The following is a 57382-nucleotide window of genomic DNA, read 5'->3' on the forward strand; positions in this document are numbered from 1 at the left end:
CCGCATCGTGCTGGAGCAGGGGTTGAACCGGCAGATCCGCCTGATGGCGTCCGAATTCGGCTACCGGGTCACCCAACTGCGGCGGGTGCGCATCGACAACATCAAGCTTGCCGCGCTCAAGCCTGGGCAATGGCGCAACCTGAGCGATGCGGAATTGCGCGGCCTGCTGCCGCAGCGTACCGACTGGTAAACCGGTCGGCCGGCCGGATGCGCTGCCGGATGGCAGGCGCAGTGGTCGTCATCAGGTGCTTCCGCTGCAGTCGGTATGGGCGTTCGCGTGCGGCCCGCGGGGTGCGATAGCTGACCAAACGCTGCGCTTGGCGCCTTGTGGGCGCGGGCTTGGTCATCGTCATCCTCGGTAAGCGCCGGCCGCTGAAGCGTTCACGCGTTCGCTGCGACGCGTCGGTCTCGGGTGTTACGCGACACTGCGGTCGCTGTCGGCCAACGCCGTGTCGCGGGATGGGGTGTCATTCGCTCAGTCGACGATGTTCTTGGCTTCTGCAGTGCCCAGTAACTCCGGGTGCACCACCTTGCGCCTGCGTTCCAGCACCGGATGCAGAAACACCGCGCCCAGAATGATCGCCACGCCAAGATAGAACTGCAGGGTGAGCTCGCGCTGTTCGCCCAGCAGGGCGATGGCCAGCACGATGGCGTAGACCGGTTCCAGATTGGTCACCAGCTGCACCGAATACGCGCTGAGATGACGCAGCGCGACCAGCGCCAGCGCAAACGGCAGCAGGGTGCAGGCCAGCGACAGGACGAGCAGCAACACGCCATCGTGCAGGCTGGGAAGCATCAACAGATCGCCATGCAGCGATGGCAGCAGCAGCGGCATGGCCGGTGCCAGCACGGTCAGGGTCAGCGTGCCGGCGCCCAGCTCCAATGCAGTGACGGTAAGCGGGTCTGCATGCGCCACCATGCGCTTGTTGAGAGAGCCGAACAGCCCGACGAACACGGCCGAAATCGCGCCGACCACCACCCCTGCACGCATACCATCGGGCACGCCGCCGACCACCAGCGCCACTCCTGGCAACACGGCAAGGCCGAACAGCAACTCGCGCGGGCGGAACGGCCGCTGCGTCACCCATGGCTCGATCACGGCAGTGAACACCGGCGCCAAGGCAATGCAGGTGGCCGCCACCGACGCGTTAGCCAGCTTGATCGCGCCATAGAAGGTCAGCCAGTGCAGCGCCACCAACGCGCCGATGCCGCAATAGCCCAGCACCACACGGCCAGACAAGCCGCGCAAGCCGCGCCACACCCGCGGCCACAAGGCTAACGCCACCACCACGATCAACATGCGCCACCACACCAGCGGCAATGCCTGCAGCGTGATCAACTTGCCCAGGATCGCGGTGATGCCCCAAAGCAGCACGCAGAAATGAATTTGCAGTTGCGCCTTGCGCAGGTCGGTCGTGGGCATGCGCCATTGTCGCCGAAAAGCCGCAGATCGGCGCCGTGCAATGAGCCTTATTGGAGCGGCTGACAACACCAGGCGAGCAGTCGTCAGGTGGGTAGGGGCGGCGCGGTCAGAACCGGAGTGTATGCGTGGTACATGCCGCACCAAGCATCAACCACGCTCGCCTGGCGGCTGCAAAGTCATCTTTTCAGCTGCTCTAAGCCCCTCTCCTGCGGGAGAGGGGTTGGGGTGAGGGTACGGTCTACTCCAGCGATTGACTCAATCGTGCGCAGGCCGCTTGGCAACTCAAAGAAGGCCGCGTCCCACAGCACGCACGTTGTAATGTTTTCACGACGTTGGCGCCCAACGACCACATTGCTCAAGACCATGCAGATAGCCGCTGGATCATGCGCTGCCGAAGATCAGTCGACCACGCATCGGCGTAAGCGCGCTCGGCTTCACCAAGAGCGGCTAACAAAGCTAGCGAGCAGTTGTCAGGTGGGTGCGGAAGGCGTTCTCAGAACCGCATGTACGCGTGGCCCGTACCACACCGGCCGCGCCCGCCTGGCGGTGAGCGTAGTTGTTTTGTTGGCTGCTCTAAAACGTGTTCGCCACACACGCCAGCCGGCCAGGGGATATCGCTGCCAGCAACACGTCATCCAGCAGACAGTTCTTTCAATAGCGCCATCGCCGCAGCCGGATTGCGCTCCTTCGCCGCACTGATGAAGAACACGAACACTTCGCGCGGCGTGTTTGTGGCCTGTGGCGTGGAGTCAATATGCGGCAGGTCGGCCGGGTCGTCGCCGCGTCGCCAGGCCTGGATCCGCTCGGCCCAACGCTCCAATGCTGGCGCCGGATAACCGGCATGCAGACGTACCTGGCTACGCATCAGACGCGCGTAAACAAAATCGGTGGAGAGATCGGCGAAGGAGGGATGTTCGTCCGAATCGGTGAACACCGTGGCCACGCCGTGGCGGCGCACCAGCGCGAGCAGCGACGCATTCACCGCCGCAGGGTCGCGAATTTCGAGCACATGCCGCAGCGTGCGACCGCCTGCGCGTTGAGGCAGCAACGCCAGAAAGGCCTCCAGGTCGTCGGCCTGCAGCCGATGTCCTTGCTCGAATTGCCACACCAGCGGCCCCAGGGTATCGCCGAGCTCGACAATGCCGCCGACGAAGTCGTCCACCTGCGCCTTGGTGCCCGCCAGTGTGCGTGACTGGGTAATGCGCCGCGGCGCCTTGGCAGAAAACACGAAGCCGGGCGGCACGTCATCGCGCCATTTCGCATAGGTCGCCGGTTTTTGCGCGCCGTAATAGGTGCCGTTGATTTCGATGGCAGTGACCTGGCGGCTGGCGTATTCCAGTTCGCGCCGCTGCACCAGGCCTGCTGGATAGAACATGCCTGCGCGCCATGGCGCATACACCCAGCCGCCGATACCGACATGGATGCCGTCCAGGACGGGTGGCGCGGAAGCGAACAGATCAGACATCGCAGGGAGACTCGCTGGCAAAGGTGTGCACGATGAGGTGCCGCAGTGGTGCGGCGCGGAGTGGCAGTCACAGCCTATCGCGTGGCGTAGCGGGATTGGATGCGGTGTGACAGCGAAGCCGCCGGCTGGCGATGCGGCCAACGGCAGCGCTCGCCGTGCCAGTCTGCGCGACGACGCACAGCCAAGCGGCATCTTCGCTAGCGCTCCGATGATGCAGGTCGCGATGACGTGCGACCGGCATTGCACCGTTGGCGCGGCACCAAGCGAGGACGGCAGCGCCAGCGAATCTTTACCGCAAAATCCGATATCCCGATCAAGCCCGGTCCACGCGCGCCTCCCGGTGGCCGCAGTCGTCTGTCGGTCGTTCTGCGCGATGCCAGCAGGCGACAGGCTGCCGAGCAGTCAGCGCCGAGACGACATCAACCGACACCCGGACCCCATCGCAGCCGGCTACCATGCCTGCTCAGCCGCTTGAGACCGCACCGATGACCTGGACCACGCCCGATCTGTGTGACCGCTTTCCCGAGGTGACCGTTGCCGAGCCGTTGTTCCGCCACTTTGGCGGGCGCAGCGTGTTCTCCGGGCCGATCGCGACGGTGCGCTGTTTCGAAGACAACTCGCGCGTGCGCGAGCTGGCCGCCACGCCGGGCGATGGGCGGGTACTGGTGGTGGACGGCCAGGGCTCGTTGAAGCACGCGCTACTGGGCGACCAGATCGCGGCGCAGGCGGTGGCCAATGGCTGGGCCGGCGTGTTGATCCACGGCTGCGTGCGCGATGTCGAGATCCTGGCCACGTTGCCGCTGGGCGTGCTGGCACTGGCCGCCTGCCCACGGCGCACCGAGCGACGCGATCTGGGCGATGTGGATGTGCCGGTGAATTTTGCCGGTGTCCCGTTCGTGCCCGGTCATTGGTTGTACGCCGATGCCAACGGCGTGCTGGTAACGCCGCTGCCGCTGTTGTTGGACAGTGCCAGCGTCGCAATCTGATCGACACTAAAAGAGCGTGAGAATGACCTTGAACGGATGGCTGACGGGAGGCGTGCTGATGCTGGCAACCCTGGTGACAACAACGCACGCGGCCGAGCTACCGGCCGGCATGCAGCAGTTCGATGCGCAGATGGAACGGGTGCGCAAGCAGTTCGATGTGCCCGGCATTGCGGTGGCCATCGTCAAGGATGGTCAGGTAGTGCTGGAGCGCGGCTACGGCGTGCGCGAGATCGGCAAACCCGAGCCGGTGCAGGCAGACACATTGTTTGCGATCGCCTCCAACACCAAGGCATTTACTGCCGCGTCGCTGTCGATTCTGGCCGACGAGGGCAAGCTGTCGCTCGACGACAAGGTCATCGACCACCTGCCGTGGTTTCGGATGTCCGACCCTTATGTCAGCGGTGAAATGCGCGTACGCGACCTGCTTGCGCACCGCAGCGGGCTGAGCCTGGGTGCCGGCGATCTGTTGTTCTGGCCGACCACCAGCTACAGCACCGAAGAGGTCGTGCAGCGCCTGGCCAAGGTGCCGTTGAAAGGCGGGTTTCGTGACCGCTACGCGTACGACAATATCTTGTACGCCGTCGCGCAGAAGGTGATCGAACAGGTCTCCGGGCAGTCCTATGCCGCGTTTTTGCAGCAGCGGATCTTCGCTCCGGTGGGCATGCGTGGGACGCGCTTCAACGCCGACCATCTGCAGCCCGGCGACACCGCGGCGGTAGGCCATGCCAAGTACGACTTCACCGAGCTGCGCACGGCCGCACCGCTGACCTGGTCGAACAATTCCGGTGCCGGCGGCATCTATTCCAGTGCGCACGACATGGCGTTGTGGATGAACGTGCAATTGGCCGGTGGGGTATTGCCCGATGGGAAAGCGTTGTTCAGCGCCAAACGGCAGCAGGAGATGTGGTCGATGATCACACCGATCGCGATCGCCGACCCGGCGGTGCCGGAGCTGGCGGCGGTACGCCCCAACTTTGCCGGTTACGGCGAAGGCTGGAGCCTGAGCGACTATCGTGGCCATCGGCTGGTGTGGCACACCGGCGGCTGGCCCGGCATGGTGTCGCGCCTGACCCTGGTACCCGACCAGAAACTGGGTGTGGTGGTGCTGACCAATCAGGAAGTGGGTGCAGCGTTCAACGCGGTGACGCTGCAGGTGCTGGATGCGTTCTTGCAAGTGCCGCCCACCGACTGGACCGACGCGTACGCCAAGGCCGTGGCCAAGGCCGACAGCGATGCCGACACCAGCTGGAAGAAGCATCAGGATGCACGCACCGCACGCTCGACGCCGTCGTTGCCGCTGCGCGGTTATGCGGCCACCTATCGCGACCCGTGGTATGGCGATGTGGTGATCCGCCAGGACGGCAAGCGGTTGCGGCTGCAGTTCGCCAAGACGGCGCAGCTGATCGGCACGCTGGAGCACTGGCAGCACGACAGCTTTATCGTGCGCTGGGACGACCGTTCCTTGAACGCCGATGCTTTCGTCAACTTCGCACTCACTGCGGACGGCGCGGTGCGCGAGATGCGCATGGAGGCGATCTCGCCGTTGACCGATTTCAGTTTCGATTTTCAGGATCTGGTACTGACCCCGGTGCCGGCGGCATCGCCCGCATCGCAGTGATACGCGTCTGAGGGCGGCGCCAGCGCATCTGCCGTGCGGTGCGCTCACCGCCAAGCGGAGGGGTGCCGTGTCCATCCATAACAGCTGAATTGGCCTGCTGGCGCGGAATTACCGCGCTCGGTGGCCATTCGGCTACCGTCCACCGGCGCGGCTCGCTATGATCCGCGCACTTCTCAGGGATGTCCCCATACGCATGACCACTCCGCAGATGTCGGTGTATTTTTTTCTGCAGGCTGCAGCGATCCTGCTGGTATGCCGGTTGGTCGGCATGCTGGCCAAGCGCCTCGGGCAGCCGCAGGTGGTGGGCGAGATGATCGCCGGCGTGATGCTGGGGCCGTCGTTGTTCGGCCTGTTGGCACCGGGTGCGCAGGCAGCGTTGTTCCCCAAGCAGACCATGGATGTGCTGTACGTGTTCGCGCAGTTTGGCGTGGGCTTGTATATGTTTCTGGTCGGTACCGACTTTCGCGGCGATCACTTCCGTGCGCGCTATCGCAGCGCGATGAGCGTGTCGCTGGCCGGTATCGCAGTGCCGTTTGCGCTGGCATTTGCGATGTGCCCGTGGCTGCTCAATGTGGAAGGCCTGTTCTCGGAAAAGGCCAAGCTCATGGAAGCCTCGCTGTTCCTGGGCGCGGCCATTGCGATCACCGCATTCCCGATGCTGGCGCGCATCATCCACGAGCGTGGCCTGACCAATAGCCCGTTGGGCACGTTGGCGCTGACCGCCGGTGCGTTCGACGATGCGGCGGCGTGGTGCATTCTGGCGGTGGTGCTGGCCAGCTTCGGCGGCAGCTGGGGCAGTGCGTACCTGGCCATCGGTGGCGGCGTTGCCTATGCGCTGTTCATGCTGTTTGTCGGCCGGCATCTGCTGCGTCGCCTGGCCGATCATGTCGTGCCGGATCAGCCGCTCAGCAACAGCATGCTGGCGATCGTGCTGATGCTGTTCTGCCTCAGCGCCTGGGCGATGGATGCGATCGGTATCCACGCCGTGTTCGGTGGCTTCCTGCTGGGCGTCTGCCTGCCCAAGGGCGCATTGACCGAGAAGCTGCGCGAGATGATGCAGCCGTTTGTGGTGGTGTTGCTGCTGCCGTTGTTCTTCACCTATTCGGGCCTGAAAACCCAGCTCAGCGTGTTGCTGCAGCCGCAAATCATGCTGGCCGGCGTCGCCATCCTGGCGGCATCGTTCATCGGCAAGGGCGTGGCCTGCTGGGCTGCGGCGCGCGCCACCGGCGAAAATAACCGCGACGCGATGGCGATCGGCTCGCTGATGAATGCACGCGGCCTGATGGAGCTGATCATCATCAATATCGGTTTGCAGGCCGGGGTGATCGAGCAGGGCCTGTTCTCGGTGCTGGTGCTGATGGCGATCCTGTCCACGCTGATGGCCACGCCGCTGTTCAACTGGATCATGCGTCGCCATGCCAACGTGACCGACGCGGTGCCGAGTCTGCAACAGCGCTGAGCGCCGGCCGCTGCTGCGCTGGCGAGGCAGCTGCGTCGCTGGTGAGAGGCAGCGCTTGTCGGCTGCTTGGCCGTGCGGGCAATCCTGACGTTTGAAGGCTGCGCATTGGCTGCTGCACAGCGCGCGCGAGCGCGCCGCGCGGTGCGCTGCATGCTCCGAACGAACGCACCTGCTTGACCAGGATGGAGCGATGTCGGCTAGTTGCTGGCGCAGTCGCAGTGCAGTCGCAGTGCAGTCGCATTGAGGCGAGCATGCCACCGCCGCCATACTGGCGTCAGATATCAGTCATCGAGTCGTCATGACCAAGGCAAAAAAGAAGGCCGCCCAGCAGGCGGTGCAGGTCCCGGTGCCGATCTATCAGTTGCAGATCGCATTGGCGGGCAGTGCACCGCTGGTGTGGCGCAGCGTGCTGGTGGCCGGTGCAGTGCGGTTGGCGACCTTGCACCGCGTGCTGCAGCCGGTGATGGGCTGGAGCGGTGTGCATCCGTACGAATTCGACGTTGGCGGCGGGCGCTATGGCGAGTCCGGGCTGGATGTGCCGGATCGCTCCCGGCTCAAGCATGCCGCGCGGGTCACGTTGGAAAGCGCGCTGGGCGAGCTCGATGCATTTGGCTATTTCTATGGGGCCGGCGCCGGCTGGCAGCATACGGTGCAGGTGCAGGCCGTCTTGCCGCCGGATGCAGCGCTGCGCGTGGCACGCTGCATCGACGGGGCCAATGCCTGCCCGCCGGAAAGCCGCGGCGGGATCGATGACTACCAGGAATTTCTGCAGATCATCGCCAACCCGGATCACCCGCAGCATGTGCAGGAACTGGCCACGCTCGGTGGGCGTTTCGATCCGGGTCACTTCGATCTGGTCGAGATCAACCGGTTGCTTGCGCGTGTTCGCGACTAAGAGCAGCGAACAAACCGACTGTGCTCACCGTCAGGCGGGCGCGGCTGGTGCTCGGTGCTCGGTGCGGCATGGACCACGCGTCCACTCCGATTCTGAGCGCGCCCCCCGCACCCACCTGACGATTGCTCGCTAGCTGTGTTGGCCGCTCTAAAGGCGGATGCTGACACGGCTGCGCCATGGAGTGCCGGCGCCGCGGCATCCACAGCAGCACTGGGCACCCGCAGCGCGACCTCCCAGGCGGAACTTGCCGCATCAACGCACTGCGGCTTGACGCCCAATCGGCTAGCCTGACCGCCCGGTGTTAGCGAAGTGCGTGCAATGTTCCGCTGGTTCGAGTCCCTGATCGATATCTTTCCGCCCATCGAGCGGGAGATGCCGCCCCGCAGCGTGTGGCGGTTTTATCTGCATTATCTGCGGCCGTTGTGGCCGATTCTATTGGCCACGCTGGTCGCAGGGCTGCTGCTGGCGCTGGTGGAAGTGGCGATGTTCGACTTCCTCGCTCGCATCGTGGATATGCTGGCCGAGCGACCGGGACCGGACTTCTTCCGTCGTCATGCGGGCGAGTTGCTATGGATGGCAGCGATCACGCTGGTGGCACGGCCGCTGTTCACCGGGCTGCATAACCTGCTGGTCAATCAGGCGATCGTCCCGGGCCTGAGCAACCGCTCGCGCTGGTTGATGCACAACTACGTGGTGCGCCAGAGCCTGGGCTTTTTCAACAACGATTTTGCCGGCCGCATCGCCAACCGCGTGATGCAGACGGGCACCTCGTTGCGCGAATCGGCGGTGCAGATGGTCGATGCGCTCTGGTACATCGTGGTCTATACCGGCAGTGCCCTGTGGTTATTTGCCCAGGCCGACCCGTGGCTGATGGCGCCGCTGCTGACCTGGCTGGTGGTGTATGTCGGGTTGATGGCGTTCTTCGTGCCGCGCATGAAGGCGCGTGCCTGGGTGGCATCTGACGCGCGTTCCAAGGCCACCGGGCGCATCGTCGATGGCTATACCAATATTTCCACGCTCAAGTTATTCGCCCACGCCGGCCGCGAAGAAGCCTATGTGCACGACGCGCTCGATGAGCTGGCGGTCAAGCATCGCCGGCAGACACGGGTGACCACCGCCATGGATACCGCCATCGCGGTGGCCAACGGTTTCCTGATTGTGGGTACCTGCGCATTGTCGCTGTGGCTGTGGAACCGTGGGCAGATCAGCGTCGGTGCGATCACGCTGGCGACCGGCCTGGTGATTCGCATCCACAACATGTCCGGTTGGATCATGTGGACGGTCAACGGCATCTTCGAAGACATCGGCAGCGTGCAGGACGGCATGCAAACCATCGCGCAGCCGCTGACCGTGCAGGACGCGCCGGATGCGGTGCCGCTGCGGGTCACCCAGGGTCAGGTGCACTTCGACCAGGTCCATTTCCACTACGGCAAGCGCGGCGGCGTGATCGCCGGGCTGGATCTGCAGGTGCGCGCAGGCGAAAAGATCGGCCTGGTAGGCCCTTCCGGCGCTGGTAAATCGACGTTGGTCAATGTGCTGCTGCGGCTGTACGACCTGGAGCAGGGGCGTATTTTGATCGACGGGCAGGACATCGCGCAGGTCACGCAGGAAAGCCTGCGCGGGCAGATCGGTCTGGTGACGCAGGACACTTCGCTGCTGCATCGTTCGATCCGCGACAACCTGCTGTATGGCCGGCCGCAGGCCAGCGACGCGCAGATTCTCGAAGCCGTACGCAAGGCGCGCGCTGAGAGCTTTATCGACGCCTTGGTCGATGGCGAAGGCCGCCACGGCTTCGATGCGCATGTGGGCGAGCGCGGCGTCAAACTCTCCGGCGGTCAGCGCCAGCGCATCGCCATTGCGCGCGTGCTGTTGAAAGATGCGCCGATCCTGATTTTGGATGAAGCCACCTCGGCGCTGGATTCGGAAGTGGAAGCGGCAATCCAGGACAGCCTCGACGCATTGATGGGCAACAAGACCGTCATCGCGATCGCGCACCGGCTGTCCACCATTGCCCGCATGGATCGACTGGTGGTGATGGACGCCGGCCGCATCGTCGAAACCGGTACGCATGCGCAGCTGATCGCGCAGGGCGGGCTGTATGCACGCCTGTGGGCGCGGCAGACCGGAGGGTTTGTTGCGGCGGATGGGTGAGGGGAACGATGCTTGAGTGCTTGAGTGTTCGATGCGAGAGAAGTCAGTTCGCCCGTACCCTCATCCGCCCCTGCGGGGTACCTTCTCCCGCATGCGGGAGAAGGGAGAGTCAGCGCTTCATCCGTCTGTTGGAGCAAGCCCCTCTCCCAGCGGGAGAGGGGTTGGGGTGAGGGTACGGGGCGGAGCCACTCGCTAGTTCGGCGACACCAGGCTTCGCTCGCACCCTCATCCGCCCCTGCGGGGCACCTTCTCCCGCACGCGGGAGAAGGGAGAGAGTCAGCGCTTCATCCGTCTGTTGGAGTAAGCCCCTCTCCCAGCGGGAGAGGGGTTGGGGTGAGGGTACGGGGCGGAGCCACTCGGTAGTTCGGCGACACCAGGCTTCGCTCGCGCCCTCATCCGCCCCTGCGGGGCACCTTCTCCCGCATGCGGGAGAAGAGAGAGAGTCAGCACTTCATCCGTCTGTTGGAGCAAGCCCCTCTCCCAGCGGGAGAGGGGTTGGGGTGAGGGTACGGGGCGGAGCCATTCGCTAGTTCGGCGACACGAGGCTTCGCTCGCGCCCTCATCCGACCCTGCGGGGGCACCTTCTCCCGCGTGCGGGAGAAGAGAGATAGTCAGCGACTCATCCGTCTGTTGGAGTAAGCCGCTCTGCCAGCGGGAGAGGGGTTGGGATGAGGGTGCGGGGCGGAGCCACTCGCTAGTTCGGCCACACCAGGCTTCGCCCGTACCCTCATCCGCCCCTGCGGGGCACCTTCTCCCGCATGCGGGAGAAGGGAGAGAGTCAGCGTTTCATCCGTCTGTTGGAGCAAGCCCCTCTCCCAGCGGGAGAGGGGTTGGGGGTGAGGGTACGGGGCGTAGCCACTCGGTAGTTCGGCGACACCAGGCTTCGCTCGCGCCCTCATCCGCCCCTGCGGGGCACCTTCTCCCGCATGCGGGAGAAGGGAGATAGTCAGCGCTTCCGCCCGTCTGTTGGACCAAGCCCCTCTCCCGCGAGGAGAAGGGAGTGCTTATTTAATCGGCTGATCCAGCATCAGCTCGCGTGCAAAGCGCACCGGCGGGGCGCCGTAGGACAGCATCTTGTCGTGGTACGCCTTCAGGTTGAAGTCCTTGCCCAGCTTCTCTTGCACCGCCTTGCGCGTGTCCAGATGTTCCTGCACGCCGACGAAGTAGGTTGGCAGTTGCGCCGACGACAGCTGCGCACGCACCCATTTGCCCGAGGCTTCGCTTTCCTGCTGGAAGGTGTCGTGCGTCATCAGGTGCATCGCCTTGTCGCGATCCCAGCCGTCCACATGCACGCCCTGGTCTAGGATGGCATTGGCAATGGTGCGCAGGTAGAACTTGAGCTGCACCAGGTGGAACAGCGGGTCGTTATCCAGGTAGCCCTGTTCCTGCATCATGCGCTCGGTGTACACCGCCCAGCCTTCGGCGAACATGCCCGAGCGCAGCACCGCGCGCAGCGTGGAGGGGAACTTGGCCGAGTGCCAGCCTTCCAGGTAATGGCCCGGCGTGCCCTCGTGGATGCTGAGCAGATGGATCATGCGGGTGTTGTATTCGCGCAAGAACGAATCGACCTGCTTGTCGTTCCAGTCATCCGGAATCGGCGACACCGCGTAGAAGGTCTTGAGATTCTTGTCGAGCGGGCCGGGCGAATCGCAATACGCCACCGCCACGCCGCGCTGGAATTCCGGCATCAGGATGATGTCCACCGGCGAATCCGGCAGCGTCATCAAATCTTTCTGACGCACGAAGTTGGTGGACTGCGTCAGCGCTGCCTTGGCTTCGTCCACCACCTTGTCGCGCGCGGGCTTGTCGGCATACGCCAGTTCCAGCGCGGCTTCGATTGCAGCCTGTTGCTGATCGTCGGTCGGCGAGGCGGGCAGCTTCGGTGCGCCCGGTTTGTCCTTGAGCACGGTGCGCGCAATGCCGTACATCTCGCTGCGCACGCGTTTGAGTTCTGACTCCGCACGCTGTTTGATGTCGGCGCGCGACAGCGACGACAACAGCGCGAATTTCAGCTTTTGATCGTACTTTTCTGCACCGACACGGAAGTCGCCCTTGGCATTGGGCACCAGCACGGTGTCCAGCCAGGTCTGCTGCTCGGCCACCGCCTTGCGCAGGTTGTCGATGGCCGCCTGCGCGCGCGCCGCTTCGATCGGGCCAAGCTGGCCGATGTTGGGCGCGATCAAGGTATCGACAATGCTCAGGATGCCTTTGTTCTGCTTGGCCACCGTCTCGGCGTGGATCTTGGGCACGCGCGCCGGGTCCAGGTTCTCGCGCGCCTGCGCAAAGATGCTCGGGATTTTTTCCATGCGCTGCGTGGCCGACGCCAGGCGCTCTGGCAGCGGTGCGAACTCGCGCGCCATCAGGCCGTACAACGCGCTACCGGCCAGGCCATTGTAGACCTGCGGGTCCCAGGCCCAGCTCTGCAGGACTTCGGTATTCCAGATTTCCGATTGCAGCTGATTACGCAAGATCGCTGCATCGACCTGGTTCTCGCGCGACAGCTTGGCGATGTCGATCGCCTCCAGCTCGGTCAGCAGCTTCTTGCCGGCATCCAGGCTGCGCTGGCGCCCGGCGGTGCTGAGATCGTCGATCTGCGTATCGAAGCGGTGATCGCCGGTCTGGGTGGCGGTGACCGGCGACAGCTGCATCCAGGTGTCCAGGGCCTGCTTGGAGAGCGCGGCAAAGCGCGCATCCGCGGTCTGCGCGTCGTGCGCGCCAGCGGGCGGCGTGGTGCCGACGCTCGGCGATGCGGGCTGCTGTTGGCAGGCACTCAGGCCGGCGATCAGGGCGAGGACAAGCAGGCGTTGACGCATGGTGGGTCCTGATGGAATCAATCCGCCAGCATAGGCAACTGTGCGGTTGTCCGCATCCACCATTGGTTTAGAGTGGCGATCGAATCGGCGCGCCGCCCACAAAGGCGGCTGCAGCCGTGTCCGGCATCGGCCGGTAGCGGGCGAACCCTCGCCGCTGCCATGTCCGCTGTCGCGTCCCACCGTTTGCCCGTTGTACGCCACAGTCAGGTGGCGCTTTCCAAGGAGGAATACCTATGCTGTATGCCGGTAGCTGTCATTGCGGAAGCATCGCGTTCGAGCTGGAGACCGATGCGCCGATCACCGAGGTTTACGACTGCAATTGCTCGCTTTGCCGTCGCCGCGGTGGTCTGCTCTGGTTCGGCACACGCACCCAACTGCGCCTGCAGGCGGCCGCGGAGGCGGTTGGCACCTACCGCTTCAATCACCACCATATCGAGCATCATCATTGCCCGCAGTGCGGCATTGCGCCCTTCAGCGAGGGTGCTAATCCCAAGACCGGCGAAGCCAGCGTCGTGGTCAACGTGCGCTGCCTGCCCGCGCTGGATCTGACCACCTTGCGCGTGCAACAGGTCGATGGAGCCAGCCGATGAGGCGCGGCGTGCGCTGGCCCGGCATCGCGCTGCTGGTCGGCTGGGCCCTGTGCGGATGTGCGCGGCCTCAGGGAGAGATGGCCGCAGACGGCGGTGCGCCAGCGCCGGCGCCGCCGGCTGCGCAGGGTAATGCACTGGCCTACGAACACGATGTGCGGATCGAGTTGCCGGCCGATCAGATCGGCGAGCGCATCGCAGCGGTCCGTGCAGCCTGCCAGAGCGCACAGTTCGGCACCTGCGCGCTGTTGGCGGTGGAACAGGATGGTGGGCGCGAGCCCAGCGGCAGCGTTCGCGTACGCATGGTGCCCGAGGGCATCGAGCCACTGGTGCAGCTGGCCGGCCAGCATGGCGATGTGGCGGCACGCAGTACGCACGCCGAGGATCTGGCCCAGCAGATTGCCGATACCGGTCTGGCACAGGCGCGGCTGCAGAAAGAACACGCGCGTCTGCTGGAATTGCAGCAACGTCGCGATCTGGCGGTGAGCGATCTGCTTGCATTGTCCAAGCGCCTGGCCGAGATCGAGGCCGAAGCGCAGCAAACCCAGCAAGAAGCGGCGCAGCAGCAACGCCGTATCCGCACCCAGTTACTGACGCTCAACTTCCGCAGTACCGGCGGGGAGCAGGGCAGAAGCGAGATTGCGCAGGCAGCTGCCGAGTTCGGGCAGGTGTTTTCGTCCAGCGTGGCGTTCGTGATCCGTGCGGTTGCGGCATTGCTGCCAGTGGCACTGGTGGCGGCGATCGTCGGCTGGCTGCTGTTGCAGGCGTGGCGCTGGCGCGCGCGGCGTCGCCGGATGTCCTGACCTGCGCGCGGCTGGGCGGCACTGCCGCACCAGCCGCGCGTGATTGGCGCCGTCGTACGATGTTGAAAGCCGCGCTGGGGAAGTAGTGCAGGGCACAGGTGCACAGCGCATGCAATTGCAAAGCGCATGCAATCTGGTATGTGCATCGACATGGCCGCGTGTTAACAGGGCTGTTCGACCAGGTCGCTTCCAGCGTGCTGTAGGCCTCCAGTGCGAGCACCGCTTGCTGAAGCAAGGCGCCAGCGGGACGTAGGCTTCGTCGGAAAAAAGGCAGGCTGACTGCAGGCATCGAGCGATGCTGCAGTCGCGCCCAACGCAGGCTCAGCCTTCGTCGACTTCGTATTCGACAAACACGTCCAGCTGCAAGGCCAGTTCCTGCACCGCGTCGCGCACCTTCTGCGCGGTGGCCTCGTTGCCGGCTTCTACTTCGAATTCGTGGCTGCCCGGACCTTCGTCGTCGGACAGGCCGGCCGAGCTGGAATCGTCGTCGTCCAGATGCGGCATCAGGTCGTCCACTTCTTCGACGTGCTCGATACCTTCGATGCTCTGCAGCAGATTGGCGATGGCACGTGCGTCGTCGTCGGTGCCGGTGATACGCATGCGAAGAGTCGGCATGGGAAAGCTTCCTTGGATTGGGGACCCAAAGCCTAGGCAGCGGTCAGGCAAGATCGGGTGATGGCTGCGTGCGCCGGCTGCTCACGCGCGCTTGGCTGTCGCCTGTGCCGGGGCGGTATCCAGCACGGGCACCAGCAGCGCCTGCGCGGCAGTGCGCAGCAGTGCCGGCGCGATGTAGCGATGGTGCACGCCGTCCACCAAGGCCATGTAGACGCGGCCAAACGTATTGCGGCAGGCCACCCGCGTCTCCAGGCTCAGCTCCACGCTGCCATCCTCCAGTACCTCCACGCCCACGCTGCTACGGAAGACCAGGTGGCGGTCGTCGGCGCCCAGCAGTACCTGCACGCGTCGGTCCAGTGGCGCGGTGTCTTGCGCAAGCACCGGGAACCGGCCCGCGAACAGACAGTCGCGCTGCGCCGACAGCAATGACGACACCGGGCAACCCAGCGGCGAGGTCCGCAACTGCAACGGTGCCACCAGCGCATTGCGCAGCCGCATCAGCCAGGTCACGCCCGGCGGCGCGCGCTCGGTGAATCCTTCCAGCAGCAACGCCATCAAGGTGTGCGCACCGTGCTGACGCAACTGATGCGGCTGCAGGCGCAGACGCACGCTGTCCTGATGATCGAAGCGTTGCAGATGCCGGGTCAGCAGCGAGCCGGGCTTGGGCTCGGCATGCACGCTGACCTGCGCCCGCTGCGGTGCCAGCGCAACAAACCCCACCGGCCGCCGCAGCCGGCTCAACGCCTGGCGCAGCCTGCCGCTGAAGGAGCGCAGCCGGCCGCACCAGGCAAACCGGCTGCTGCCCGGCGATGCGGCCAGCGACAGACCCACGGTGGGAATCTGCAGCGCACGCGCCTGGGCCGAGGCCAGCAGCGCAATCACTGACTCGGGCAGCGTTTCGGTGAGCGTTGCGATATCGGCGGTACCGGCCAGCACCCGTGCGCGCACCGCATCGCTCAACTCGCCGCCGGCCTCATCGCTGTGGCAGGACAGCGCGAAAAACGCCGGGTGTGCGGCCTGCGCTTTCAGCGGTGCGAACTGATGCAAGGTGCCGCCGCCAAAGCGCACGGTAAACAGGCAATCGGCCGGCAGATCGATATGCCGCAACGCCGCCAGAAAGTGCTGCGGGTCTTGTTCGATCTGTTCCATCGAGGCGGTGCAAAAGCGCAGTTGCGCGCCACTGCTGCCGGTGATGGCGGTGAACATGCGGTGCCCGGCGTGGCGATGGAACGGGTGGCCATTGGCGCCCACCGCAAACGAGAACAACGCGGTCGATTCGCCGTGCGCAAAATCGGTGCCGGCCAGGCGTGCCGATGGCTCGTCCAGCGCATCGTGAAAGCTGGGATGCGCGCGCTGGCGGCGGCAGGCCTGGTCGATTAACGGGTTGCCGGCGCCCACGCCCAGCTGTGCGATCAGCGTGACCTCCACCGGCAGGCCGCCGCTGTAGGACTCCAGACGGACGGACGGAAAACCTGCGTGTGCGTCGGCAGGGCGGTGCTGGGGTGTGCTGAACATCGGCATGAGTCCTTTACGGCCGGAGGTGGGTCAGGAGGTCTTCTTGGTCAAGGCACGCGCCTTGCGTTTGATCGGTGCCGAGGCCGGGCAGACCTCGAAGGCAAAGCTGCTGAGGGTGTTGACCAGGTTGTCCGGGGTGAGGCGGTAGATCACGAACTGGCCACGACGCTCGCTGGACACCAGCCCGGCGGTTTCCAGCACCGACAGATGCCGCGAGATCGCCGGCGCGCTCATCTCGAACAGCTGCCCGATCTGCCCGGCGGTGAGTTCCTGGTCTGCCAGGCACGCCAGCATCTTGCGGCGGGGTTGGGAAGCGAGGGCTTCGAAGACGCGGTCGATGGACATAAGGGTTTAAGTAATTAACGAATTAGCTAATTAATTGATTTTATGGCGGCCGATGTCAAGCGTTTTTTTTGGGTGGTGCTCCCGGGCCACGGCCGGGTGCATCTGGCGAATGCCGCAAGCATTGCTGCGATGGACGATGCCGCGGCGGCTCACGGCGGGAGCGCGCGGGATCTACCGACGCTGTGGCGCAGGGTGCGGCCGATTGGCGATGAGCGCCTTTGTCGCCAATGGCCTGCACGATTGGCAGACCACCTCAGTCCTGGGACAACCGCGTGCGCTTCGAGAACGTCACGCTCAGGTGATCCAATGATGCGACGCCTGGCCGGCGAGACTGCAGCGGTTCAAACGGCCACTCTCACGCCGCCGGCAGTGCCATCAGTTCTGCCGGCAACGCGGGCATCGGGGTGCGTTCGTCCAGCGCCTCGCGTTTGAGCCAGTCGATGAACAACGCCGCCGCCGGGCTGGGCTCGCGGTGGCTGGGGTGCACGATGTAGTACGCGTAGCGGGCCTTGAGGGTGGGGCCTGGCAGCCGCACCAGTTCATAGCGTTGCAGATAGGGTTGGGCGATGTGCTTGCGTGCCAGCACCGCGCCCAGGCCGTACACCGCTGCGCGCATCGCATCGGTGCTGTCGTTGAAGGTATGCATCGGCGGCAGCGTGGTGCCGCGCACCTGGGCGGCGCGAAACCAGTCGCGCCAGCCTTGCGGCGACATATCGCTCAGCAGCGGCAACTGGGCAATCTGCGCCGGTGTGCGCAGTGCCGCCACTTCCGGCAACGAGGGCGAGGCCACCGGGAACAGCTCATCGTCCATCAAATGGTGCGAGGTCAGCCCCGGCCATGCGCCTTGCCCATAACGGATGCCCAGTTCCGGGCCGCCTTCTTCGAAACGCGAGAACGCCGGGTCCGATTGCAGGTCCAGGCGGACATGCGGATGGGCGCGGCAAAAGCGCGGCAGGCGCGGTAATAGCCAGCAATACGACAGCGAGCGCAGCGTGGTCACCCGCAGCGGGATGGCGTCTTCGCGCGGATGCAGGTTGCCGGCCACCGCGGCGATCTCGGCCAGTGCGGCGGTGGCGGCATCGGCCAGCTGACGGCCTTCGGCGGTGAGCTTGACCCCGCGCGGCAGCCGCTGGAACAAGGTGACCCCGAGCAGCGCTTCGAGCTTGCGCACATGGTGGCTGACCGCGCTGGCGGTGAGATGCAGTTCTTCGGCCGCATGCGCGAAATTTTGATGGCGCGCGGCGGCGGCGAACACGCCCAATGCGGGCAGCAGGGTCGGGCGCAGATTCATCGAGACATGAGTCAGATTTGTGGCTGACCGCGATACTACGCGCTTGTCGGGCCTGCGGCGGCAGCCGATGCTGCGTCATCCCGTCGCGATGATCGTGCCATGTCCAGCTGTCCGCCCGAGCTTGTCTTCTGCCGTTTCAGCGCCGCACGGCATGCCGCGGGAGCACAGCCATGAGCGCGCACTCGTCGACGCAGCCGGTCGTTGCAACACGCGAATGGCGGACCCCGCTCGAGCTGGGTTTTCTCGGCATCGTGTGGGGGTGCTCGTTCCTGTTCATGCGTGTGGCGGCGCCCAAGTTCGGCACGGTGGCGTTGGTGGAAATTCGCCTGGCGCTGGGCGCGGTGGTCCTGCTGCCGTTTCTGTGGTTGGCGCGCGATCGCTTCCCCTTGCACCGCTGGCCGATGCTGGCGGCGATCGGCGTGTTGAACTCCGCGTTGCCGTTTCTGTTGTTTGCCTGGGGCGCGCAACATGCGCCGGCCGCCGTCGGTGCGATCTGCAATGCGATGACGGTGTTGTTCACTGCGTTGATCGCGTTCTTGTTCTTTGGCGAACGCATCGGGACGCGGCGCGCGCTGGCCTTGTTGGTGGGATTCATCGGCGTGCTGGTGCTGGCGACCGGCAAGTCAGCCGGGTTGAGCGTGGGCCCGGCGGCATTGGCCGGCGCCACCGCCTCGCTGCTGTACGGCATCGGCTACAACCTGGTGAAGCGCCACATGGGCGACCTGCCACCGGCTGCATCAGCGGCGTCCACGCTGGGGTGCAGTGCATTGCTGCTGGCACCGTTGGCCTGGCTGCAATGGCCGACCACGCCGGTGCCGGCGCTGGCCTGGGCGTGTGCGACCGCATTGGGCGTGGTCTGCACCGGCTTGGCATTCTTGATGTATTACCGGTTGATCCAGCGCATCGGCCCGGCGCGGGCATCCACCGTGACCTACCTGGTGCCGGTATTCGGTGCGCTGCTGGCGTGGTCGCTGCTGGGCGAACCGCTGACCTGGACCATGTTGCTGGCCGCGGTGCTGATTCTGGGCAGCGTCGCTTTCAGCCAGCGCGCGCGCTAAGCACGCGCGCCCCGCTTTTGCGATTCCCGATTCCCGATTCCCGACTCAGCCCGCGGGCGGGGTCCGCACCGGCAGCGGCACGTTGCACAGATCGATATGTCCGGCCGGACGCTTGTAGAAGTCGTCCTTGCGATTGCGGCGTGCTTCGGCCACATCGCGGAAGCTCTGGCTGTCGGTGCGCAACAGTTGCAACGGCGTGCGCTCCGGCACCGGCACTTCGCTGGCCAGGCGTATCGCGCGGATCGGAGAGCGTTGCGTGGTGTCTTCGTAGAAGCCCATCGGGTCCGGCCCACGGGGGATCACGCTCAGCAACTCCATGCCCTTGACCACGCGGCCGACCACGGTGATGTTGCGGTCCAACTGCCGTGGCGACTGCCCGGTGACCACATACAATTCGGCGCCGATGCTGCTGTCTTCGTCATTGTTGCGCCCTGCGCCCAGCGTGCCGTAGCAATGCGCCAGCCAGGCTTTGCCGGTGGCGCTGTCGCGGCCCGCCGGGAAGCCGTCGACAAAGCCGACCTGTGGCGCCCAGCCATCGCTATCGGGCAGGCGCTGAAAATCCAGACCTTGCGCGGCGCGTTCGAACTCGGCAGGCAGATGGGTCTTGGCCGAGCCCAATGATTTGGCCTTGTCCGGCGTCTCGCCATCGGGGTCGCCGAACTGCACCACGAAATTATCCTGCGAGCGATAGATGCTGAGCCCATCCCAGAAGCGCTCGTGGGCGAGCGTGCGGATGTTGCCCACGTGCTCGGGCGCAAATTGCGGCGCCAACTCGATGATCACCCGGCCGGTATCCAGTTCCAGGTACAGCGTGCGATCGGGATCGAGCACGCGCCAGGCGTTGGCCGGCGAGCTGTCCAGGATCTGTTGCGGGCTGCGGTAGGCCGCATGCGCGGCAGCGGGCACTACCAGCGCGAGCAGGCAGGCAGAAACAACAGTACGCAGCAGCATGAAGGCAACCAGCGAGGGAAAGGTGGTTGATTCTTGACCAATGCGCGCAAGGACGCAAAGCGGTGATGCGCACGCCACGACGCCGACGCGCTATGCCAGCGTCGTGGCAATGATGATTGCGTGCCATTGCGGCGCACCTGGCGCAGACATGACGTGCCCGCATCGAGCGGGCGCGTCATGTCCGATTGGCGCCCGGATTTATCGCTCTCCTGCTTTGCAGCAGAGCGACAGTGCTGCAGTTACCGTGCCGGTTTGCGCTTGACGTAGAGTTGCTTGCGCACGTGCGCAACGACCTCGCCATCGCGATTGTGTATCGTGTTTTCGAACCAGCGCAGATGCTTCTCTCCGCTGGCGGTGGCGTCGCGCAGTTCGGCGAGCATGGCGTTGTCGATCACAAAGTCCGCGCTCACCGTGCCGCGCCCGGGTTTGACGAATTCGATGCTGCCGGCCTTGTCCCACACGTAGTAGTCGCGCCCCAGATTCTGCATCACCAGCAGCATCCAGAACGGATCGGTCATCGCGAACAGGCTACCGCCGAAATGGGTGCCGACGTAATTGCGATTCCATGGGCGCTGCCGCAGTTCCACACGCGCGAAGCGATAGTCGGCCGACAACACGGTGACGTGGATGCCTGAAAACAGATAAGGCGGCCACAGGTTGATGCCGAGCTTGAACAGTGAAGCGCGCATGCAGGCCGGGTTCCATGGCGGGTCGGGCCTGCAGCATAACATTCGCATGCGTATGGTTGGCGTGGCCGTCCATGGAAGCTGCTTTGCCCGTCATGTGAGTGTTTCCAGGCGTCGCGTCATCTCCGGACCGTGCAAGTCGCGCCGCCTCGCGCAGAAGGCTCGACCACCAGCGTTCGTAGGAGCGGACCTGGCCGCGACGGTGCGTCACCGTTACCGGAGGAACGATTCATCGCGACCGCGGGAATGCTTCATCGCGGCCAGGTCCGCTCCTACGCGTCAGGGGCGGGGTGGCTTGAAGTCGTCGTCGCTGCGCCGTGTGCCGTCTGTGCAATCTGGCGGAGGCCGGCTCTCACGCTTTATTGCAGCGCTGCCTTACGCGTGACGCGGCAGGGCGCCAGGGCTTGTAGGAGCGGACCTGGCCGCGACGGTGCGTTACCGCCACCGTTATCGCATGACGCTTCATCGCGACTGGGAATGCTTCATCGCGGTCAGGTCCGCTCCTACGCGTTCATGGGGTTGGCCGTCTTCGTCGGGTCGGTTTTCAGGATGTCGGAACTGTGGGCGGGGGACCTGTTTGGATAGGCAGGTCTGCGCGCCTTGGTAGCGGCAGGATGCAGGCCTCGCATCGCACCGCGGCGTGCCGGGCCCTGCGACCGACACGCTGCGTCCAATACGTGCAATGCGTGTAATGCGTGTAATGCGTGCAATCGACACGCTGCATGCAGCCGATCTCAGCGCATGCAACCGCTCTCGGGAGTACGAAGCCGCGGCTCGCGCCACAGTGCCCATCGCTATCAGAACACCAGCGCCGACATCTTGCGGCGGTAGCGGCCGACCAGGTCTTCGTCTTCGATCACGCGGAACGCATCGATCAGGCTGCGGCGCGGCAGGTTCTCGTCGAAGGCGCGATCCTGCCGCAGCATTTCCAGGAACTGTTCCAGCGCCGCTTCGTCATTGCCGTCGAGCAGATGGCGCACGCCGAGCAGGTGACGCGCGCGCAAGTCGGCGCCATTGGCGTCCACGGTGGCCTGCAGCGCGCTGGCGTCCGGGGCGTCCTTGAGCACATTGGCAAAACTCAGGCGGGCCTTGGCACGCACTGCGCGATCGTCGGTGGCCAGGTTGGCGGGCAGGGCGTCGATCAACTGCTCGGCCTCGGCGGTGTCGCCGGTCTTGAGCAGCGCCAGCGCCAGATCCAGCTTGAGCTCGTCCTTGTCCGGTTCGGCGGCGATCGCCTCGCGCAACGCGGCGGCCTGTGCCTGCGGGTCCAGCGGCGCCTCGGGCAGCACCTCTTCGGCGATCTGCGGCTCGGCCGGCAGCACGCCGTGCTGGGTCAGGAATTCGCGCACCTGGCCCTCCGGCATCGCGCCGGGGAAGCCGTCGACGATCTCGCCACCTTTGACCAGGAACACCGTCGGCACCGAGCGGATCTGGAACGCCGCGGCGATCTGTTGTTCTTTGTCCACATTGACTTTGCCCAGCTCGAATGCGCCGTTGTACTCGCCTGCCAGCTTTTCCAGGATCGGCGTCAGCGACTTGCACGGCCCGCACCAGGTGGCCCAGAAATCCACCAGTACCGGTGTCGTCAACGATTTCTGCAGGACCTCGGTCTCGAAGGTGTCGGTGGTGGCATCGAATACATGCGGCTTGTCGGACATGGGCTTCCTGTATGAGGTGACGGCAACAATGGGTGGTAATGGTGGCAAACCCGGCCGACACAAGGCCAGTCCGGGACGCCGAAGGGGGGTTCACGCAATGCGCGCCCGGCACGACAATGCCGCGTCCTGGTGGCGCCAACGCGCCCCGCAGCGGAGCACCACAATGGGAAGTACCGACAGCGCGCAGCGCTACCTGGGCCTGATCGCGGCAACCGTGTTCGTGCTGGCGGTGGCCGGGTTCGGGGCCACGCTGCCGGGCTATCTGCAGGCCAGCCACCCGGTCGCGTTGCTGGGCGCGCAGGGTGTGCCGCATGCGCTGGGCTTCAATTTGCTGGCGTTCGTGCTGGTCGGTGCGCTGGGCATGATCACCGGCGTCAGCTTGCTGGCGCGCATGCCGCCCAAGGCCGGCTGGAGCCTGCGTGTGGGCGGGCAGCTCATCGTGCTGGCCGGGCTGGCCTTTGTCGGCATGGGCATGCTGCCGCTGGATCCCACCGATCTGGACGGCCGCGCCAGTCAGGCACATGCCACGGCCTGGTTGCTGTGGGCGGTGGCGTTTGTGCCGGGCATGCTGTTGATTGCCGCAGCGCTGCTCAATGCCCCCGAGACCCGCGCGTTGGCCTGGCTCAGCCTGGCGGCCGGGCTGCTGGTGGCGGTGTTGGCATTTGGCCCGCCCGGCTTGCTGCGGCAGGCCATCGCACAGCGCCTGGCGTTTCTGGCCTGGGTCGGCTGGCTGGCCGTGGCCGCCTGGATCTGGCCGGCAAAGCCTGCGATCTGAGCGAGCGGTTTGGAGCACCTGCTGCACTGCGGTACCCTGTCCCGCTTTGCACCGCCCGAGCATCCGCTCCCAATGTCCACCGTCGAACCCAACGCCTACGACCCGCAGCAGGTCGAATCCTCCGCCCAGCAGTTCTGGGACGCCACCCGCGCCTTCCAGGTCGACGAGAACTCGGACAAACCCAAGTTCTATTGCCTGTCGATGCTGCCGTACCCGTCCGGTGCGCTGCACATGGGCCATGTGCGCAACTACACCATCTCCGATGTGGTCAGCCGCTACAAGCGCATGACCGGCCACAACGTGATGCAGCCGATGGGCTGGGATGCGTTCGGGTTGCCGGCCGAAAACGCCGCGATCAAGAACAAGACCGCGCCGGCCAAATGGACCTACGCCAATATCGAGCACATGCGCGGCCAGCTCAAATCGCTGGGCTACGCCATCGATTGGTCGCGCGAGTTCGCCACCTGCACGCCGGACTATTACGTGCACGAGCAGCGCATGTTCACCCGGCTGATGCGCAAGGGCCTGGCTTACCGCCGCAACGCGGTGGTGAACTGGGACCCGATCGATCAGACCGTGCTGGCCAACGAGCAGGTGATCGACGGCCGCGGCTGGCGCTCCGGTGCCTTGGTCGAAAAACGCGAAATTCCGCAGTGGTTCCTGCGCATCACCGATTACGCACAGGAACTGCTCGACGGCCTGGACCAGCTGGACGGCTGGCCGGACTCGGTCAAGACCATGCAGCGCAACTGGATCGGCCGCTCGGAAGGGCTGGAAATCCAGTTCGACGTGCGCGACACCGATGGCGCGCCGCTGGACCCGTTGCGCGTGTTCACCACCCGCCCGGACACGCTGATGGGCGTGACTTTCGTGTCGATCGCCGCCGAGCATCCGCTGGCGCTGCATGCGGCCAAATCCAATCCGGAACTGGCCGCGCTGCTGGAAACGCTCAAGCACGGCGGTGTCTCGGAAGCCGAGCTGGAAACCCAGGAAAAACGCGGCATGGCCACCGGCCTGACCGCAGTGCATCCGATCAGTGGCGAGCAGGTGCCGGTGTGGGTGGCCAACTTCGTGCTGATGGGCTACGGCACCGGCGCGGTGATGGCGGTGCCCGGCCACGACCAGCGCGATTTCGAGTTCGCCAACAAGTACGCCCTGCCGATCGTGCAGGTGGTCAAGCTGCGCGAGCCGCGCAATGAAGACGAACAGACCTGGGACGCCACCCAGTGGCGTGACTGGTACACCGAAAAAAGCCGCGAGCTGGAGCTGATCAATTCGGCCGAGTTCGATGGCCTGGATTTCGGCGGCGCCTTCGAGGCTTTGGCCGAGCGCTTCGAGCGCAAGGGCCAGGGCCAGCGCCGCATCAATTACCGTCTGCGCGACTGGGGCGTCAGCCGCCAGCGTTACTGGGGCTGCCCGATTCCGGTGATCTACTGCGCCAAGTGCGGCGCGGTGCCGGTGCCGGAAGACCAGCTGCCGGTGGTATTGCCGGAAAACGTGGAATTTGCCGGCACCGGTTCGCCGATCAAGACCGATCCGACCTGGCGCCAGACCACCTGCCCGGACTGCGGCGGCCCGGCAGAGCGCGAGACCGACACCTTCGATACCTTCATGGAATCGAGCTGGTATGTAGCGCGCTACACCAGCCCCAACGCACGCGACATGGTCGACCGCCGCGCCAATTACTGGATGCCGGCCGATCTATACGTGGGCGGCATCGAGCACGCGATCCTGCACCTGATGTACTTCCGCTTCTATCACAAGCTCATGCGCGACGCGCGGCTGGTGGACAGCGACGAGCCGGTGACCAACCTGCTCACCCAGGGCATGGTCATCGCCGACACGTTCTATCGCGACGCCGACAACGGCGGCAAGGACTGGATCAACCCGGCCGATGTCGAGGTCCAGCGCGATGAGCGCGGCCGCGTCACCGGCGCGGTGCTGATCGCCGACGGCCAGCCGGTGCATATCGGCGGCACCGAGAAGATGTCCAAGTCCAAGAACAACGGCGTGGATCCGCAGTCGATGGTGGCCAAGTACGGCGCCGACACCGTGCGGTTGTTCTCGATGTTTGCCGCACCGCCGGAGCAATCGCTGGAGTGGAACGAAGCCGGTGTCGACGGCATGGCGCGTTTCATGCGCCGGTTGTGGGTGCAGGTGCACAAGCATGTGGGCGAAGGCGCGGCCGTTGCGCTGGACGCCGCCAGCCTGAGTGCCGAGCAGAAGGCGATCCGCCGCAAGATTCACGAAACCATCGGCAAGGTCAGCGACGACTACGGCCGCCGCCACAGCTTCAATACCGCCATTGCCGCGGTGATGGAGTTGTCCAACGCGCTGGCCAAGTTCGACGACGCCAGCGACCAGGGCAGGGCGGTGCGGCAGGAAGCACTGGAAGCGATGGTGCTGCTGCTCAACCCGATCACCCCGCATGCCAGCCACGCGTTGTGGCAGGTGCTGGGCCGTGGCGAAACGTTGCTGGAAGACGTGGCGTTTCCGCAGGTCGATGCCAGCGCCTTGGTGCGTGACGCATTGACGCTGGCGGTGCAGATCAACGGCAAGCTGCGCGGCACCATCGAGGTGACGGCGGACGCCGCGCGCGAACACATCGAAGCGCTGGCCCAGGCCGAACCCAATGCCGCGAAATTCCTGGATGGGCTGACGATCCGCAAGATCATCATCGTGCCGGGCAAGATCGTGAACATCGTGGCGGGGTGATGGCGGCTGATCGGTCCGGTTGCCATTGCCGATCCGGGTAGTTTCCCGGAGCGGCGCGGCGACGCGGTGCAAGGTTGCTGCTGCGGTGTCGGCAATGTGTTGCACTGGCGCGTGGTGCTGCGCAGGTCCGCGCGCTGCAGTGGTTCTCTGCGATTAACTGCGCTGCTGCGTCGCGACGCATGGGTAAAGTTGCCGCGATGGTTTCAGGTACGTCATTTCAGTCGCGCTTGGCGACGTGCAGGTGAGATTGTTGGGGTGGCTTCGGGTCATTCGTTTCACCGGCGCGTGGCGACGCGTTTGTCATTCCTGGGCGCCGCGTTGTTCCGCGGCGCCCTATCAAGCCCCGTTCACGCGGGCTGCGTCAGGCTAGCCGCCTGTTGCCGCCGCCGGGGCGCTCATCCAGACTGTGCCCATGATTCGATTTCCTACTGCTTTCGCTGCGTCCCTCGTGCTGGTCTCCAGCCTCACCGCCTGCGGCTTCCACCTGCGCAATTCGCTTGCGTTGCCGCCCGATACCCCGGCCGTGAAGGTGCAGTCCGCAGTGCAGTACAGCGAACTGGCCAAATTGTTGCGGCGGGGCCTCAAGGCTGCCGGCGCCACGCTGGCGGACGAAGACGCCAAGACCGGCTTTGCGCAGGTGCAGGTGTTGTCCGAGCGCTGGGGCGATTTGCCGATCGCCATCGACAGTCAGGGCCGTGCACAGGAATACAGCCTGCGCTATGCCGCCATCTTTACCGTCACCACCGCCAACGGTGCGGTGCTGGTGCCGCAGCAGGTGATCGAGCTGTCGCGCGACTACGTGTCGCCGCCGGTGGACGCCACCGGTACCGCCACCGAGCGCGAGATCCTGGCCGACGAACTGCGCAAAGACATGTCGGCCTCGATCCTGCGCCGTATCGACAGCGTGGTGCGCGCCCGCGTGCAGCGTGGCGAGAGCCTGGAAAGCACCCCGACCGCGCCGCTGCCGCAGGCCACCACGCCGCCAGTGCAACCGTCGACGCCCGAATCCAGCGTGCCGGCCTCGCTGCCGCCAGCGCCGCAGCCGTCGTCGAACAACTGAGCGTGGCGATCGCATCTCCCGCGTGTCTGTCAGGTGGGCGCTGCGGCTGTCCGGAACTGACCGGCGCGGCGCGTGCTGGCAGTGACCAGCGTTCCGTCGGCAGTCGCCTGCCGGTGTCGCGTGACGGCGTGTCGGCCAGCCCGCGACCTGGCACGCGGTTGTAGTCATGGAACTTCGCCCAGAGCAGCTGGCCGGCCAGTCCAATCAGCCGTTGCAGCCGGCCTACCTGATCGCCGGTCCGGAAACCTTGCGCGTGCTTGAAGCAGCCGATGCGGTGCGTGCACGTGCGCGCGCCGAAGGCATCGGCGAGCGCGAGGTGTTCGATGCCGACGGCCGCGAGTTCGACTGGAACCAGCTCGACGCCAGCTTCAACGCGCCTAGCCTGTTCAGCCCGCGCCGGCTGGTGGAAGTGCGCCTGCCCAGCGGCAAGCCAGGCAAGGACGGCGCCGAGGTCATCACTCGCTTCTGTGCCAATCCGCCGCCGGACGTGGTGCTGCTGATCACCGCCAACGACTGGAGCAAGGCGCACCAGGGCAAGTGGGCCGAGGCGATCGGCCGCATCGGCACCATTGCGGTGGCCTGGGCGATCAAGCCGCATGAATTGTCCGACTGGATCGAGCGCCGCCTGCGCGCCCAGGGCCTGCGCGCCGACGCAGCCGCGGTGCAGCGCCTGGCCGAGCGGGTGGAAGGCAACCTGCTGGCCGCCGCGCAGGAGATCGACAAGCTGGCCTTGCTGGCCGATGGCAAGACGCTGGATCTGGAGGCGATGGAGTCGCTGGTAGCCGATGCCGCGCGTTACGACGTGTTCCGCCTGGCCGAAACCACCTTCTCCGGCCAGCCCGCGGCGGTGATTCGCATGCTCGCCGGGCTACGTGCGGAAGGCGAAGCCGTCGCCGCGCTGATGCCGATCCTGATCAAGGAATTGCTGCGCACCGCTGCACTGGCGAAGGTGCAGGCCAATGGCGGCAACCTGGCCGCGGAAATGAAATCGCAGGGCATCTGGGAATCCCGCCAGGCCCCGTTCAAGCGCGCGCTGCAGCGTCATCCCGAGGCGCGCCGCTGGGAGCGCTTCGTCGCCGAGGCCGGCTTGGTCGACCGCATGGCCAAGGGTCGCGCCGACGGCGATGCCTGGGTTGGCCTGGAACGCCTCTTGGTCGCGGTGGCCGAAGCACGCGCGGTGAGATTGCTGGCGTGACAGCGGGGCAGGCCGGGCCTGGAAACCACGCGTCCGCGATCCCGGACACGGGATCCGAAATCCGAACCACTGCACAGACGAGCCAAGACACGCAGGTTGTCGCTCCCGCCAGCATTGCGACCAGCGCGTCAGTTTCCGGCCCCAAGCCGGTCGCACCAGCTCCTGGCCCTTCAGATTCCCGATTCCCGGTTCCCGATTCCCGGCTCCACCTCTACTACGGTGGCACCTTCGACCCGATCCATCTGGGTCACCTGGCCATCGCCTGCGCAGCGCGCGACGAACTCGGTGCCCTCGTGCACCTGGTGCCGGCCGCCGATCCGCCGCATCGCGCCGCACCCGGTGCCACGGCCGCGCAGCGCGCGCAGATGCTGGAACTGGCGCTTGCCGGCCAGCCCGGGCTGCAGCTGGACAGTCGCGAGCTGCAGCGCGCCAGCCAACAGCTGGCGCCGTCCTACACCGTGGAGACCTTGCGCGAGCTGCGCGAGGCACTCGGGCCGACCACGCCCATTGCCTGGTTATTGGGTGCCGACGCCTTCGTTGGACTGCACCGCTGGCACCAGTGGGAGGCGCTGTTTGAGCTGGCGCACTTCGTCATCGCCGCGCGGCCGGGCACATCCCTGGACCTGAGCGATGCGCCGCACCTGGCCGCCGCGGTGCAGGGGCGCTGGGCCGCCAGCACCGATGCACTGCTCGCCGCACCGGCCGGCCGGTTGTGGCAATTGCACCACCCGTTGCGCGGCGAATCGGCCAGCGCGGTGCGCGCGCGGATCGCTGCCCGCGGGCCCTGGCAGGCGCTGGTGCCGGCTGCGGTGGCCGGCTTTATCGCCCGGGAAGGCCTGTACGGCTGCCCCCGCGCGGCTAGCTGAACACGCATCCGCCCGGACCGGCCTATAATTCGCGCTAATTCCATCGAGTTGCCCGCTTTGACCAGTCAAGCCCAAGTCATCAAGACCTCCATCCCGAATCCGCCGCCGTCCGTGCCGGCTCTGCTGGCCACCGTGCGCGAGGCCGTGGAGGAGCTGAAAGCCAAGGACGTGGTCGAGATCGACGTGCGCGGCAAGTCCAGCGTCTGCGATTACATGGTGGTTGCCTCGGGCACCTCGACCCGCCACGTCAAATCGATCGCCGAAGAAGTGGTCAAGTTCGCCAAGCGGCTGGACGTGATGCCGTTGGGTGTGGAAGGCGAGCGCGAAGCCGAGTGGGTGCTGGTCGACCTGGGTGATGTCGTGGTGCACGTGATGCTGCCGCGTGTCCGCGAGTTCTACGCGCTGGAGCGTTTGTGGACCGTGGGCGACCAGCGTCCGGACGATGTGGTTGCCGATTCCGAGGAGTAACTGGCCCCGGCATGGCGAGAAAGCTGCAAGCCACCCCGGATACCGCTGCTTCGCACGCGCTGCAGCGGTTGCACAGTGGCGCTGCGCAGGCGTCCGATGTGGCAGCGTCGCCGGCCCGCAAACGCTTTGACCGGCTGCTGCGCGACCTGGAACTGCATCGCGCCCAATTGCAGGCCTGGCAAGTGGCGCTTGCGCAATGGCGCGAGCGCTATCACGGCGAGCTGCAGCCCTTGCTCGACCGTCGACGCGATGCTGATATCGCCCTGGTCGAGGAACTCGATCGCGCGCATGCTTCCTACAAGTTGGGAAAGGCCGATCGCGAATTTTTGTCGGATCTGCTGTGCACCATCGCCGGTCCGCTGATCGAAGCCGGCCACGAGGCGCTGCGGCCGATCTACGATCGCCACAGTGTCGTCGGCTATGACCAGGACGTCTCCGAATCCGATGCGCTGATGAAGCAGATTCTCGGCCAGGCCTACGGACTGGATGCCGACGAACTGGATGCGATCGACTCGCCAGAAGAACTCTTCGAGCGCGTGAGCGAGCGCCTGGAGCAAGAGCACGCCCAGCAGCAGCAACGCCAGACGCAGCGCCGCAAACGCGCCGAGCGGAAGGCCACTGCCGCCACTGCCGAACCCCCGCCGTTGCGCGAGCTGTATCGCAAGCTGGCCGGCAACCTGCATCCGGACCGCGCCAAGAACGACGATGACCATGCCTCGCGCACCATCCTGATGCAGCGGCTCAATGCCGCCTACAAGGCTGGCGATCTGCTGGGTTTGCTCGAACTGCAGGCCGAGATCGGCCTGATGGACGCGCAAGGCGTGGACGCGATGAATCCGACGCGGTTGCAGGAGTACAACCGCGAACTGGATCGCCAGTGCAAGGACCTGCAGCAGCAGGTGCAGCAGCAAGCGGGCGACTTCTGCGCCGAGTATGGATTGGACCTGCCGTCGCGTCCGAAGCCGGAGCGGCTGGGCAGGTTGATGGCGCAACTCAAGCGTGAGGTCGAAGACGAGTTGATGGAGGCACGCCAGGGACTGCGCGAACTGGGCGATCCGCAATCGTTCAAGCGCTGGTTGAAGATGCAGCGCGTCATGTCGAGCGTGCCCGAAGCGCCCTGGTTCTGACCACGCGCTGCAACGACGCGAGCGGCTGCGCTGCGCGACCGAACACGCTTGCCCATGCGCGGTTCCCAGCAGCCGGTGATGCCAGCCGGGCGCCGGTAGCGAGGCTTTAGAGTGGCCAATACAACGCTGTGCTCACCGCCAGGCCGGCGCGGCCGGTGCTTGGTGCGGCATGTGCCACGCGGACACTCCGGTTCTGAGCGCGCCGTCCACACCCGCCTGACGATTGCTCGCTATGTGTTGTTAGCCGCTCTTGGCTGCAGCGACCGACCACGCTGACCGTGCGACCAGCCTGCCGCCACGCGCGACATTCGGAGGTGGCGCATCGACTGTGCGCCTGCATGCGCTACGTTTTCGCTGTTGCGGGTCTTTCGGCACGCTTGAAACCTGCCGGATGAGCGGTGATACGCCCTCCGGCAGGTGTTGCGTTGACTGCTTGCCTGCAAAGGACAGGCTTACAACGGCCCGCGTTCCCATGGTCCGGTGATAGCCAGAGTAATGCCCGGTGTCTGGATGTTGACGAACAAGGTGCGTGCCAACGGGTCCCAACAGGCGCCGCAGAACTCGGTGTCGCGGTAGTCGCCTTCGGCAATGGTCTTGCCGGCATCGGCGATCTGCTGCGAGGTGAGCTGCACGTTGTTCTTGGCCAGATAGAACGATTCGCCGTTGCGGGTCAGGCCCAGCAAGCGCGCGCCGGGGCCGTATTCGTCCGGGCTTTCGCCGCCGTCTTCGCACAGCACCACGCCGCCGCGCGCACTGACGGTGACGTTGTCCGGGTTATGCGCCGCCAGCTGATTGCCGCTGACGAACAGCGCGCTCAGGCGCTGGGTGAACAGGTCCAGCACCCACACCGCGCCATTGCCGTAACCGCGCCGGCCCTGCGCATCCACGCCGGTACTGGTGTCGACGATGAACATCTTGCCGTAGCTGTACCAGATGCCTTCGCCGCGGCTCATGCGTAGCGCGCCATCGGCCCAGGCTTGTGCAAACGGCCCGCTCAAGGTGTCGTTGGCGCCGATGTCGGCAAAGCCGGCCGGTGCGGCGATGCTGTCCAGATCGGGCTCGCTGATATCCACCCATTCCAGCTGGAACTGCTGGCCGATGCTGGCCACGGTGAGGTCGGCATTGCGACGTCCGCGCACGCGCGCGGCCTGCAGCCGGCCGCCGTTTTCCAGCGAGCCATTGCGGCCGCGGCGGTCGTTGGGAATGAAGCGGTACAGGCCGGCCTTGTTGCGGTCGTCCTCGGTGAGATAGACGGTGCCGGTGCGCGGGTCGATCGCCACCGCCTCATGGCTGAAACGGCCCAGCCCCACCAATGGACGGCCGGTGGTGCGGTGGCTGTCCGGGTCCACTTCGAACACATAGCCGTGCTTGCAGCCGGTGCTGGAGACCGCGTTGGTCTTGATCTCTTCGCAGCTCAGCCAGGTGCCCCACGGGGTCGGCCCGCCGGCGCAGTTGACCAGGGTGCCGCCCAGGCTCGGCTCCAGGCTGCCCCAGCCACGGCGGCCGTAGCTCAGCGTGGTGGTGCCGCCGCCGGCCTGTTGGGTGCCGCTGACGATGCCGGTGTCGTACATGGCCGGTGCGCGGAACGGGCTGCCGGCGCCGCGCTCATGGTTACGGATCAACACGTATTCCAGGCCGCGCAGCGGGTCGCTGCCCGGACGCCAGTCGGGTCGACGCAGACCGACCACGGCCATACCGTCGTGGCGGTCGGGGCAGGGCTGGCCATCGTCCATGCGGTCGCCACTCCAACCGAACGAGCGGTAGCTGAAACCGCGCGGCAGCTGCAGCAGCGGCAGGCCGGTGCTCTGGTCGGCGACCGGGGCGAGCGGGCCGTAACGGCTGGGGACCGGGGCGAGCCGCACCGACGGGGACGTGGCGGCCTGGGCCTGGCGCGACTGCAATGCGCCCAAGCTGCCAAGGGCGCCGGCGGCCATGACGGCGGCGCTGCCCTTGAGAACCTGGCGGCGGGCGGGATCGAAAATCGGCATCGAACGACTCCTGCGTGGCTGGGTGGTCGGGCGACACTAATTGCCGGCTGTAACCACGCCATGACACGCAACGACAAATCGCCACGGACTGCCCAGGCTGTGACGCGGATATCATGTACGAATGAAATGCCGACTCATCGCCACCGGCGAACGCGCACCGGCCTGGGTGGCGCAAGGTTTTGCCGAATATCAAAAACGTCTGTCGCACTGGATGCCGCTGGAGCTGGTCGAGATCGAACCTGGCCTGCGCGGCAAGGGACGCGATGGGCAACGCGCCATCGACGACGAAGGCCGTCGCGTCATCGCCGCGCTGCCCAAGAACGCGCATGTCGTGGCGCTGGATGTGCCCGGTCGCCCGCTGAGTTCGGAGCAACTTGCCCAGCGCATGGAACATTGGCGCGGACAGGGGCGCGATCTGGCCTTCCTGATCGGCGGCCCGGAAGGCCACGCGGCCGAGGTGCTGAAAAACGCCAACGAAAGCTGGTCGATCGGCCCGCTCACCTTGCCGCACATGCTGGTGCGCCTGGTCGTGGCCGAGCAGCTGTACCGAGCTGCGGCGATGCTGGCCAATCATCCGTATCACCGGGCGTAATGGCGTCATGCCGAGCGCGGTGCAGCTGGCGTCATCAGAGCGGCTGATCACCCAAATCCGCGAGATCGGCCCGCTCACGCTGCTGCACATGCCGGTGCATTTGAGTGTCGCCGAGCAGTTGCATCGCACTGCGGTGATGCTGGCCAATCACTCGATTCAGCGCGTTGGACGGCATCTGCGTCAGCACGCAACGGCTTGCTCGATAGCGCGACTGCGCGACGCCTGCTCAGCTTCCGGACGAATGCGACCCGAAGCGATGGCCGAGGTGTGTCACGCGCTCTTGCCGGTTTTGATCGCGTCGGCGGGAGCCGTCGTGCCGCTCGCTCGCTTCCTTCTGTTGGCCGCCCCCAGCCCATTGATGCGTCGGGTGGTCACTGGGGCTCCCAGTGGTCATGCGGCAGGCGAAGGACACTGCGGCGTGGCCGCTACGCTTGCTGCCTGGCGCGTGCGTTCGTAGCGGGATAGTTGGCGCCAGCGGGTGCGTGGAGGTTCGCAGTGGTGCGGCGGCCGCAGTTGCGGGCCGCCGCGTCGGTCCACGCTTCAATTCAACGAAGCTTCAATTCAGCGAAAAGCTCACCGGCACCAACCCGTACGCCTGCACGGCCTGGCCGTTTTGCATCGCCGGCTGGAAGCGCCAGCTGCGCAGCACCTGGCTACGCGCGGCCAGATCGAGCGCGCGATGACCGCTACTGGTTTGCACGCTCACTTCGGCCGGGCGTCCATCGGTCCCCACCAGCACGCGAAGCAGCACTGTGCCTTGCTGCCCCGCACGCAATGCAGCCACCGGGTAACTCGGTGCGGGCGAACTCAGATACTGCAACTGCCCCGCCTCGATCGGCCCGCTCGGTGCAGCGATGGTGGGCGCGCTGTCCATCGCGGTGCCGGTTGCCGGGAGGGTAACTGACGTGGTGTCGACCACGGATGTCTGGTCGATGAGAGGAGTCGGTACCTGCACCGGGACTGGCACGGTCTTGGGTGGTGTATGCGTCTTCGGTGTGAAATTCACAGTGACCGGGATTACCAGCGGCGGTGGTGGGGCGGTCGGTATCGTGATCGGCATGACCCAACGCGGCTCGGGGGGCGCTTGCGGAACCGCCCGATGCGACAGCGGGATCAGCAACAAGCCACCGGCCAGCAGATGCAGCGCCACAGCGGTGCTCATCGCCAGGACGCGCGAGGTGTCGATGCCAAGGGGACGGGAAGAAACCTGCGATTGCGTGCGAACCATCATCCACCTCCAAAACGGAACTGCGGAAAGGACCTGCGCGGCCCGGACGCACTACACCATCCGGTAGCGTAGGTTTACCGCAGCGCGCGCGGCTGCACAAGTACGACGCGTAGCTGCGACGGGTTTGCTACATCGCCGACGATGGCGGATCGATGTCGCCACGACGGCGATGTCGATAGCCAGCTGAGTTTCTTTGCGGTGACAACGCGGATCAGCGTTCGCGCATGCAAACGCCCAGCCGAAGCTGGGCGTTGCGGTAGAAAAGCCCAGCCCGTTGCCAGGCTGGGGAAACGACGCTGACGGGAGAGTGCGTCAGTAGTCGTACGCCACCGAGAACATCGCGTAGCGTGGCTGGGTGAAGAACGCGCCCATACCGTAGGTGTTGGATAGCGTGAACGCGCTGTCTTCCCAGGTGGAATCGACCTGCAGCGGTTTACGCTCGTTGAAGATGTTGAAGGCCTGCAGCGTCATGGAGAGCTTGTTGTCGGCGAACGCGGGGCGATAGGTCAGGCCCAGGTCGACGATCTTTGTCCAGGGCAGGCGACCTGCGTCGCCCGGGCGCGAGGGTTGGCCGTTGCAGGTGTGGTACGCGGAGCCATAACCCACCGGATCGCCGGCATCGGAATCCTCGCTGATGCCGTTGATGCTCACGTAGCCAAGACAGGATTTCGGCGTACCGGACAGCACGCGGATGTTGCCCGCAATCAGCCATTCGGGCGCGATCTGGTAGGAACCGTAAATCTTGATCTGATGGCGGCGATCATTGGCCAGGTAGCCGCCCGAGTACCACATCAGCGCAGCGGCATCCCAATCCTGGGTCTTGGAGACATCGGTCTGGCCGATGTCGGATTTGATCTGCCCTTCGGTATTGCCGAAGTTGCGCGACCAGGTGTAATCGATGCGGCCTTCCCACTTGCCGTCGAACGGATGTTGCAGGAACAGGTCCACCGCCAGATAGGTGCGCTTGGCCTTCTTGTCGAAGCCCCAGTCCGACGGCGACATCGACACCGATGTACGGCCGGAGCCATCCAGGTTGGCTAGGCTGAAGGAATTGGTTTCGCCGGGATTGAAGATGATGCAGCCGGGCACATTGACGGTGCTGGGATCCACGCCGATCGCGGTCAACTTGGTGCGCATCCGATCCGCATCGCAGACGTCGTCGATGGTGGCGCCCAGCGAGCGGTAAGTGGCCTTGGCACCAGTCACCCAGTTCTCGCCAAGCGTCTTGTCGAAGCCGAGCATGAACTCGTCCTGGTACATCGACTTCAGATCGGTGGCGGCGATACCGGCGGCATCCGGTGCCTGGCCGCATTCCAGATTGGAGGAGACGACATTGCCCGAACAGGAGAATCCGGCGGATGGATCGACCGCGACCGGCGTCAGCCCGGTCGGGCTGCCCTGCGCATCGATGCCGGTGTAGGTGAAGTATTCGCGCGTAAACGTGGACGGCGATGCGCCACGGATGGCCACGCTGTTAGGCAACGCCAGGTAGTAGCGACCGGCGTTGCCGTAGACCTTGAGCGAGGAGTCGCCGAACACGTCCCAGCTCAGCCCAAAGCGCGGCGCCCACTGATCGCCACTGGTCACGTAGGGCACACCCGCGTCGTTGAAGTTGGTGAACTTGTCGTTGCGGATACCCAGCGTCAGCAGCAGCTTGTCGTTGACCTGCCATTTGTCTTCGAGGAAGTAGGCTTTTTGCTCGACGGACATACTGGTCGCGGTATTGAACACGGAGCGATAGGCGTAGTAGCCATTGCCACCGGCCGGACCCACGCCCAGCGCAGCGCTGATGGGCGAGGCGGGGCGCGAAGAGCGTCCATAGATCCAGCGGAAGCCCGGGCCGGTGGTGATGACACCTTCGTTGTTGGCATTGAAATACATGTTGTCCACACCTGCAGTGAGGGTGTGGCTGCCCAACACATATTCCAGGTCGATGCGCAGACCGCGCGTCTTGTTTTCGCCATCGCGCGCCTGGCTGGAGGTCTGGTTGTTGCGGATCTCGCTGCCACCGGTGATGGCCGGATCCTGCAGATTGGTGTTGGTCAGCAGCGGTGCGGTGCTGGGGTTGTTGCGGAAATCGGTCTGACGGCTCTTGCCGTAGGTGGCGCTCAAGGTGAGATCGTCGGTGATGTAGCTGGTGTACTTGCCGATGTAATAGCGGTCGTTGACCTTGACCGTATCGGCGAATGCGCCGTTGGCGTCGCCGTTGAGGCCCTGGTATCCGTTGAAATCGCTGTAAGCACCGCCATCGCGCGAATTATTCTTGACGCCGGTCAGTTCGAGGATGTTGCTGTCGTTGATGTTCCAGTCGATCTTTGCGTAGACCTTCGGCTCATCGGTGCGGTAGTTGTTGCGGCCGATCACCGGGTCGTCCCTGCGTGCGGTGGAAACGCCTTCGGTGCGTTCCTGCTCTGCGGCGACAAAGACGAACAGGCGGTCTTCGATCAGCGGGCCGCCGCCATAAACGCTATAGACCGTATTCCAAAAGGTGTCGTCCTTTCGGCTACGGTAAAGAGTGCCGGGCAGGCTGTCGTCGCTGTATTCATAGCCGGCAGGTGGGGCTGTATTCGGGAAGAAGACATTTTTGTTGTCGCTGGACAGCGACTTCGGACGCCATAGCACTTGCGCGCCGAAATGCCATTCGTTGGTGCCGCGCTTGCCGAGCTGGCTGAGGACGCCGCCTGCGGAGCGGCCGTAACGCGCGCTGTAACCGCCGGTATAGGTTTCCTGCTGGTCGATCGCGCCGAACGGCAAGGTGACGCCGCCGATGTTGGAGAGCGGATTGGAGCTGAGGTAGCCGTTGAGGTAATAGGCATTTTCGGTGACGCCCGCACCGCCGAAGGAAATGGCGTTGCCGAAATAGCCGCTGCCTTGCACGGCTCCTGGTGACAAAAGCGCAATCGCCTCACCCGAGCGCGCCAGCGGCAAACGCTGCAGCTGCTCGGCAGTAATCACCGTGCGCGAGGCGGTGGCGGAGACATCCACCGGTGAGATGTTCTTGCCGGTCACCGTGATGGTGCCCAGGTTGGTGGCCTCGGACGAGGTATTGCTGGCGAACGACACATCGGTGCCCGCGCCGACGCGCAGGGCAATGTTCTTGCGTGTCTCGACGGCCTGTCCGTCGCGTTGCAAGGTGACCGTGTAGGTGCCGACGGGAAGATTGCCGATGGCGTATCGCCCGTTCGCGTCGACGGTCGCTGTCCGGGCAAAACCGGTATCGCTTTGTGCAGTGATGGTTGCACCAGCAGCAGCGGGCGCGCTCCCGTAGATGCCGGCGGTGGTGCTCTGCGCAGCGGCAGTGCCGGACGTCAGCACGCCGACCGCGCCGCTCAACGCAAGCGCGAGCACGCTGATGCGGGCATGGCGTGCGCGCGATGGTGGATGGAAGCTGCGCTTCGAGGCAGGGTGGCCGGTCATCATCTCTCTCCAGAGGAGCGCCATCACGAATATGACGGTGCGCTGACAACCGATGCTAGAGCGCTGTAGCGCTTGCTTAAAGAATAATTTCTCTAAATTTCATGTTTTTTTAAGCACAAACCTTAAAAATCGCCTATTCACATTGATAATGTGTGACCTTGGGCACTTGAAAGTTACCTATTTCAAGTTTTAAGTGAAACTTGCGTCCTGTTATTGCGCTCCGATTTCGCGCTTCCGTTTGGAGAAGCCTGGCAACCGCGTTCCAGAAACGACACTGCCCTCCGAAGAGGGCAGTGGGGTAACAAGTTTGGGGCCGAGATCCGCTTCTTCAGCGCCCCAATTCGAATGTCGCCTCTAGCGTAATCGACAGCGTGCTTTCGCCGGGCGCCACCTGGGTATCCATCTCGGCCTTGGCCGAGCGCATCGAGGCGGCCATCATCATCGGGCGCACCACGCCGCCGCCGCTGCGGCCTTCGGAGATGCTGACGATGCGGCGCACCTTCAGTCCCAGCGATTTTGCGTAGGTCTCTGCGCGGGCTTGGGCTTTTTTGAGTGCGGCCACGCGGGCTTCGTCGTAGGCCTCCTCGGGCTGGTCGACGGAGAAGCTGGGGCCGTTGATGTCGTTGGCACCCTGGGCGACCAGCGTGTCGAGCACCTTGCCGAGCTTGGAGATGTCTCGCACCTTCAGGCTGACGGTGTTGCTGGCCTGATAGCCGATGATCTTCGGCGCTTCGTTTTCCTTGTAGGTGTATTGCGGGCTCAGGTTGATGCCGCTGGTCTGCACGTCCTTGTCGGCGATGCCGGCGGCCTTCACGGCAGCCATGACCTTGCTCATCTGTTCGGCGTTCTGGCGCATGGCGGCGTTGCTGTCGGCAGCCTGGGTGACCACGCCTGCAGACAGGGTGGCGATATCCGGCACGCGCTTGGCTTCCGCTTCCGCCGACACGTTGAGCAGGGTGCCGTCGTTGGGGATGGTGTAGTTCGACGCGGATTGGGCGTGTGCGGTCATGGCGGTTCCGGCAGCGATGGACAGGGCCAGCAACAACGGCTTGAGGGTGGTACGCATGAGATCTCCTTGTCTGTAGTGCGAGCGTGTTGGGAGGTCGATGAATATGTTGTGAGTCGAACGCCGCCGCGCAACCGCCGCGCGGGTGCGAAGTCAGCGGGCGAGCACGGCCAACAGGTATGCTGGGCGGATGCTCTATCTCGCCTCCCGTTCGCCACGCCGACAAGAACTGCTGCAACGCCTGGATGTGCCGTTCCAGACCCTGGAACTGGACGTGCCCGAGCTGCGCGCGCGCGCCGAATCGCCCGAACAGTATGTGCAGCGGGTTGCGCTGGACAAGGCGCGCGCCGGCCTTGCGCAGGTGCAGGCACGCGACCCCGATGCGATCGTGCTGGGCTCGGATACCGAAGTGGTGCTGGGCGAGCGTGTGTTCGGCAAACCGGTCGATGTCGACGATGCGATCGCGATGCTGCGTGTGTTGTCAGGTCGCACCCACCAGGTACTCACGGCGGTGGTTCTAGTCTGTGCACAGCGCGCTCCGGCGCAGGCATTGGTGGTGTCGGAGGTGACCTTCGACACGCTCGATGACGTGCAGATCGCTGCCTATGCCGCCTGTGGCGAGCCCATGGGCAAGGCCGGTGCCTATGCGATCCAGGGGCGAGCAGAACGTTTTATCAGCCATTTGTCCGGTAGCTATTCCGGCGTGATGGGATTGCCGCTGCATCACACCTCGCAGTTGCTCACAGCCTTCGGAGCACATTGATGTCGGAAGAGATTTTGGTCAACGTCACTCCGCGCGAAACCCGCGTGGCGGTGATCGAGAACGGCATGCTGCAGGAGCTGCATATCGAGCGCGGTTGGCGCCGGGGCGTGGTCGGCAACATCTACAAGGGCAAGGTGCAGCGGGTGATGCCCGGCATGCAGGCGGCGTTCGTCGAAGTCGGGCTGGAGCGCGCGGCGTTTCTGCACGCCAACGACGTGGTGCGCCCGGCACCGGCACCGGCCAGCGTGGTCGATACCGAAGAAACCCCGATCCCGCCACCGCCGGCAGCGTCCGTCCCGATTGTCGAGCTGCTACGCGACGGCCAGGACATCGTGGTACAGGTGGTCAAGGACCCGATCGGCACCAAGGGCGCCCGACTGACCACACAGATCAGCATTCCCTCGCGCTACCTGGTGCTGCTGCCGCAATCCAAGATCGTCGGGGTGTCGGCGCGGATCGAAGACGAGGCCGAGCGCCTGCGTCTGAAGACCATCGTCAGCGAGGTCTCGGCTCAGCACGGCGGCTTCGGCTACATCATCCGCACCAATGCCGAAGGCCAGCCGGCCGAGGCGCTGGCCGAGGACATCGCCTACCTGTCGCGGGTCTGGAACGTGGTCGAGCGGCGCGGCCGCGAAGCGCCGCCGTGCAGCATCATCTATGAAGACCTGAGTCTGCCGCTGCGTGCGGTGCGCGACCTGATCCGCAAGGATGTGGAAAAGGTCAAGGTTGATTCCAACGAGACCTTCGTGCAATTGCAGGCGTTTGTGGCCAAGTACATGCCGGTGCTGGCCGAGCGGCTGGAGCTGTATACCGGCGACCGGCCGATCTTCGACCTGTACGGGGTCGAGGACGAGATCGGGCGCGCGTTGAACAAGCAGGTGCCGCTCAAGTCCGGTGGCTATCTGGTGATCGACCAGACCGAAGCGATGACCACCATCGACGTCAACACCGGTTCGTTCGTGGGGCAGCGCAATCTCGAAGAAACCGTGTTCCGCACCAATCTGGAGGCGGCGCAGGCGGTGGCGCGGCAGCTGCGGCTGCGCAACCTGGGCGGCATCATCATCATCGACTTCATCGATATGGACGATCCCGAGCACCGTCGCCAGGTGCTGCGTACGCTGGAAAAGGCGCTGGCCCGCGACCACGCCAAGACCACGGTGTACGAGTTCTCGCCGCTGGGTCTGGTGGAAATGACCCGCAAGCGCACCGTCGAAAGCCTGGAGCGGCAGTTGTCGGAAACCTGCGGCCAGTGCGGCGGGCGCGGCACCATCAAGACCGCCGAAACGGTGACTTACGAGATCTTCCGCGAGATCACCCGTGCAGTGCGCCAGTTCGATGCCGCGCGGCTGCTGGTGATCGCCTCCTCGAAGGTGGTCGCGCGCATCACCGACGAAGAATCCGCAGCGGTAGCCGAGTTGGAAGAATTCCTGGGCAAGAGCATCCGCTTCCAGTCAGACGACCAGTATCTGCAGGAGCAGTTCGACGTGGTGTTGCTGTGAGGCGGGGAATGGAGAGTCGGGAATCGGGAATGGGGGTGGAGCGAAAGCCACTCTTGGGGACGCGACTGACATCTTTTTTAGAATGGTGCCGCGCGCGAACAGATGATCGTGCGCTCGGCGCGATGCGCGCTCTTACGATTCCCGATTCCCGATTCCCCACTCCCCGCGTCTAATGCCCACCCCGCTGCGCCGCCGTCTGCGTCTGTTCCGCCGCTATGCGATCACTGCCTGCGCGCTTGCGCTGGTGGTGGTCGCGTTGCTGGTGGGCGCGGCCAGCCAGGCGTTGCCGTTGGCCGAGGAGCATCCGCAGCAGATCGCCGACTGGTTGAGCCAGCGCGCCGGGCAGCAGATCGCGTTCGATCATCTGGAGACCGAGTGGACCCGGCGCGGCCCGCTGCTGCGGCTGGACGGCCTGCGGATCGGTCCGCAGGGCGAGGTGCGCGTGGGCCAGGCGGAGATCCTGCTAGCGATGTATGCCGGGTTGTTGCCTGGGCACTCGTTGACCGAAGTACGCCTGCGTGGGTTGGCGCTGACCTTGCAACGCAGCGACGACGGCGTGTGGTCGGTGCAGGGCCTGCCGAGCGGAAAGGGTGCCGACCCGCTGGATGCACTGCGTCGGCTTGGCGAGATCCAGTTGGCCGAGGCTCGCCTGAAGGTGAACGCGCCATCGATCGGCCTGGATACCGTCTTGCCGCGGATCGACCTGCGCCTGCGCGTGAGCGGTTCGACGGTCAGGGTGGGCAGCCGCAGCTGGATCGATCTCACGCGTGCGCCGCTGACCGCGGTGCTGGAGTTCGACCGTGACAGCGGCGACGGCAGCGCGTATGCGCAGGCCGAGCCGGTCGATCTGGCGGCCTGGGCATCGCTGCTGCAGGTCGGCGGCATGCGCGTGGAAGGCGGCGGTGGGCGTTTGCAGGCCTGGGCGCAGCTGCATGCACGCCGCATTACCGGCGTCACCGTCGATGCCGACCTCACCCAGGTCGCCTTGTCCGGAGCGCCGCTGGCGGACGAGACCGCCAGCCGTACGCTGCGCTGGGAGCGTCTGCAGGCACGTGCGCGCTGGCAGACCATCGATGGCGGTTGGCGGCTGGACGCGCCGTTGCTGCGGCTGGGGCAGGCGGCCACGTTGCAGCATCTGGACGGGCTGAGCATTGCCGGCGGGCGTCGCTATGCGGTAGCCGCCAGACAGGGCGATGTCTCCGGCCTGATTGCCGCCGCCGCATTGAGCGATCAGCTGTCGCCTGCGCTGCGCCGCTGGCTGATCCTGTCCAAACCGCAGCTGCGTGTGGCCGATCTGCAGATCGCCGGCGAGCAGGGCGGCGCCGTGCGTGCGCAGGGGCAGATCGAGGACCTTGGTTTCCTGCCGGTGGGCAATTCGCCGGGGATCAGCGGTTTGCGCGGCCGCGTCGATGGCGACGCGCAGGGTGGCGAGCTGGAAACCGCGCCGGACGCCACGGTGCGCTTCGACTGGCCCACCGGCTTTGGCGTGGTGCATGAAATTCAACTGGCCGGCAAGATCGTCGGCTGGCGCGAAGGAGCGGGTTGGCAGGTCGCCACCCCGGCGCTGCGTGTGCAGGCCAAGGACTACGGCGCCAACCTGCGCGGCGGGCTGTGGTTCCAGAACGACGGCACCCGCCCGCGCCTGCAACTTGCCGCGCAACTGGACGATGTGGCGCTGCCGGTGGCGCGCAAGTTCTGGATCCGCTCGAAGATGAGCAAGGCCGCCATCGACTGGCTGGACATGGCCGTGGCCGGCGGCGTGATCACCGGTGGCACCGGCCTGGTCAGCGGCGATCTGGACCAGTGGCCGTTCGACGACAACGACGGGCGCTTCGAAGCGTTCGGGCAGATCCGCGACGGCGTGATTCGCTTCAACCCGGAGTGGCCGGCGATGGAGCAGGTGCAGGCCGATCTGCGCTTCATCGGCAATGGGTTTTCGTTGCAGGGCAGTGGCGATCTTGCCGGTACCCCGATCGCGCAACTGGACGCGGGCATCCCCAGCTTCAAGACTTCCGAGCTCTACGTGCGCGCCTCCAGCCAGGCCGACGCGGTGCAGTTGCTGGGCATGCTGCGCAAGAGCCCGCTGGAGCGCCGCTACGGCGATACCTTGCGTAACCTCACCGTGTCCGGCCCGGCGGCGGTGAGCTTCGACCTGCTGCGCCCGTTGCGCACCAAGGGCGTGGGCGGGCATCTGCAGGGCACGGTGGCCTTGCAGGGCGCCAAGTTGGCGGACGCGCGCTGGAATCTGGCCTTCGACCAGGTCAGCGGACAGGCCGAGTATCGCGATACCGGGTTTGCGGCCGAGCATCTGAGCGTGCAGCACCAGGGTCGCAGCGGCGAGCTGTCACTGCGCGCCGGTGGCTTTGTGCAGGACCCCAGGCAGGCCTTCGAAGCGCGCCTTGACGCCACCCTGGATGCCAGGGAATTGTTCGACCGCGCCCCGCAGATGGAATGGCTGCGCCCGTATGTACATGGCAGCGCGCCGTGGCAGGTGGGGGTGAATGTGCCGCTGCCGACGCCGGGTCAAGCGGATGCGCAGGCGCTGCTGACGCTGCGCTCGGATCTGGTGGGCACCACGTTGGACCTGCCCGCGCCGCTGGATAAACCGGCCACCCAGGCGCTGGACACGCAGGTCAAGGTGGCCCTGCCGGTTGGCGATGGCGATATCGACGTGGCTTTCGGCAAGCTGGTGGCGCTCAAGGCCAGCAGCCATGGCGAGCAGACCGGCGTGCGCGTGGTCATGGGTACCGACACGGTGACCGAGCGCCCGCCCGCCAACGGGCTGGTAGTGACCGGACGCACCGCCTCGCTGGATGCGATCGACTGGATCAGCCTGGCGCGCGGCAGCAGCGATCAGGACATGCCACCACTGCCGGGCCAGCCGGCAACGCCCAAGAAAGACGCCGTGCCGCTGCAGCAGGTGGACGTGCAGGCAGACAAGCTGCTGATGATCGGCGGGGTGTTTCCGCAGACACGGCTGCGGCTGCGCCCGACCCGCGATGCGGTGGCGGTGACCCTGGATGGCCCTTCGCTGGCCGGTCAACTCACCGTGCCCAACGCCGACGGCGGCATCGTGCAGGGCAAGCTCAACACCGTGCGCTGGCAGCCGGTGGCCGACGCGCCCGAGCCCGCAGCCCCGGAGCCCGGCGATCCGCTGGCCGGTGCCCTGCCGGAACCGGCACGCCGCGCGGTCGCCGAGTTCGACCCGGTCTCCATCCCGCCGCTGGCGCTGGATATCGACGACCTGCGCGTGGGCAAGATGACCCTGGGCGCGGCCATCCTGCGCAGCAGCCGGCTCACCGACGGCATGCAGGTGGATCAGCTGCAACTGCGCTCGGACGACCAGAGCATCGGCCTGACCGGCGCCTGGCGCGGCAAGGGCGATGCCGCCAGCACGCGGCTGTCGGCGCGGGTGGACAGCCGCAACCTCGGCAACCTGTTGCAAAACCTCACCCTGGGCGGCCAGCTGCGCGGCGGCGAAGGCCAGCTGGAACTCAACGCCGGCTGGCAGGGCTCGCCGACCGGTTTTGCGCTCGGCTCGCTGGACGGCAACCTGAAGGTGGATGTCCGCAACGGCCAGCTATTGGAAGTGGACCCGGGCGCCGGCCGCGTGCTGGGCCTGCTCAGCGTGGCGCAGTTGCCGCGTCGGCTGATGTTCGACTTCCGCGATTTCTTCTCCAAGGGCCTGGCCTTCAACACGTTGGACGGCGAGGTGCGCTTCGGCGACGGCTTCGCGCGCACCGACGCCATTCGCATTGCAGGCCCCGCTGCCGAGATCGCCATCCGCGGTCAGACCGATCTGCGCGCGCAGACCTTCGACCAGACCGTGGACGTCAATCCCAAGGCTGGCAACCTGCTGACCGTGGTCGGCGCGGTGGCCGGCGGGCCGGTGGGCGCTGCAGTAGGCGCGGCCGCCAACGCGGTGCTCGGCAAGCCGCTGGGCGCGATCGGCGCCAAAACCTACCACGTCACCGGGCCGTGGAAAGACCCGCAGGTGGACGTGGTCGAGCGCGAAACGCGCGAGCGTGCACCGAGCAAACCTGCGCCCGCCGGCAAGCCCGCTGCGCCGCCGCGCTGACGCACTCAGTCGGCGGCAGTGTCATCGTCGCTGCCGGCACGCGTGAACATCGGCAGGCGCAGTCGCGCGCGGTGGCCCGGCACCACTGGCTGCTCCGGTCCCGCGACGCCGCGGAAGTACCCGCGCTGCCACTTCTCGCGCGCCGCGGCTGATTGCGTATCGGGTAATTCATCGAGAAAGCGCGTGCGGCTGTGCGTCCAGTCGGCATGTTGCTGCGCCAGTTCCGGCGCTTCGGAAAGCGGCATCCACTGCGGCTGCACCTGTTCGATCACCTGCCGCTGCAGCGGGAACAGATGGCAGAACGGCTCACCTGCCTCGAAGCGCACCTTGCCGGGCCGGGTGAAGCGCCAGTTCATGGTGAAGGTGTATGGGCTCCAGTCGGTTTCCACCAGGCCGCTCAACGCGCCGATGCCGTCCTTGGGCCGGTTCAACGGGCCGGTGACGAACAGGTCGACGCCTTCGTCGGTGCGAAACAGGCAGGGCACATGGAAGGTCAGCACGCCGTAGCCGAAGTGGCTGATCGCCGGCGCTGCGTTGCCGGCATCGGTGACGATCCGGAGCGCGTCCAGCCCATCGCGGCCATCCCAACTGGCCTCGAAACCGGACTGGCACAGCAGCTCCCAACCATGCGCGTTCGCAATCGCCAGCGGCAGGCAACGGTACGCATAGCGTTGATCGGTGGCGTCCATCCAGTCGCGCGCATGCGGGGCAGGGCGGATGTCCAGGGTGTGGCCATCCAGAACGTGGGCGATGAGCTTCATGCGCAGGCGATGGTTGCAGGGCGAGCCGGCGATGATAGCCGCGCCACATGTTCAGCCGGACGACTTGTCTCCCCGGCGCGCGGGCCCCATCCTGACCGCATGACCGATAACGCTCTCACTCTGGCCGAAACCCGGCTGCTGCTTCCTTCCGGCCTGGATGCCGGCCATCTGGACCGCACCTTCGGCGCCCTGTTGGGCCCGGGCATCGACTTCGGCGATCTGTATTTCCAGCATTCGCGACGCGAGAGCTGGAGCGTGGAAGACGGCATCGTCAAGGACGGTGCGCATTCCATCGAACAAGGCGTGGGCGTGCGCGCGATTGCCGGCGAAAAAACCGGCTTTGCGTATTCCGACGACATCCAGCGCGAGACCTTGCTGGAAGCGGCGCAGTCGGCACGTGCGATCTCGCGCGACGGCGGCGCGCAATCCACCCGCGCACTGGTGCGTGGCAATGGCCGCGCGTTGTATCCGGCCACCGACCCGATCGACGACATGGACAGCGCCACCAAGGTGGACCTGCTGCGCCGCATCGACCAGTACGTGCGCGCCGCCGATCCGCGCGTCAAACAGGTGATGGTGAGCCTGTCCGGCGGCGTGGACACGGTGCTGATCGCCCGCAGCGATGGCGTGCTGGCGGCCGACGTGCGCCCGCTGGTGCGGTTGAACGTGCAGGTGATCGTCGAACACGGCGGGCGTCGCGAGTCCGGCTATTCCGGCGGCGGCGGTCGTTACGGCTACGCCGAACTGTTTGCCGATGGCCGCCCGGAAGGCTTTGCGCGCGAAGCGCTGCGCCAGGCGCTGGTCAATCTGGATGCGATCCCCGCGCCGGCCGGCGTGATGCCGGTGGTGCTCGGCCCCGGCTGGCCCGGCGTGCTGCTGCACGAGGCGGTCGGCCACGGGCTGGAAGGCGACTTCAATCGCAAGGGCACCAGCGTCTACGCCGGGCGCATGGGCGAGCGCGTTGCCTCGCCGGGCGTGACCATCGTCGATGACGGCACCCTGGACGGACGCCGTGGCTCGCTCAATATCGACGACGAGGGCACGCCGACGCAGTGCACCACGCTGATCGAAGACGGCGTGCTGGTGGGCTACATGCAGGACACCCACAACGCGCGCCTGATGGGCGTGGCGCCCACCGGCAACGGCCGCCGCGAATCGTTTGCGCACCTGACCATGCCGCGCATGACCAACACCTACATGCGCGCCGGCCAGCACGACCCGGAAGAAATGATCCGCTCGGTCAAGAAGGGCATTTACGCGGTGAACTTCGGCGGCGGCCAGGTCGACATCACCAGCGGCAAATACGTGTTCTCGGCCACCGAGGCCTACCTGATCGAAGACGGCAAGGTCACCGCGCCGGTGAAAGGCGCCACCTTGATCGGTAACGGTCCGGAAACCATGCAGAAGGTGCGCATGATCGGCAACGATCTGGCTCTGGACGAAGGCGTGGGCGTGTGCGGCAAGGACGGGCAGAGCGTGCCGGTCGGCGTCGGCCAGCCATCGCTGTTGATCGACGGCATTACGGTCGGCGGAACGCAGGCCTGAGATGCTGGGAATCGGGAATCGGGAATCGGGAATCGCAACGGCAGGGGCGGTTGTCCGCGGGTCTGGCGTTTGCGGGGCTCCGGTTCGGAGTTGGCGTGGATTGGTGCGTCGGGATGGGGGATTCGCAACGGCAGGGGCGCAACGCAGTGCCTCTGGCGGTTGCGATTCGTTGGTTCGCGGGAGGCGATTCGGTAAGCGAGGTTGGACCCTTGCGACGGCGGGTGCGCGACGTCGCGTGTCGGGTGTTTGGGCGTCTTCGGTTCGGACGCAGGCTGTTGAGAGCCGTGCGTCGGGCTGGGCTGGGGCGGAGGCGCTTGCTGTGCGGCTCCGCCTTTACGCCGGTCGATGCCTAGGTGTCGTCTTCCGGGTCCAGATCGTCTTCCAGGTCCGGCTCTTCGCTCTCGATTCCCTGTTCCTGCGACAGGTCGCGCAGCACCTGGAACAGTTCGCGGTAGGCGCGCGGGGGCTTGTTCTTGGCGCGTTCGTGGATCGCGTTGCGCACCAGTTGGCGCAGTTGTTGGCGATCGGCAGCCGGGTAGGCTTCCAGCAGCTCGGCCAGCGCCACGTCGTTCTCGGCCAGCAGGCGCTCGCGCCAGCGCTCGACGCGATGGATCGCCGCCACTTCACGGCGCGCGGTGTCGCTGTTGGCATCCAGCGCATCGCGGATGGCGGCCAGCGTCTCGTCGTCCTCGCGGCGCATGTGCTTGGCCAGAAACGCCAGCTGCCGCTTGTGCGCGATATGCGAGGTGATGCGCTTGCTCTCTTCGATATGCGGGATCAGCGACTCGGGCACCGGCAACTTGGCCAGCTGCGCCGGGGTGAGCGCCACCAGCTTTTCGCCCAGGTCGAAAATTTCCAGCGCCTCGCGCCGTTGCTGGCTGCGGCTGGTGCCACGAAATTCACCGGTATCTTCATCGCGTCCGCGCATTGCCACTACATCCCGAAACTTGGTTAGTTAAATTTCCGGCCACGAACGGCCGGACTCCGGCGGAAGACTCCGCACCACATTCAGACACTGCGGCCATGGATGGCCGAGCTTTCTGCGGACGGATCCGCATCCACATTCAGACAGTCCGGCCATGATGGCCGGGCTTTCGCGGACGGATCCGCATCCAAAGGATAAAGCATTGAACGCACTCTCCTCCGAAACCCGTGTCGCCGACGACAGCCTGCAGCGTCTGGACGCACTCACCGATATCTCGCAACGCCTGCTCGAGCGCGCCCGTGCGGCCGGCGCCACCCAGGCCGAAGTGAGTTGCAGCGAAGAGCGCGGTCTGGACGTCAACGTGCGCCTGGGCGATGTGGAAACGGTCGAATCCACCCGCGACCGCGGCATTGCGGTGACGGTCTACTTCGGCAAGCGCAAGGGCAGTGCCAGCACCGCCGACCTGCAGGATGCCAGCCTGGAATCCACCGTGGCCCAGGCTTGCGCGATTGCGCGTTACACCGAAGACGACCCGGCGTCCGGCCTGGCCGACCCGGAGCTGATGGCGCGCGATTTCCCCGACATGGATAGCTGGCACCCGTGGGCGCTGGACGCCGACACCGCGGTGGATCTGGCGTTGGCCTGCGAGGCCGCCGGCCGCGGTGCGGACGCACGCATCAGTAATTCTGATGGCGCCTCGGCCAGCACCGGGCTCAGCCTGTCGGTGTACGCCAATTCACACGGGTTCATCGGCCGCGAGCGGGGCACCCACCATTCGATCAGCTGCGCGCTGATCGCCGGGCAGGGCGACGGCATGCAGCGCGATGGCTGGTACAGCAGCGCCCTGGCGCGCGAAGACCTGGAAGCGCCAGATGCCATCGGCCGACATGCCGCCGAGCGCACTCTGGCGCGCCTGGCGCCACGTTCGTTGCCCACCGGCCCGCTGCCGGTGCTGTTTGCGCCGGAGGTGGCTCGCTCGCTGGTCGGCCATCTGCTGGGCGCGGTCTCCGGTGGCGCGCTGTACCGCCGCGCCAGCTTCCTGCTTGATAGCGTCGGCACCAAGCTGTTCCCGGACTGGTTCAACATCGAAGAGCTGCCGCATCTGCGCCGCGGGCTGCGCTCGGCCGCCTTCGATGGCGAAGGTGTCGCTACCCGGCAGTCGGCGCTGATCACCGACGGCGTGCTGCAGCGCTATGTGCTGGGCAGCTACTCGGCACGCAAGCTCGGCCTGCAGACCACCGCCAATGCCGGCGGCGTGCACAACCTGCAGGTCACCGCCAACGCGGGCGATCTGGCCGCGATGATCGGCGGCATGTCGCGCGGCCTGCTGGTCACCGAACTGATGGGCAACGGCGTCAACCCGGTGACCGGCGATTACTCGCGCGGTGCCGGCGGCTTCTGGATCGAGAACGGCGCGATTGCTTATCCGGTGGATGGCCTGACCATCGCCGGCAATCTGCGCGACATGTTTGCCGGCATCGAAGCGGTCGGTAGCGACGTCGACCCGCGCTCGCACGTCAAGATCGGCTCGGTGCTGGTCAATCGGATGACCGTGGCGGGCGACAGCTGAGCCGTCGCCCGGGCTGAGGTCTGGCCATGCCTGACGGGCATGGTCGGCGGACTGGTCCGCGCCGACCATGCAGCGTTGAGCCTCCGGCCGGCCATGCGCGCGTGCTGTCCGGGCTCCCCGCAGAGGTGCATGGTGTGGGCCTCTCCGGTACTTAGGAACAAAGAGTCGACCCCAACGCCGCTGCGCCATTCCGCAGCGCGATCGCTAGCGTCATCGCCTCGACGTAGGGTGTGCGCCATCGCCTCTAGTGGGTGAGGCAAACCAGACCATGTCTTCCCGCACTGGTGGCTGACTGAATCGTTGTTATAGTCCGCCGCACCACAATCATGTTCGGGGAGATCTATGAGCGAATTCGAGACACACGCCGCGCCGCCACCGCCGCCGGTCGGCACCAGCACGCCGTCGGAGGAGCGCACCCTCGCGCTCGCCGCACATCTGCTGGGCATCCTGACGTCCTTCATCGGCGCGTTGGTGATCTGGCTGATCAGCAAGGACGCCAGTCCGTCCAAGCCGTTTGCCACCGATCAGTCCAAGGAAGCGCTGAACTTCCAGATCACCGTGATCATTGCCTATGTGCTGGCCGTGATCCTGACCGTGGTGTCGTTCGGCATCCTGTTCTTCGTGCCGACGCTGGTGTGGGTCGCCAACCTGGTGTTCTGCATCCTGGCCGCGGTCAAGGCCAATAACGGCGAGCATTACCGCTATCCGTTCACGCTGCGCCTGATCAAGTAATCCGGCCCGCGTAACGCAAAGGCCCGGCATCGCTGCCGGGCCTTTGTCGTTTCAGACGTTGACGCGATCAGTTCTGCGCCGGGGTGTTCTCGGCAAAGTACTCGTGGCTGTCGGCGTTGGTGATGGCCTGCGCCGGGTTGCTGCGGGCCAGGCTGCGTGCGCCGCTCTGACCGTAGACCACATCGTCGGTGCCTGCCACCACGGTGAAGTGGCTGGTTTCGTGCACCAGCGTGCCGGCCTTGGAGTCGGTGCCGGTTGTCGACGCGCTCCAGAACGCATTGCAGACATGGATCTCGTACGGCTGGTTCGGATAGACGTAGGCGAATGCGTCGGCCAGATCCGCTTCGCAGCTGCAGTTGATGGTGAGCTGGCCGTTGTTCTGGTCCAGCGCGTTGTCGATGTTGACGAAGTTCGAGCTGACCCGGCTGTAGCGCGAGGCGTTGTAGGCGCCAAACCAGGTGGTGTAGCGCGCACCGGTGCTGCCGGCGTTGAGGTAGTTGCGCGCGTTCTGCGAGTAATTACGCGCGGCAGTGACGCCACTGGCGGCCTGGTTGGTGCGCGTGGTGCTGCAGTTGAGATAGTTGATGCCGTTGACCACGGCGGTCGGGCCGATGGTCAGCTGCCGCTGCACGCCGCGGTTGGCGCCGTCCAGCCAGACGGTGAGCGGGGTGCTGGTGGCGACTGCAGGCAAGCCGTTGGCGGCCTTCATCAGGCTGCCGTCGGACAACGACGCGTATTGCAGCGACGAGCGCACCTGGATGGTGTAGTTGCCGCTGGTGGACAGGTCATAGGCACCGGCCAGATCCACCTCGCCCTTGACGCTCTGGCCCGGCTGTAGAATGGTGAAGTCGGCTGCCTTGGGCAGGCCGCGCTTGACCAGGCGCCCGGTGTAATCCACCGGCTTGCCATCGCGGCTCACGGCCAGGATGCCGTTGTCCAGCGACTTGAGCGGAAGCTGATAGGTGGGTACGCGGGCAACCTGGCTGCCGTTATTGGTGACCGTCACTGCGATCTTGCCTTGATGTCGCCCGGCCTGGTCGGCCACTGGCGCCAGTTCGATGGTCAACGGAACCGGGCCGCGTACAGACTGCGCCTGCGCCGAACCGAGCACGCCGACGACGGCGAGCGTACCTGCTGCAAACGATGCGAGAAAAACATTCTTCACCAGTGACTCTCCTTGGTCGGGGGATGCCCGCAAGCGCGGGCAGCCCAAACCTAGGTAGAGCGAGCGGGCGCGACAAGTTGTTCAATTAGAGATATTTCTGGATGTCGCACATTGGTTATTCATCCAAATACATCACTGTTGTAGATAATTCAGCAATAAAGTGTGTGGTCCGTCATGAAACGACGCCAGTTGTGTGTCGCCGACTGACACAAACGCTACTGACCAATGTGTCGTTTTGTGATCAGGCTCCCCTGTTGCCTGAATGGACCCAGGCAATCGACCGTGCGGTGGCGCACGGAATGCGCAAATCTGTTGCGCGAGGCGAAGTTGAGGGCGGGGTGGTGCGTGCGGCATTCGCTCTGAATGCGTTGCTGTCTTGCCGTGCCGTGCCGTGCCGTGATCTGGCACGGCCGTTGTGCGTTCTCCACTGCCCGCGCGCCGATCGCACCCTGGCGGCGGCTCGCCAAGCGTGGTTAGCCGCGCCTAGTGGGCGCGGTCCACCGCAAACCGGCCCAGGGTCGCCAGGGTTTCACCCGGTGGACCATAGGGCTGCAGCACGTCGTGCATGCGGGTCGCCAGCTCGGCCAGCTTGGCTTTGGCGCCGTCCATGCCGAGCAAGGCAGGGTAGGTGGATTTGGATTGCGCGGCGTCCTTGCCGGCGGTCTTGCCCAGCTGTGCCGAGCTCGATTCCACATCCAGGATGTCGTCGCGCACCTGGAAGGCCAGGCCCAGCGCATCGGCAAAGTCGTCCACGCGTTGCTGATCGGCCGGCGCGGCGCTGCCGGTCAACGCGCCCATGCGCACTGCGGCGCGAATCAGTGCGCCGGTCTTGAGCGCATGCATGCGTTGCAGCGCATCCAACGGTTGCAACTGACCGGTGGCATCGATATCCAGCGCCTGTCCGCCGCACATGCCCGCCGCACCGGCCGCAGTGGCCAGGCTCTGCAACCAGCCCACGCGCAGCTCGGCGCTGACTGGCGCAGTGGCCAGCAGTTCAAAGGCGCGGGTCTGCAGTGCATCGCCGGCCAGGATGGCGGTGGCCTCGTCGAAAGCGATGTGCACGGTGGGCTGGCCGCGTCGCAGCGCGTCGTCGTCCATCGCCGGCAGATCGTCGTGCACCAGCGAGTAGGCATGGATCAGTTCGACCGCCACGGCGGGGGTGTCCAGCGTGTCTTCATCGGCGCCAAACAGCGCACCGGTGGCATACACCAGCAGCGGCCGCATGCGTTTGCCGCCGCCCAACACCGCGTGCCGCATCGCTGCGTGCAGACGCTGCGGTGCCAGCGTGGCGCTTGGCAAGCCTGCGTCGAGGCTGCGTTCGGTGCGAGCGATCCAGTGTTCGAACAGCGCGGGACTCACCTCAGCCGCCGTCCAGCGACGGCGGCTCGAAGGCTTCGGCAAGCTCGGGACGGGCCGGGTCGGTCAGTAGACGGACGCGCAGTTCGGCCTGTTCCAGCGCCTGCTGGCAATCGCGGTACAGGCCGATGCCGCGTTCGTAGGCGCTGAGCGATTGTTCCAGGCTCAGGTCGCCGACTTCCATTTTCTGCACCAGTTGCTCGAGTTCTTCCAGCGACTGTTCGAAGCGGGCAACCGGGGATGTTTCGTTCAAGGACTTCTTGGCCATCGCTAAAGTGTGCGGCGCGCGCGCAGGCGGGTCAATTCGCGTTGGCGTCGACGCGCCACTGCAGACGTGCGCCATTGGCCTGCAGCCAGTCCGTCAATGCAGCGGAGACGATGCGATCGCCGGCTGCGAGCACCTGGTCGTCGGCCCACAGAATCGGCAGGCGATCGCGGTGCCAAGGCGGCAGATCGACCGTTTGCAGCACATGCTTGAGCCGATGTGAATGCGTGCGTTGCGGCAGCGCGATGCGCTCCCCACCGTGTCGGGCACGCACCAGCAGCGGGTGCGCGAAGCGCAGCCCTGAGGGGCCATGCAAGTACAGCTGTGCGCCATCGGGCAACAGCAAGGGCTGCGCGCCATCCCACTGCGCGGACCACTGCGCCGGCCATGCCGGTGTTGGACGAAGCAGGTACAGGCAATGCCGCCAGCGCCGCACTTCGACCTGCTGCCAGGCAAAGCAGGCTTGGCGATCCGATGCGTGGATGTCGATTTCCCGTTCCAGCGCATCCACACCCTGCGCGGGCAGCGGCGGTGCACCGGCCGCGGTGGACCACGCACGCAGCAAGCGCTGCCGGCGTGTGACCGGCTGTGCACGCAGCAGCTGCAGGTCCAGTGCGCCGCTTGCGGTCATCAGACCGGGCAGCAGGGCCTGATCGTCATGCTGCAGCAGATCGCTGGCGTCGGCGCTCAGCTGCGCGCTGCGTGCCAGCGCAGCGGCGGCCTGCGGCCAGCGTTGCTGCAGCAATGGCAGCACCTGTGTGCGCAGGAAGTTGCGGTCGTAGCGGGCATCGGCGTTGCTGGGATCGTCGATCCAGTGCAGGGCATGCAGGCGTGCGTAAGCGTGCAGGTCGGCGCGCGGATGTGCCAGCAATGGGCGCCATAACGTGCCGGCGGCAAACGGCCGCTGCGCACGCATGGCCGCCAAGCCGTCGGGGCCTGATGCACGCAGTGCGCGCAGCAGAAACGTTTCGGCCTGATCGTCGCGATGGTGGGCCAGCGCCAGCCATTCGCCGGGCGCGAGCAGGTCGGCAAAGGCGGCGTGGCGCGCCTGGCGTGCTGCTGCTTCCAGCCCCAGACCGCTATCGCGCGCGACCTGCACCTGCACGACGTGTAGCGGCACCTGTAGCGCCTCGCAGGTGCGCTGGCACTGTGCGGCCCAGGCATCGGCATCGGCATGCAGGCCGTGATGCACGTGCATCGCACGCAGGCCGCGATCGCGGTACGCCGGCGTGGCAGCCAGCGCATGCAGCAGCACACTCGAATCCATGCCGCCGCTGTAGGCGATCAGCACCGGGCCGGGTGGGGTAGCGGGCAGCAGTGGCGGTGTGTCGGTCACCGGGTGCTCAAACGATGCGGAACAGTGTTGGATGGGCAAACCACCGATGTGCGCGAACAGTTGCGATCCGTTGACCGCACTGCGCGGCTTGGGAACATCGACGCTCCATCCACGTCCACGTCCACATCCACATCCACGTCATGCTCATGATCTTCGCAGCACGTGGCGCATTGGCCACCACGTGCCGATGCCGCGAAACGATCACATCGCCGTACGTCATGCGAGACGCGGTCCGCCCATGCGGCAGACGTGTCCGGCACGGTGGCGCTGATCGCCTACCCACCAGCCGCCGCTGCGCCGCCATCTGCACATCAACGCTTCGCCGCCGCCTCGAACGTGGTCGGCGTGGGCAACTGCACCGGGACGCCCGCGTTGTCGCAGGTGCCGGCCTTGCACAGGCGCTCGCGCAGACGCGGGGTGGCCTGCACGATGACGTGGTAGATCACGTTCTCTTCCAGCGTGCCGCGGAATGCCGCGCTGCCTGGGCCGGTGGCCCAGATGCCGACGTCTTCGCCGCCATGGCTTTCGGACTTGGTCGGTACCAGCGATTCCTGCATGTAGCTGGGCGCTTCGGTATCGACATGGGTGAGGTCGGGGCGGCCGTGGGCCGGCTCGCTGCTGCTGGGCTCGTGCGGGTACTTCTTCGGGCCGGCCGGCTGGGCGTTGGTCGCGCCGGTGTGGCCGGGGCCATTGGCGTAGCTGAGGGTGGTGTAGGGCTGGCCGGCCAGGTCGGTCGCCAACTGGCTGCGGTCGCCTTCTTCGCCGCCGGTGCCGCGCACCTTGCCCAGGATCGGGTTGCCGCGCACCGGGTAGCCGACGAAGTTGAGCGTGTGCGAATGGTCGGCGGTGACGATGATCAGGGTGTCGGCCGGTGCGGTCTGCACGGCGGCGCGCACCGCGTCGGATAGCGAGACGGTTTCGTCGAGCGCGCGGTAGGCATTGCCGGCGTGGTTGGCGTGGTCGATGCGGCCGCCTTCGACCATCAGCACGAAACCATTCGGGTCGCGCGACAGCGACTGGATCGCGGTGCGGGTCATCTCGGTCAGGCTGGGCTCGCCCTGCGGGCCGCGATTGCGGTCGTGGTCGAACTGCATGTGGTCCGGCTCGAACAGGCCCAGCAGCGCGGGGGCGCCGGCAGCGGCCTGCAGCTGCTGCTCGTTCCAGACGTACGCACCTTGCGGATGCGCCTGCTTCCATTCGGCGACCAGGTCGCGGCCGTCCAGGCGCAGGCCGACCTTGTCGTCGTACTCCGGGTCTCGCTCCTGCACGGTCTGGAACTGGCTGCGGCCGCCGCCGAGCACCACCTGCGGGCCGCGCCCGTAGCGGGCGGTGGACAACAACTGCTGGGCGATGTCCTGGCAGCCGGCCGCGCGCGCCGCCTCGGGTAGGTCGGTATCGTTTTCCCAGTTACGGTCCGGCGAATGCGCGTAGGTCGCTGCCGGGGTGGCATGGGTGAGACGGGTGGTGGTGACCACACCGGTCGCCATGCCGGCGCTGTCGGCCAACTGCAACCAGCTCAACAGCCCCTTGTTCAAACTGTCGGCGCAGTCGCTGCGGTTGCCGCTGCTGACGCCGATCGCACCCATGTGCGACTTCACGCCGGTGGTGATCGCGGTCATGGTGCCGGCCGAATCCGGCGTCTGCGAATCGGTGTTGTAGGTCTTGCTGAAGGCGGTGGCCGGGAACTGCTCCCACGACAGCAGGTTCTCTTCGCCCGGCCCGCCCTTGCGCTGGCCGTCCAGGATGCGCGCGGCTGCCACCGTGGTCAGGCTCATGCCGTCGCCCAGGAACAGGATCACGTTGCGTGCCTTGCCGGCCATGGCGCCGTTGCCGGCCGCACGTGCGGCGCCGGAGCGGTACCACCACTGCGGGGTCTCGCCGGCCGGGTGCGTCACCGGCGGCACGTCCACGCGGATGGCGGCGGGTGCGGATGCGGTGGTTCCGGCAGTGGAGGCGCAGGCGGCCACGCACAGGGTGGTCAGGGCGGCGAGGGCAGGCAGGCGGTAACGCATCGGGTTCGAACTCGTGGCTGAATCAGTGTCCATTATGCCGGCCTGTGTCCGTCGCATAGATGACACGCTGCTGTTCCAGTCGTGGCCTCGCGGGCAGGCCAGGCCTGCGCTAAGGTGCATGCACTCTCCCCCCGGATGATTCGACGACATGAGACTGGTTGCGGCCTGGTTGCGCATTCCGTTCTGGCAGCGCGTGGTGGCCGGCTTCGTTCTCGGCGCGATTGCCGGTGCGGCGATGGGCCCGGCGGCCGAGGTGTGGTTTGGCCCGCTCGGCGATCTGTACGTCACCCTGATCAAGATGATTGCGATCCCGCTGGTGTTCTTCGCGGTGATCAATGCGATCTCGTCGTTGCACGGGCAAAAGTCGGTGGCTGCGCTCGGCGGGCGCACCTTCCTGTGGTTCGTGATCACCGCCGCGCTGGCGGTCGGCGTCGGTCTTGCGGTGGGCACGCTCATGCAGCCGGGCGCCGGCCATTTCAGCCTGAGTGTGGACTCGGCGTGGAAGCCGCGCGATGTGCCCAGTCCGATCCAGGTATTGCTGGATGTGGTGCCGTCCAACCCGTTCTACGCACTGACCGGCATCGGCACCAAGACCAACGCGGCCGGCGAAACCGTGCTG

General features: G+C 65.9%; 46 protein-coding genes and 4 other RNA genes (2 of these 50 cut by a window edge). 27 read left to right on the forward strand and 23 right to left on the reverse strand.

All coding sequences use genetic code 11. The annotated features are described in order from the left end of the window. Positions 1–190, forward strand: the end of a protein-coding gene (locus ABQZ00_RS05550) for a pseudouridine synthase (protein ID WP_055849889.1). 533 nt of this gene lie to the left of the window's left edge; the window shows 190 of its 723 coding nt (coding positions 534–723); its start codon lies off the left edge, out of view; its stop codon occupies positions 188–190. A 285-nt stretch (positions 191–475) separates the two neighbouring features. On the opposite strand, the gene ABQZ00_RS05555 is transcribed toward ABQZ00_RS05550, so the two are convergent. The 4 genes from ABQZ00_RS05555 to ABQZ00_RS05570 all read right to left on the reverse strand — a co-directional run bounded on the left by ABQZ00_RS05555 (position 476) and on the right by ABQZ00_RS05570 (position 2888). Continuing rightward, on the reverse strand, positions 476–1423 hold the full coding sequence (locus ABQZ00_RS05555; RefSeq protein ID WP_055849891.1) for a DMT family transporter: 948 nt from the start codon (positions 1421–1423) through the stop codon (positions 476–478). Positions 1424–1480: 57 nt separating this feature from the next. Beyond that, a non-coding RNA gene (locus ABQZ00_RS05560) (sX9 sRNA) lies at positions 1481–1557 on the reverse strand. A gap of 311 nt (positions 1558–1868) precedes the next feature. Beyond that, a non-coding RNA gene (locus tag ABQZ00_RS05565) (sX9 sRNA) lies at positions 1869–1943 on the reverse strand. 111 nt (positions 1944–2054) lie between these two features. Continuing rightward, positions 2055–2888, reverse strand: coding sequence for a DUF72 domain-containing protein (locus tag ABQZ00_RS05570; protein ID WP_323537396.1), 834 nt, complete (start codon positions 2886–2888; stop codon positions 2055–2057). Between the two features lie 485 nt (positions 2889–3373). Here ABQZ00_RS05570 and rraA point away from each other — a divergent pair, with 485 nt between their 5' ends. The 6 genes from rraA to ABQZ00_RS05600 all read left to right on the forward strand — a co-directional run bounded on the left by rraA (position 3374) and on the right by ABQZ00_RS05600 (position 9997). After that, positions 3374–3874 carry a ribonuclease E activity regulator RraA gene (rraA, locus tag ABQZ00_RS05575; RefSeq protein WP_115528467.1) on the forward strand — a complete coding sequence of 167 codons (501 nt, stop codon included), beginning with the start codon at positions 3374–3376 and terminating at the stop codon, positions 3872–3874. 22 nt (positions 3875–3896) lie between these two features. Then, a complete protein-coding gene (locus tag ABQZ00_RS05580; protein ID WP_323537395.1) occupies positions 3897–5492 on the forward strand; it encodes a serine hydrolase in 1596 nt (531 codons plus the stop codon). A gap of 193 nt (positions 5493–5685) precedes the next feature. Continuing rightward, a complete protein-coding gene (locus tag ABQZ00_RS05585; protein ID WP_323518485.1) occupies positions 5686–6951 on the forward strand; it encodes a cation:proton antiporter in 1266 nt (421 codons plus the stop codon). A gap of 298 nt (positions 6952–7249) precedes the next feature. Next, positions 7250–7846 carry a plasmid pRiA4b ORF-3 family protein gene (locus ABQZ00_RS05590; protein ID WP_323537394.1) on the forward strand — a complete coding sequence of 199 codons (597 nt, stop codon included), beginning with the start codon at positions 7250–7252 and terminating at the stop codon, positions 7844–7846. 68 nt (positions 7847–7914) lie between these two features. Next, positions 7915–7990: non-coding RNA, sX9 sRNA (locus tag ABQZ00_RS05595), on the forward strand. Positions 7991–8164: 174 nt separating this feature from the next. Continuing rightward, positions 8165–9997, forward strand: coding sequence for an ABC transporter ATP-binding protein (locus ABQZ00_RS05600; RefSeq protein ID WP_323537393.1), 1833 nt, complete (start codon positions 8165–8167; stop codon positions 9995–9997). A 1004-nt stretch (positions 9998–11001) separates the two neighbouring features. Here the strand turns inward: ABQZ00_RS05600 and ABQZ00_RS05605 are convergent. Continuing rightward, positions 11002–12810 carry a DUF885 domain-containing protein gene (locus ABQZ00_RS05605; protein WP_323518388.1) on the reverse strand — a complete coding sequence of 603 codons (1809 nt, stop codon included), beginning with the start codon at positions 12808–12810 and terminating at the stop codon, positions 11002–11004. Positions 12811–13043: 233 nt separating this feature from the next. On the opposite strand from ABQZ00_RS05605, the gene ABQZ00_RS05610 reads away from it, so the two are divergent. Further along, positions 13044–13400, forward strand: coding sequence for a GFA family protein (locus tag ABQZ00_RS05610; protein WP_311240134.1), 357 nt, complete (start codon positions 13044–13046; stop codon positions 13398–13400). Then, positions 13397–14200: a DUF4349 domain-containing protein gene (locus tag ABQZ00_RS05615; protein ID WP_323518387.1), complete on the forward strand. Its 804-nt coding sequence runs from the start codon at positions 13397–13399 to the stop codon at positions 14198–14200. Before ABQZ00_RS05610 ends, ABQZ00_RS05615 begins: the two co-directional genes overlap by 4 nt. 321 nt (positions 14201–14521) lie before the next feature. Here the strand turns inward: ABQZ00_RS05615 and ABQZ00_RS05620 are convergent, their stop codons facing one another. From ABQZ00_RS05620 to ABQZ00_RS05635, 4 genes are all read right to left on the reverse strand, one after another. After that, positions 14522–14815, reverse strand: a complete 294-nt coding sequence (locus ABQZ00_RS05620) for a hypothetical protein (RefSeq protein ID WP_023903350.1) — start codon at positions 14813–14815, stop codon at positions 14522–14524. 81 nt (positions 14816–14896) lie between these two features. After that, complete coding sequence (locus ABQZ00_RS05625) at positions 14897–16330, reverse strand: DUF2867 domain-containing protein (RefSeq protein ID WP_323537392.1); 1434 nt, start codon at positions 16328–16330, stop codon at positions 14897–14899. 30 nt (positions 16331–16360) lie between these two features. Continuing rightward, positions 16361–16675, reverse strand: coding sequence for a metalloregulator ArsR/SmtB family transcription factor (locus ABQZ00_RS05630; protein ID WP_055849910.1), 315 nt, complete (start codon positions 16673–16675; stop codon positions 16361–16363). A 355-nt stretch (positions 16676–17030) separates the two neighbouring features. Further along, complete coding sequence (locus tag ABQZ00_RS05635) at positions 17031–17966, reverse strand: LysR substrate-binding domain-containing protein (RefSeq protein WP_323537391.1); 936 nt, start codon at positions 17964–17966, stop codon at positions 17031–17033. Between the two features lie 170 nt (positions 17967–18136). Between ABQZ00_RS05635 and ABQZ00_RS05640 the strand changes: the two genes are divergently transcribed. Then, the gene (locus ABQZ00_RS05640; RefSeq protein WP_323537390.1) at positions 18137–19024 is read left to right on the forward strand and encodes a DMT family transporter; all 888 of its coding nucleotides are present in this window, start codon (positions 18137–18139) and stop codon (positions 19022–19024) included. Positions 19025–19069: 45 nt separating this feature from the next. On the opposite strand, the gene ABQZ00_RS05645 is transcribed toward ABQZ00_RS05640, so the two are convergent. From ABQZ00_RS05645 to trxA, 3 genes are all read right to left on the reverse strand, one after another. Beyond that, on the reverse strand, positions 19070–19975 hold the full coding sequence (locus ABQZ00_RS05645; protein ID WP_115513394.1) for a peptidylprolyl isomerase: 906 nt from the start codon (positions 19973–19975) through the stop codon (positions 19070–19072). 239 nt (positions 19976–20214) lie between these two features. Next, a complete protein-coding gene (locus ABQZ00_RS05650; protein WP_115528456.1) occupies positions 20215–20664 on the reverse strand; it encodes a DUF4442 domain-containing protein in 450 nt (149 codons plus the stop codon). A 794-nt stretch (positions 20665–21458) separates the two neighbouring features. Further along, positions 21459–22319 carry a thioredoxin gene (trxA, locus tag ABQZ00_RS05655; protein ID WP_323537389.1) on the reverse strand — a complete coding sequence of 287 codons (861 nt, stop codon included), beginning with the start codon at positions 22317–22319 and terminating at the stop codon, positions 21459–21461. A 163-nt stretch (positions 22320–22482) separates the two neighbouring features. On the opposite strand from trxA, the gene ABQZ00_RS05660 reads away from it, so the two are divergent. The 8 genes from ABQZ00_RS05660 (at position 22483) to ABQZ00_RS05695 (ending at position 30771) form a co-directional block, all read left to right on the forward strand. Next, positions 22483–23094: a DUF998 domain-containing protein gene (locus tag ABQZ00_RS05660; protein WP_323537388.1), complete on the forward strand. Its 612-nt coding sequence runs from the start codon at positions 22483–22485 to the stop codon at positions 23092–23094. Between the two features lie 72 nt (positions 23095–23166). Then, a complete protein-coding gene (gene leuS, locus ABQZ00_RS05665; protein WP_323537387.1) occupies positions 23167–25809 on the forward strand; it encodes a leucine--tRNA ligase in 2643 nt (880 codons plus the stop codon). Positions 25810–26221: 412 nt separating this feature from the next. Then, positions 26222–26869 carry an LPS-assembly lipoprotein LptE gene (locus ABQZ00_RS05670; RefSeq protein WP_055849928.1) on the forward strand — a complete coding sequence of 216 codons (648 nt, stop codon included), beginning with the start codon at positions 26222–26224 and terminating at the stop codon, positions 26867–26869. Between the two features lie 166 nt (positions 26870–27035). Continuing rightward, positions 27036–28064 carry a DNA polymerase III subunit delta gene (gene holA, locus ABQZ00_RS05675; protein WP_055849929.1) on the forward strand — a complete coding sequence of 343 codons (1029 nt, stop codon included), beginning with the start codon at positions 27036–27038 and terminating at the stop codon, positions 28062–28064. Beyond that, positions 28061–28930 (forward strand): nicotinate-nucleotide adenylyltransferase, encoded by an 870-nt coding sequence (gene nadD / locus ABQZ00_RS05680; RefSeq protein WP_503064242.1) that lies wholly within the window; start codon positions 28061–28063, stop codon positions 28928–28930. Before holA ends, nadD begins: the two co-directional genes overlap by 4 nt. A gap of 57 nt (positions 28931–28987) precedes the next feature. Beyond that, on the forward strand, positions 28988–29398 hold the full coding sequence (gene rsfS / locus ABQZ00_RS05685) for a ribosome silencing factor (protein WP_055849932.1): 411 nt from the start codon (positions 28988–28990) through the stop codon (positions 29396–29398). An 11-nt stretch (positions 29399–29409) separates the two neighbouring features. After that, a complete protein-coding gene (locus ABQZ00_RS05690) occupies positions 29410–30525 on the forward strand; it encodes a J domain-containing protein (RefSeq protein WP_323537386.1) in 1116 nt (371 codons plus the stop codon). A 169-nt stretch (positions 30526–30694) separates the two neighbouring features. Next, positions 30695–30771: non-coding RNA, sX9 sRNA (locus ABQZ00_RS05695), on the forward strand. A 206-nt stretch (positions 30772–30977) separates the two neighbouring features. Here the strand turns inward: ABQZ00_RS05695 and ABQZ00_RS05700 are convergent. Beyond that, on the reverse strand, positions 30978–32513 hold the full coding sequence (locus ABQZ00_RS05700) for an alkaline phosphatase PhoX (RefSeq protein WP_323537385.1): 1536 nt from the start codon (positions 32511–32513) through the stop codon (positions 30978–30980). Between the two features lie 121 nt (positions 32514–32634). Here ABQZ00_RS05700 and rlmH point away from each other — a divergent pair, with 121 nt between their 5' ends. Then, the gene (gene rlmH / locus ABQZ00_RS05705; RefSeq protein ID WP_323537384.1) at positions 32635–33105 is read left to right on the forward strand and encodes a 23S rRNA (pseudouridine(1915)-N(3))-methyltransferase RlmH; all 471 of its coding nucleotides are present in this window, start codon (positions 32635–32637) and stop codon (positions 33103–33105) included. Between the two features lie 7 nt (positions 33106–33112). Further along, on the forward strand, positions 33113–33562 hold the full coding sequence (locus ABQZ00_RS23790; protein WP_503064243.1) for a hypothetical protein: 450 nt from the start codon (positions 33113–33115) through the stop codon (positions 33560–33562). Between the two features lie 99 nt (positions 33563–33661). Here ABQZ00_RS23790 and ABQZ00_RS05715 read toward each other — a convergent pair whose 3' ends face one another. The 3 genes from ABQZ00_RS05715 to ABQZ00_RS05725 form a co-directional block, all read right to left on the reverse strand. After that, complete coding sequence (locus tag ABQZ00_RS05715; RefSeq protein ID WP_323537383.1) at positions 33662–34336, reverse strand: energy transducer TonB; 675 nt, start codon at positions 34334–34336, stop codon at positions 33662–33664. Between the two features lie 309 nt (positions 34337–34645). Next, positions 34646–37750 (reverse strand): TonB-dependent receptor domain-containing protein, encoded by a 3105-nt coding sequence (locus ABQZ00_RS05720; RefSeq protein ID WP_323537382.1) that lies wholly within the window; start codon positions 37748–37750, stop codon positions 34646–34648. A gap of 328 nt (positions 37751–38078) precedes the next feature. Continuing rightward, positions 38079–38816, reverse strand: a complete 738-nt coding sequence (locus ABQZ00_RS05725; RefSeq protein WP_323518378.1) for an SIMPL domain-containing protein — start codon at positions 38814–38816, stop codon at positions 38079–38081. Positions 38817–38946: 130 nt separating this feature from the next. Here ABQZ00_RS05725 and ABQZ00_RS05730 point away from each other — a divergent pair, with 130 nt between their 5' ends. The 3 genes from ABQZ00_RS05730 (at position 38947) to ABQZ00_RS05740 (ending at position 45096) form a co-directional block, all read left to right on the forward strand. Continuing rightward, positions 38947–39519, forward strand: a complete 573-nt coding sequence (locus ABQZ00_RS05730) for a Maf-like protein (protein WP_323537381.1) — start codon at positions 38947–38949, stop codon at positions 39517–39519. Then, a complete protein-coding gene (rng, locus tag ABQZ00_RS05735) occupies positions 39519–41018 on the forward strand; it encodes a ribonuclease G (RefSeq protein ID WP_055849948.1) in 1500 nt (499 codons plus the stop codon). The genes ABQZ00_RS05730 and rng overlap by 1 nt, the downstream gene beginning before the upstream one ends. Positions 41019–41190: 172 nt before the next feature. Then, the gene (locus tag ABQZ00_RS05740) at positions 41191–45096 is read left to right on the forward strand and encodes a YhdP family protein (RefSeq protein WP_323537380.1); all 3906 of its coding nucleotides are present in this window, start codon (positions 41191–41193) and stop codon (positions 45094–45096) included. A 5-nt stretch (positions 45097–45101) separates the two neighbouring features. Here the strand turns inward: ABQZ00_RS05740 and ABQZ00_RS05745 are convergent, their stop codons facing one another. After that, positions 45102–45857: a DUF6065 family protein gene (locus ABQZ00_RS05745; RefSeq protein ID WP_323537379.1), complete on the reverse strand. Its 756-nt coding sequence runs from the start codon at positions 45855–45857 to the stop codon at positions 45102–45104. Between the two features lie 99 nt (positions 45858–45956). Between ABQZ00_RS05745 and tldD the strand changes: the two genes are divergently transcribed. Then, on the forward strand, positions 45957–47402 hold the full coding sequence (tldD, locus tag ABQZ00_RS05750) for a metalloprotease TldD (RefSeq protein WP_115513378.1): 1446 nt from the start codon (positions 45957–45959) through the stop codon (positions 47400–47402). 349 nt (positions 47403–47751) lie between these two features. Here tldD and yjgA read toward each other — a convergent pair whose 3' ends face one another. Then, positions 47752–48330: a ribosome biogenesis factor YjgA gene (gene yjgA, locus ABQZ00_RS05755; protein WP_055849956.1), complete on the reverse strand. Its 579-nt coding sequence runs from the start codon at positions 48328–48330 to the stop codon at positions 47752–47754. A gap of 199 nt (positions 48331–48529) precedes the next feature. Between yjgA and pmbA the strand changes: the two genes are divergently transcribed. Together pmbA and ABQZ00_RS05765 are read left to right on the forward strand one after the other, a co-directional pair. After that, positions 48530–49897 (forward strand): metalloprotease PmbA, encoded by a 1368-nt coding sequence (pmbA, locus tag ABQZ00_RS05760; protein ID WP_323537378.1) that lies wholly within the window; start codon positions 48530–48532, stop codon positions 49895–49897. Between the two features lie 342 nt (positions 49898–50239). After that, on the forward strand, positions 50240–50629 hold the full coding sequence (locus ABQZ00_RS05765) for a DUF4870 domain-containing protein (protein ID WP_055849960.1): 390 nt from the start codon (positions 50240–50242) through the stop codon (positions 50627–50629). 67 nt (positions 50630–50696) lie between these two features. Here ABQZ00_RS05765 and ABQZ00_RS05770 read toward each other — a convergent pair whose 3' ends face one another. From ABQZ00_RS05770 to ABQZ00_RS05790, 5 genes are all read right to left on the reverse strand, one after another. Further along, positions 50697–51794 (reverse strand): M35 family metalloendopeptidase, encoded by a 1098-nt coding sequence (locus tag ABQZ00_RS05770; protein WP_055849962.1) that lies wholly within the window; start codon positions 51792–51794, stop codon positions 50697–50699. Positions 51795–52277: 483 nt separating this feature from the next. Beyond that, the gene (locus tag ABQZ00_RS05775) at positions 52278–53153 is read right to left on the reverse strand and encodes a polyprenyl synthetase family protein (protein ID WP_115554159.1); all 876 of its coding nucleotides are present in this window, start codon (positions 53151–53153) and stop codon (positions 52278–52280) included. Between the two features lies 1 nt (position 53154). Next, positions 53155–53418, reverse strand: coding sequence for an exodeoxyribonuclease VII small subunit (locus ABQZ00_RS05780; protein WP_005995187.1), 264 nt, complete (start codon positions 53416–53418; stop codon positions 53155–53157). Positions 53419–53449: 31 nt separating this feature from the next. Continuing rightward, positions 53450–54751, reverse strand: coding sequence for a tRNA lysidine(34) synthetase TilS (gene tilS / locus ABQZ00_RS05785; RefSeq protein WP_323537377.1), 1302 nt, complete (start codon positions 54749–54751; stop codon positions 53450–53452). Between the two features lie 311 nt (positions 54752–55062). Next, complete coding sequence (locus ABQZ00_RS05790; RefSeq protein ID WP_323537376.1) at positions 55063–56796, reverse strand: alkaline phosphatase; 1734 nt, start codon at positions 56794–56796, stop codon at positions 55063–55065. A gap of 115 nt (positions 56797–56911) precedes the next feature. On the opposite strand from ABQZ00_RS05790, the gene ABQZ00_RS05795 reads away from it, so the two are divergent. Then, positions 56912–57382 carry the 5' portion of a dicarboxylate/amino acid:cation symporter gene (locus ABQZ00_RS05795; RefSeq protein ID WP_115513372.1) on the forward strand. Its footprint extends 870 nt past the window's final position, so 471 of the gene's 1341 nt are visible here — the first part of the coding sequence; its start codon is at positions 56912–56914; its stop codon lies off the right edge, out of view.

Origin of the sequence: Xanthomonas sp. WHRI 10204 (assembly GCF_040202875.1) — a bacterium.
Lineage (GTDB): Bacteria > Pseudomonadota > Gammaproteobacteria > Xanthomonadales > Xanthomonadaceae > Xanthomonas.

Coding starts and splice junctions, on each gene's coding strand:
- ABQZ00_RS05715 (WP_323537383.1), bottom strand. CDS start 34,336: ATGATGGTTCGCACGCAATCGCAGGTTTCTTCCCGTCCCCTTGGCATC.
- ABQZ00_RS23790 (WP_503064243.1), top strand. CDS start 33,113: ATGCCGAGCGCGGTGCAGCTGGCGTCATCAGAGCGGCTGATCACCCAA.
- ABQZ00_RS05720 (WP_323537382.1), bottom strand. CDS start 37,750: ATGACCGGCCACCCTGCCTCGAAGCGCAGCTTCCATCCACCATCGCGC.
- ABQZ00_RS05765 (WP_055849960.1), top strand. CDS start 50,240: ATGAGCGAATTCGAGACACACGCCGCGCCGCCACCGCCGCCGGTCGGC.
- ABQZ00_RS05620 (WP_023903350.1), bottom strand. CDS start 14,815: ATGCCGACTCTTCGCATGCGTATCACCGGCACCGACGACGACGCACGT.
- holA (WP_055849929.1), top strand. CDS start 27,036: ATGGAACTTCGCCCAGAGCAGCTGGCCGGCCAGTCCAATCAGCCGTTG.
- ABQZ00_RS05555 (WP_055849891.1), bottom strand. CDS start 1,423: ATGCCCACGACCGACCTGCGCAAGGCGCAACTGCAAATTCATTTCTGC.
- ABQZ00_RS05670 (WP_055849928.1), top strand. CDS start 26,222: ATGATTCGATTTCCTACTGCTTTCGCTGCGTCCCTCGTGCTGGTCTCC.
- ABQZ00_RS05740 (WP_323537380.1), top strand. CDS start 41,191: ATGCCCACCCCGCTGCGCCGCCGTCTGCGTCTGTTCCGCCGCTATGCG.
- ABQZ00_RS05615 (WP_323518387.1), top strand. CDS start 13,397: ATGAGGCGCGGCGTGCGCTGGCCCGGCATCGCGCTGCTGGTCGGCTGG.
- ABQZ00_RS05610 (WP_311240134.1), top strand. CDS start 13,044: ATGCTGTATGCCGGTAGCTGTCATTGCGGAAGCATCGCGTTCGAGCTG.
- ABQZ00_RS05625 (WP_323537392.1), bottom strand. CDS start 16,330: ATGTTCAGCACACCCCAGCACCGCCCTGCCGACGCACACGCAGGTTTT.
- ABQZ00_RS05600 (WP_323537393.1), top strand. CDS start 8,165: ATGTTCCGCTGGTTCGAGTCCCTGATCGATATCTTTCCGCCCATCGAG.
- rng (WP_055849948.1), top strand. CDS start 39,519: ATGTCGGAAGAGATTTTGGTCAACGTCACTCCGCGCGAAACCCGCGTG.
- ABQZ00_RS05700 (WP_323537385.1), bottom strand. CDS start 32,513: ATGCCGATTTTCGATCCCGCCCGCCGCCAGGTTCTCAAGGGCAGCGCC.
- rraA (WP_115528467.1), top strand. CDS start 3,374: ATGACCTGGACCACGCCCGATCTGTGTGACCGCTTTCCCGAGGTGACC.
- trxA (WP_323537389.1), bottom strand. CDS start 22,319: ATGTCCGACAAGCCGCATGTATTCGATGCCACCACCGACACCTTCGAG.
- ABQZ00_RS05635 (WP_323537391.1), bottom strand. CDS start 17,966: ATGAATCTGCGCCCGACCCTGCTGCCCGCATTGGGCGTGTTCGCCGCC.
- rlmH (WP_323537384.1), top strand. CDS start 32,635: ATGAAATGCCGACTCATCGCCACCGGCGAACGCGCACCGGCCTGGGTG.
- yjgA (WP_055849956.1), bottom strand. CDS start 48,330: ATGCGCGGACGCGATGAAGATACCGGTGAATTTCGTGGCACCAGCCGC.
- tldD (WP_115513378.1), top strand. CDS start 45,957: ATGACCGATAACGCTCTCACTCTGGCCGAAACCCGGCTGCTGCTTCCT.
- ABQZ00_RS05585 (WP_323518485.1), top strand. CDS start 5,686: ATGACCACTCCGCAGATGTCGGTGTATTTTTTTCTGCAGGCTGCAGCG.
- ABQZ00_RS05650 (WP_115528456.1), bottom strand. CDS start 20,664: ATGCGCGCTTCACTGTTCAAGCTCGGCATCAACCTGTGGCCGCCTTAT.
- leuS (WP_323537387.1), top strand. CDS start 23,167: ATGTCCACCGTCGAACCCAACGCCTACGACCCGCAGCAGGTCGAATCC.
- ABQZ00_RS05570 (WP_323537396.1), bottom strand. CDS start 2,888: ATGTCTGATCTGTTCGCTTCCGCGCCACCCGTCCTGGACGGCATCCAT.
- ABQZ00_RS05690 (WP_323537386.1), top strand. CDS start 29,410: ATGGCGAGAAAGCTGCAAGCCACCCCGGATACCGCTGCTTCGCACGCG.
- ABQZ00_RS05730 (WP_323537381.1), top strand. CDS start 38,947: ATGCTCTATCTCGCCTCCCGTTCGCCACGCCGACAAGAACTGCTGCAA.
- ABQZ00_RS05660 (WP_323537388.1), top strand. CDS start 22,483: ATGGGAAGTACCGACAGCGCGCAGCGCTACCTGGGCCTGATCGCGGCA.
- ABQZ00_RS05580 (WP_323537395.1), top strand. CDS start 3,897: ATGACCTTGAACGGATGGCTGACGGGAGGCGTGCTGATGCTGGCAACC.
- ABQZ00_RS05630 (WP_055849910.1), bottom strand. CDS start 16,675: ATGTCCATCGACCGCGTCTTCGAAGCCCTCGCTTCCCAACCCCGCCGC.
- ABQZ00_RS05590 (WP_323537394.1), top strand. CDS start 7,250: ATGACCAAGGCAAAAAAGAAGGCCGCCCAGCAGGCGGTGCAGGTCCCG.
- ABQZ00_RS05725 (WP_323518378.1), bottom strand. CDS start 38,816: ATGCGTACCACCCTCAAGCCGTTGTTGCTGGCCCTGTCCATCGCTGCC.
- ABQZ00_RS05790 (WP_323537376.1), bottom strand. CDS start 56,796: ATGGACACTGATTCAGCCACGAGTTCGAACCCGATGCGTTACCGCCTG.
- ABQZ00_RS05640 (WP_323537390.1), top strand. CDS start 18,137: ATGAGCGCGCACTCGTCGACGCAGCCGGTCGTTGCAACACGCGAATGG.
- ABQZ00_RS05745 (WP_323537379.1), bottom strand. CDS start 45,857: ATGAAGCTCATCGCCCACGTTCTGGATGGCCACACCCTGGACATCCGC.
- ABQZ00_RS05605 (WP_323518388.1), bottom strand. CDS start 12,810: ATGCGTCAACGCCTGCTTGTCCTCGCCCTGATCGCCGGCCTGAGTGCC.
- ABQZ00_RS05645 (WP_115513394.1), bottom strand. CDS start 19,975: ATGCTGCTGCGTACTGTTGTTTCTGCCTGCCTGCTCGCGCTGGTAGTG.
- ABQZ00_RS05780 (WP_005995187.1), bottom strand. CDS start 53,418: ATGGCCAAGAAGTCCTTGAACGAAACATCCCCGGTTGCCCGCTTCGAA.